This is a genomic window from Streptomyces sp. NPDC047022 (genome assembly GCF_040644155.1).
Classification (GTDB): domain Bacteria; phylum Actinomycetota; class Actinomycetes; order Streptomycetales; family Streptomycetaceae; genus Streptomyces.
The window spans coordinates 56,605-108,825 of record NZ_JBEYVV010000025.1 but is presented as its reverse complement, the minus strand read 5'-3'; the positions used below and the strand labels follow the sequence as shown (position 1 = coordinate 108,825).

At 71.1% G+C, this 52,221-nt stretch carries 46 protein-coding genes and 1 pseudogene (1 of these 47 only partly in view); 18 read left to right on the top strand and 29 right to left on the bottom strand.

Features of this window, described 5'->3' with window-relative positions:
- Window positions 1-264 precede the first annotated feature (264 nt).
- On the bottom strand, window positions 265-1,230 hold the full coding sequence (locus ABZ845_RS23525; RefSeq protein ID WP_360982755.1) for a DeoR/GlpR family DNA-binding transcription regulator: 966 nt from the start codon (window positions 1,228-1,230) through the stop codon (window positions 265-267).
- A gap of 233 nt (window positions 1,231-1,463) precedes the next feature.
- Window positions 1,464-2,912 (bottom strand): NAD(P)H-quinone dehydrogenase, encoded by a 1,449-nt coding sequence (locus ABZ845_RS23520; protein ID WP_360982753.1) that lies wholly within the window; start codon window positions 2,910-2,912, stop codon window positions 1,464-1,466.
- A gap of 143 nt (window positions 2,913-3,055) precedes the next feature.
- Between ABZ845_RS23520 and ABZ845_RS23515 the strand changes: the two genes are divergently transcribed.
- The 4 genes from ABZ845_RS23515 to ABZ845_RS23500 all read left to right on the top strand — a co-directional run bounded on the left by ABZ845_RS23515 (window position 3,056) and on the right by ABZ845_RS23500 (window position 6,974).
- The gene (locus ABZ845_RS23515) at window positions 3,056-3,493 is read left to right on the top strand and encodes a gamma-glutamylcyclotransferase (protein ID WP_360982751.1); all 438 of its coding nucleotides are present in this window, start codon (window positions 3,056-3,058) and stop codon (window positions 3,491-3,493) included.
- A 75-nt stretch (window positions 3,494-3,568) separates the two neighbouring features.
- Window positions 3,569-3,850: a hypothetical protein gene (locus ABZ845_RS23510; RefSeq protein ID WP_360982750.1), complete on the top strand. Its 282-nt coding sequence runs from the start codon at window positions 3,569-3,571 to the stop codon at window positions 3,848-3,850.
- Window positions 3,851-4,022: 172 nt separating this feature from the next.
- On the top strand, window positions 4,023-4,847 hold the full coding sequence (locus ABZ845_RS23505; RefSeq protein WP_360982748.1) for a purine-nucleoside phosphorylase: 825 nt from the start codon (window positions 4,023-4,025) through the stop codon (window positions 4,845-4,847).
- Between the two features lie 495 nt (window positions 4,848-5,342).
- The gene (locus tag ABZ845_RS23500; protein ID WP_360982746.1) at window positions 5,343-6,974 is read left to right on the top strand and encodes a phospho-sugar mutase; all 1,632 of its coding nucleotides are present in this window, start codon (window positions 5,343-5,345) and stop codon (window positions 6,972-6,974) included.
- Between the two features lie 98 nt (window positions 6,975-7,072).
- On the opposite strand, the gene ABZ845_RS23495 is transcribed toward ABZ845_RS23500, so the two are convergent.
- Window positions 7,073-7,753, bottom strand: a complete 681-nt coding sequence (locus tag ABZ845_RS23495; RefSeq protein ID WP_360982744.1) for a PH domain-containing protein — start codon at window positions 7,751-7,753, stop codon at window positions 7,073-7,075.
- Between the two features lie 158 nt (window positions 7,754-7,911).
- On the opposite strand from ABZ845_RS23495, the gene deoC reads away from it, so the two are divergent.
- The 3 genes from deoC to ABZ845_RS23480 are packed head-to-tail and all read left to right on the top strand — an operon-like array spanning window position 7,912 to window position 11,198.
- Window positions 7,912-8,862 (top strand): deoxyribose-phosphate aldolase, encoded by a 951-nt coding sequence (gene deoC, locus ABZ845_RS23490; protein ID WP_360982770.1) that lies wholly within the window; start codon window positions 7,912-7,914, stop codon window positions 8,860-8,862.
- Between the two features lie 4 nt (window positions 8,863-8,866).
- Window positions 8,867-10,303, top strand: coding sequence for an aldehyde dehydrogenase family protein (locus ABZ845_RS23485; protein ID WP_360982742.1), 1,437 nt, complete (start codon window positions 8,867-8,869; stop codon window positions 10,301-10,303).
- Entirely contained in the window at window positions 10,296-11,198 is a 903-nt protein-coding gene (locus ABZ845_RS23480) for an aldehyde dehydrogenase family protein (protein ID WP_360982740.1), read from the top strand. The genes ABZ845_RS23485 and ABZ845_RS23480 overlap by 8 nt, the downstream gene beginning before the upstream one ends.
- A gap of 124 nt (window positions 11,199-11,322) precedes the next feature.
- Here the strand turns inward: ABZ845_RS23480 and ABZ845_RS23475 are convergent, their stop codons facing one another.
- Complete coding sequence (locus tag ABZ845_RS23475) at window positions 11,323-11,724, bottom strand: hypothetical protein (protein WP_360982738.1); 402 nt, start codon at window positions 11,722-11,724, stop codon at window positions 11,323-11,325.
- Between the two features lie 128 nt (window positions 11,725-11,852).
- On the opposite strand from ABZ845_RS23475, the gene ABZ845_RS23470 reads away from it, so the two are divergent.
- Both ABZ845_RS23470 and ABZ845_RS23465 read left to right on the top strand, forming a co-directional pair.
- A complete protein-coding gene (locus ABZ845_RS23470; protein ID WP_360982736.1) occupies window positions 11,853-12,485 on the top strand; it encodes a uridine kinase in 633 nt (210 codons plus the stop codon).
- A 427-nt stretch (window positions 12,486-12,912) separates the two neighbouring features.
- On the top strand, window positions 12,913-13,950 hold the full coding sequence (locus ABZ845_RS23465; protein WP_360982734.1) for a hypothetical protein: 1,038 nt from the start codon (window positions 12,913-12,915) through the stop codon (window positions 13,948-13,950).
- 142 nt (window positions 13,951-14,092) lie between these two features.
- On the opposite strand, the gene ABZ845_RS23460 is transcribed toward ABZ845_RS23465, so the two are convergent.
- Complete coding sequence (locus ABZ845_RS23460; RefSeq protein WP_360982732.1) at window positions 14,093-14,884, bottom strand: SigE family RNA polymerase sigma factor; 792 nt, start codon at window positions 14,882-14,884, stop codon at window positions 14,093-14,095.
- 418 nt (window positions 14,885-15,302) lie between these two features.
- On the opposite strand from ABZ845_RS23460, the gene afsQ1 reads away from it, so the two are divergent.
- From afsQ1 to ABZ845_RS23435, 5 genes are all read left to right on the top strand, one after another.
- On the top strand, window positions 15,303-15,980 hold the full coding sequence (gene afsQ1 / locus ABZ845_RS23455; protein ID WP_360982730.1) for a two-component system response regulator AfsQ1: 678 nt from the start codon (window positions 15,303-15,305) through the stop codon (window positions 15,978-15,980).
- Window positions 15,977-17,569, top strand: coding sequence for a HAMP domain-containing sensor histidine kinase (locus ABZ845_RS23450; protein ID WP_360982728.1), 1,593 nt, complete (start codon window positions 15,977-15,979; stop codon window positions 17,567-17,569). Before afsQ1 ends, ABZ845_RS23450 begins: the two co-directional genes overlap by 4 nt.
- Complete coding sequence (locus ABZ845_RS23445; RefSeq protein ID WP_360982726.1) at window positions 17,566-18,180, top strand: hypothetical protein; 615 nt, start codon at window positions 17,566-17,568, stop codon at window positions 18,178-18,180. Before ABZ845_RS23450 ends, ABZ845_RS23445 begins: the two co-directional genes overlap by 4 nt.
- Before the next feature lie 43 nt (window positions 18,181-18,223).
- A complete protein-coding gene (locus ABZ845_RS23440; protein ID WP_360982768.1) occupies window positions 18,224-18,775 on the top strand; it encodes a VanZ family protein in 552 nt (183 codons plus the stop codon).
- A gap of 97 nt (window positions 18,776-18,872) precedes the next feature.
- A complete protein-coding gene (locus tag ABZ845_RS23435) occupies window positions 18,873-19,079 on the top strand; it encodes a PspC domain-containing protein (RefSeq protein WP_360982724.1) in 207 nt (68 codons plus the stop codon).
- Window positions 19,080-19,159: 80 nt separating this feature from the next.
- Here ABZ845_RS23435 and ABZ845_RS23430 read toward each other — a convergent pair whose 3' ends face one another.
- Window positions 19,160-19,510, bottom strand: a complete 351-nt coding sequence (locus ABZ845_RS23430; RefSeq protein ID WP_360982723.1) for an ATP-binding protein — start codon at window positions 19,508-19,510, stop codon at window positions 19,160-19,162.
- A 157-nt stretch (window positions 19,511-19,667) separates the two neighbouring features.
- Window positions 19,668-20,822, bottom strand: a complete 1,155-nt coding sequence (locus ABZ845_RS23425) for an adenosine deaminase (protein ID WP_360982721.1) — start codon at window positions 20,820-20,822, stop codon at window positions 19,668-19,670.
- 113 nt (window positions 20,823-20,935) lie between these two features.
- On the opposite strand from ABZ845_RS23425, the gene ABZ845_RS23420 reads away from it, so the two are divergent.
- Window positions 20,936-21,697: an alpha/beta hydrolase gene (locus tag ABZ845_RS23420; protein ID WP_360982719.1), complete on the top strand. Its 762-nt coding sequence runs from the start codon at window positions 20,936-20,938 to the stop codon at window positions 21,695-21,697.
- Between the two features lie 16 nt (window positions 21,698-21,713).
- On the opposite strand, the gene ABZ845_RS23415 is transcribed toward ABZ845_RS23420, so the two are convergent.
- Window positions 21,714-22,676 carry a LysR family transcriptional regulator gene (locus ABZ845_RS23415; protein ID WP_360982717.1) on the bottom strand — a complete coding sequence of 321 codons (963 nt, stop codon included), beginning with the start codon at window positions 22,674-22,676 and terminating at the stop codon, window positions 21,714-21,716.
- Window positions 22,677-22,739: 63 nt separating this feature from the next.
- Between ABZ845_RS23415 and ABZ845_RS23410 the strand changes: the two genes are divergently transcribed.
- Together ABZ845_RS23410 and ABZ845_RS23405 are read left to right on the top strand one after the other, a co-directional pair.
- On the top strand, window positions 22,740-24,011 hold the full coding sequence (locus tag ABZ845_RS23410) for an MFS transporter (protein ID WP_360982715.1): 1,272 nt from the start codon (window positions 22,740-22,742) through the stop codon (window positions 24,009-24,011).
- Window positions 24,012-24,205: 194 nt separating this feature from the next.
- Window positions 24,206-25,213, top strand: coding sequence for a sigma-70 family RNA polymerase sigma factor (locus ABZ845_RS23405; RefSeq protein ID WP_360982713.1), 1,008 nt, complete (start codon window positions 24,206-24,208; stop codon window positions 25,211-25,213).
- On the opposite strand, the gene ABZ845_RS23400 is transcribed toward ABZ845_RS23405, so the two are convergent.
- Window positions 25,106-25,450, bottom strand: coding sequence for an STAS domain-containing protein (locus ABZ845_RS23400; RefSeq protein ID WP_360982711.1), 345 nt, complete (start codon window positions 25,448-25,450; stop codon window positions 25,106-25,108). The two genes, ABZ845_RS23405 and ABZ845_RS23400, sit on opposite strands and share 108 nt — an antisense overlap.
- A 182-nt stretch (window positions 25,451-25,632) precedes the next feature.
- Between ABZ845_RS23400 and ABZ845_RS23395 the strand changes: the two genes are divergently transcribed.
- On the top strand, window positions 25,633-26,553 hold the full coding sequence (locus ABZ845_RS23395) for an AEC family transporter (protein ID WP_360982709.1): 921 nt from the start codon (window positions 25,633-25,635) through the stop codon (window positions 26,551-26,553).
- 13 nt (window positions 26,554-26,566) lie between these two features.
- Here the strand turns inward: ABZ845_RS23395 and ABZ845_RS23390 are convergent, their stop codons facing one another.
- From ABZ845_RS23390 to ABZ845_RS23295, 20 genes and pseudogenes are all read right to left on the bottom strand, one after another.
- Window positions 26,567-27,142 (bottom strand): Uma2 family endonuclease, encoded by a 576-nt coding sequence (locus tag ABZ845_RS23390; RefSeq protein ID WP_360982707.1) that lies wholly within the window; start codon window positions 27,140-27,142, stop codon window positions 26,567-26,569.
- A 97-nt stretch (window positions 27,143-27,239) separates the two neighbouring features.
- Window positions 27,240-28,523 (bottom strand): thymidine phosphorylase, encoded by a 1,284-nt coding sequence (locus tag ABZ845_RS23385; protein WP_360982705.1) that lies wholly within the window; start codon window positions 28,521-28,523, stop codon window positions 27,240-27,242.
- Window positions 28,524-28,597: 74 nt separating this feature from the next.
- A complete protein-coding gene (locus ABZ845_RS23380) occupies window positions 28,598-28,999 on the bottom strand; it encodes a cytidine deaminase (RefSeq protein WP_360982704.1) in 402 nt (133 codons plus the stop codon).
- Window positions 28,996-30,282: an ABC transporter permease gene (locus ABZ845_RS23375; RefSeq protein ID WP_360982702.1), complete on the bottom strand. Its 1,287-nt coding sequence runs from the start codon at window positions 30,280-30,282 to the stop codon at window positions 28,996-28,998. The genes ABZ845_RS23380 and ABZ845_RS23375 overlap by 4 nt, the downstream gene beginning before the upstream one ends.
- A complete protein-coding gene (locus ABZ845_RS23370; protein WP_360982700.1) occupies window positions 30,282-31,409 on the bottom strand; it encodes an ABC transporter permease in 1,128 nt (375 codons plus the stop codon). Before ABZ845_RS23370 ends, ABZ845_RS23375 begins: the two co-directional genes overlap by 1 nt.
- Entirely contained in the window at window positions 31,406-32,968 is a 1,563-nt protein-coding gene (locus tag ABZ845_RS23365; protein ID WP_360982766.1) for an ABC transporter ATP-binding protein, read from the bottom strand. Before ABZ845_RS23365 ends, ABZ845_RS23370 begins: the two co-directional genes overlap by 4 nt.
- Before the next feature lie 190 nt (window positions 32,969-33,158).
- On the bottom strand, window positions 33,159-34,214 hold the full coding sequence (locus ABZ845_RS23360) for a BMP family ABC transporter substrate-binding protein (protein WP_360982698.1): 1,056 nt from the start codon (window positions 34,212-34,214) through the stop codon (window positions 33,159-33,161).
- 312 nt (window positions 34,215-34,526) lie between these two features.
- Window positions 34,527-35,759, bottom strand: coding sequence for an amidohydrolase (locus tag ABZ845_RS23355; protein ID WP_360982696.1), 1,233 nt, complete (start codon window positions 35,757-35,759; stop codon window positions 34,527-34,529).
- A 259-nt stretch (window positions 35,760-36,018) separates the two neighbouring features.
- Window positions 36,019-36,306, bottom strand: a pseudogene (locus ABZ845_RS23350) (hypothetical protein); the annotation flags it as partial.
- Between the two features lie 99 nt (window positions 36,307-36,405).
- Window positions 36,406-37,170 (bottom strand): phosphate ABC transporter ATP-binding protein PstB, encoded by a 765-nt coding sequence (gene pstB / locus ABZ845_RS23345; RefSeq protein WP_360982764.1) that lies wholly within the window; start codon window positions 37,168-37,170, stop codon window positions 36,406-36,408.
- Between the two features lie 107 nt (window positions 37,171-37,277).
- A complete protein-coding gene (locus ABZ845_RS23340) occupies window positions 37,278-38,186 on the bottom strand; it encodes a sortase (RefSeq protein ID WP_360982694.1) in 909 nt (302 codons plus the stop codon).
- Window positions 38,187-38,309: 123 nt separating this feature from the next.
- Window positions 38,310-40,307, bottom strand: a complete 1,998-nt coding sequence (locus tag ABZ845_RS23335; RefSeq protein WP_360982692.1) for an Ig-like domain repeat protein — start codon at window positions 40,305-40,307, stop codon at window positions 38,310-38,312.
- Window positions 40,308-40,460: 153 nt separating this feature from the next.
- Window positions 40,461-43,121, bottom strand: a complete 2,661-nt coding sequence (locus ABZ845_RS23330; protein ID WP_360982690.1) for a hypothetical protein — start codon at window positions 43,119-43,121, stop codon at window positions 40,461-40,463.
- Window positions 43,118-44,869 carry a substrate-binding domain-containing protein gene (locus ABZ845_RS23325; protein ID WP_360982688.1) on the bottom strand — a complete coding sequence of 584 codons (1,752 nt, stop codon included), beginning with the start codon at window positions 44,867-44,869 and terminating at the stop codon, window positions 43,118-43,120. The genes ABZ845_RS23330 and ABZ845_RS23325 overlap by 4 nt, the downstream gene beginning before the upstream one ends.
- Complete coding sequence (gene pstA / locus ABZ845_RS23320) at window positions 44,869-46,242, bottom strand: phosphate ABC transporter permease PstA (protein ID WP_360982687.1); 1,374 nt, start codon at window positions 46,240-46,242, stop codon at window positions 44,869-44,871. The genes ABZ845_RS23325 and pstA overlap by 1 nt, the downstream gene beginning before the upstream one ends.
- Window position 46,243: 1 nt before the next feature.
- Window positions 46,244-47,302, bottom strand: a complete 1,059-nt coding sequence (pstC, locus tag ABZ845_RS23315) for a phosphate ABC transporter permease subunit PstC (protein WP_360982685.1) — start codon at window positions 47,300-47,302, stop codon at window positions 46,244-46,246.
- A gap of 277 nt (window positions 47,303-47,579) precedes the next feature.
- On the bottom strand, window positions 47,580-48,836 hold the full coding sequence (locus tag ABZ845_RS23310; RefSeq protein ID WP_360982683.1) for a hypothetical protein: 1,257 nt from the start codon (window positions 48,834-48,836) through the stop codon (window positions 47,580-47,582).
- Between the two features lie 26 nt (window positions 48,837-48,862).
- Entirely contained in the window at window positions 48,863-49,801 is a 939-nt protein-coding gene (locus ABZ845_RS23305) for an N-acetylneuraminate synthase family protein (protein ID WP_360982681.1), read from the bottom strand.
- A 14-nt stretch (window positions 49,802-49,815) separates the two neighbouring features.
- Window positions 49,816-51,180, bottom strand: a complete 1,365-nt coding sequence (locus tag ABZ845_RS23300) for an N-acylneuraminate cytidylyltransferase (RefSeq protein WP_360982679.1) — start codon at window positions 51,178-51,180, stop codon at window positions 49,816-49,818.
- Window positions 51,181-51,221: 41 nt separating this feature from the next.
- Window positions 51,222-52,221: the 3' portion of a DUF6716 putative glycosyltransferase gene (locus tag ABZ845_RS23295; protein WP_360982677.1), read on the bottom strand. The gene runs 362 nt beyond the window's last position; 1,000 of the gene's 1,362 nt are visible here — the last part of the coding sequence; its start codon lies off the right edge, out of view; the stop codon is at window positions 51,222-51,224.

Genomic DNA, 52,221 nt, shown 5'->3' with positions numbered 1-52,221 from the left:
TCAACGCCCACAAGGCAGGCACCATCAAGGGCCTCACCGCCGAAGTCGGCGCCTCCCTCACCTCCGGCGCCACCATCTGCGACATCAAGGACTGAATCACGCGCTGACGTACACGCAGTACGTACGCGTCGAGGCGCCTCGCTCACCGGAACCGACGGTCGGCGGGGCGCCTCCTCGTCGTGCCGGTCCGATGCCCGGTGTCCGGTGGAGCCGGGCGGGCACCTGCCGTCGGCGGCGGGCCTCGGAAGCGAGCCCCGCCGGTCGCTAACGGCGACGCAGATCCGCGACGCGTGCGCGTTCTCCGGTGGGCGGCTCCCCCAGGACCGTGGCGGTGCGCAACTGCGGGCCGCCGCCGGGGACCTGGCCGCGGCGCGGACCGGGAAGGGGAACGTCCCTGCGCGGCTGGCGTCCCGCCGGGACCCCGTCGCCTCCCGCCGATCCGCCGCCCGAGGCTCCGGCGACGGCGATCTGCACGCCCTGGTCGGCCAGGGCCTGCAACTCGGTGGCCGCGCGGTCGTCATGCGGGGGCGGCTCATCCGTCACCAGCCGGGTGATCACATCCGTCGGCACGGTCTGGAACATCGTGTCCGTGCCCAGCTTGGTGTGGTCGGCGAGGACGACGACCTCCGCGGCGGCCTGCACCAGCGCGCGGTCGACGGACGCCGACAGCATGTTGGACGTGGACAGGCCGCGCTCCGCGGTGAGCCCGCTCCCGGACAGGAACGCCTTGGAGACTCTGAGCCCCTGGAGCGACTGTTCGGCCCCGCTGCCGACGAGGGCGTAGTTGGAACCGCGCAGCGTGCCGCCGGTCATCACGACCTCCACGCGGTTGGCGTGGGCCAACGCCTGGGCCACCAGCAGGGAGTTGGTGACGACGGTCAGCCCGGGCACCCGGGCGAGCCGGCGGGCCAGTTCCTGAGTGGTGGTCCCCGCCCCGACCACGATGGCTTCGCCCTCTTCGACGAGCCCGGCGGCGAGATCGGCGATGGCCGTCTTCTCGGCGGTCGCGAGATGTGACTTTTGCGGAAAGCCGGACTCCCGCGTGAACCCGCCCGGCAATACCGCACCGCCGTGCCGGCGGTCGAGGAGTCCTTCTGCCTCCAGTGCGCGCACGTCCCGCCGTACGGTCACTTCGGAGGTCTGGACGACGCGGGCGAGCTCACGGAGCGACACGGCTCCATTCGCTCGCACCATTTCGAGGATCAATTGGCGACGTTCTGCAGCGAACACGAAACTGACAGTAACCCCAACGACCGTCTGCTTTCAGCAGTTTGCGCCGAATAGCAGAAGTTGTTCGCACAGCAGGTCTGACAGTGGTATATGCGCTTACGCCCCGTGTCCATGCCGGTGACACCGCCGGCGACTCCCCGTGACCGGCCGCGCGGCGACCCCGGCGACCGGCCCCGGTGACCGGCTCCTCGCAGGTCACCGGGCCTGACCGGCCCTGTCGGCCAGGCGGCGGCTCAGGCCTCGGCTCCGGCCTTCCGCGTGTGCAACTGCCGTGCCACCTCGGCGATCGAGCCGGACAGCGAGGGGTACACGGTGAACGCGTTGGCGATCTGCTCGACCGTCAGATTGTTGTCGACCGCGATCGAGATGGGATGGATCAGTTCGGAAGCGCGCGGCGAGACGACCACTCCGCCGACGACGATCCCGGTGCCCGGACGGCAGAAGATCTTGACGAAGCCGTCCCGGATGCCCTGCATCTTGGCACGGGGGTTACGCAGCAGCGGCAGCTTGACGACCCGCGCGTCGATCTTGCCGGCGTCGACGTCCGCCTGGGTGTAGCCGACCGTGGCGATCTCGGGGTCGGTGAAGACGTTCGAGGAGACGGTCTTCAGGTTGAGCGGGGTGACCGCGTCGCCCAGGAAGTGGTAGACCGCGATGCGGCCCTGCATGGCGGCGACGGACGCGAGCGCGAAGACACCCGTCACGTCACCGGCGGCGTACACCCCGGGCGCCGTCGTCCGCGAGACCTTGTCGGTCCAGATGTGCCCGGACTCGCGAAGCTTGACCCCGGCCTCCTCCAGCCCCATCCCGCTGGAGTTGGGGATGGCGCCGACGGCCATGAGGCAGTGCGACCCGGTGATCACGCGGCCGTCGGCCAGGGCGACCTCGACCCGGTCCCCGACGCGTTTGACGGACTGCGCGCGGGAGCGTGCCATCACGTTCATGCCCCGGCGCCGGAAGACGTCCTCCAGTACGGCGGCGGCGTCCGGGTCCTCGCCGGGCAGCACGCGGTCTCGGGAGGAGACGAGGGTGACCTTGGAACCGAGGGCCTGGTAGGCACCGGCGAACTCGGCGCCGGTGACACCGGAGCCGACCACGATCAGTTCCTCGGGAAGCTCGTCGAGGTCGTAGACCTGGGTCCAGTTGAGGATGCGCTCGCCGTCGGGCTGGGCGTCGGGCAGCTCGCGCGGGTGACCGCCGGTGGCGATGAGCACGGCGTCGGCGGTCAGGGTCTCCTCGCTGCCGTCCGCGGCGCGCACGACGACCTTGCGCGATCCGTCCAGGGCCTGCATGCCCTCCAGTCGGCCACGCCCGCGCATGACCCGGGCACCGGCCCTCGTGACGGAGGCGGTGATGTCGTGGGACTGGGCGAGCGCGAGCCGCTTCACCCGTCGGTTGACCTTCCCGAGATCGACCCCGACGACCCGGGCGGCCTGCTCCAGCGGCGGGGTGTCGTCGGCGACGATGATGCCCAGTTCCTCGTACGACGAGTCGAAGGTGGTCATCACCTCGGCCGTCGCGATGAGCGTCTTCGACGGCACGCAGTCGGTGAGCACCGACGCCCCGCCCAGACCGTCGCAGTCGACGACGGTCACCTCCGCGCCGAGCTGCGCGGCGACCAGCGCCGCTTCATATCCGCCGGGTCCGCCACCGATGATCACGATCCGAGTCACGTACTCCATTGTCCCGCACGCCCCGGGGTGGTTCTCCTGCGGGGGCAGGGCGAAGGCGGTCCGGGGGTCGATCGCGGGCGGTTCCGGTTACCGGGCGGGGACGGTTCCGGTTGCCGGTGAGACGGCCCCGGTACTGCCGTACCCTCGACCCCATGTCGCTCTACGCCGCGTACGCCGGCAATCTCGACGCGCGGCTGATGACGCGCCGCGCACCCCACTCCCCGATGCGCGCCACCGGCTGGCTCAATGGCTGGCGGCTGACCTTCGGCGGCGAGCACATGGGCTGGGAGGGCGCCCTGGCGACGATCGTCGAGGACCCGTTCTCGCAGGTGTTCGTCGCGCTGTACGACATCGCGGACATGGACGAGGAGCCCATGGACCGCTGGGAGAGCGTGGGCCTCGAGGTCTACCGCCGGACGCGGGTCCGCGTACACACTCTGGACGGTGAGGAACCCGCCTGGACGTATGTTCTGAACGGCTACGAGGGCGGGCTCCCGTCCGCCCGCTACCTCGGCGAGATCGCCGACGCCGCGGAGTCGGCCGGGGCCCCACACGATTACGTGATGGAACTGCGCAAGAGGCCCTGCTGACAGAGGCCGGACCTAGACTCGACAGGAACCCGGTGCAGCAACGAGGCGGGGACGGGAGATCGGGAGAAGCACATCATGACCGGCACGCGCACGTACCAGGTCTTCTACACCGAGCAGGCGGCGACCGCGCGCGACCGGCTGGACGACCAGCAGCGCAACGCGTTCGACAAGGGCATCGCCATGCTGGCCCGCGATCCCTTCCTCGACGTGTCCCGGCCCATAAGCTCGACCGGTGACGACCGCACGATCCGGCTCACCCAGAACATTCTGGTCGAATACACGGTCAGCCGTGGCCGTCTGCTGGTCTTCATCGTCGAGGTCTTCAACGACAAGGACGTCCTGATCCCGGACGCCTGACCGGCTCGTTCCAGCGCCTGACCAGCGCACCCCTGTCACCCCGGCCGCCTCGTCCGGGGCGCCCGGCCGCCCCTCGGTGACGCCCCTTCGCCGGAAACGACAAGACAACGATCGCATTCCCGTGACCTCCATCATCTACGCGCGTAGGCCCGGACCGGTTACGCTCATCCGCGTGAACGCATCTCTTCTTCCGGACGACATCCAGGGCGACCCCTACGCCGCCGCCGACGCCGCCGCCGCGCGGCTGCGTGAGCTGACGGGCGCCGAGACCCACGACGTCGCCCTCGTGATGGGCTCCGGCTGGGGACCCGCCGTTGACGCCCTCGGCGAGGCGGACGCCGAGTTCCCCGTCACCGAACTGCCCGGCTTCCCGCCGCCGGCCGTCGAGGGCCACGGCGGCAAGATCCGCTCGTACCAGGTCGGTGAAAAGCGTGCCCTGGTCTTCCTGGGCCGCACGCACTACTACGAGGGCCGCGGGGTCGCCGCCGTCGCGCACGGCGTCCGCACCGCCGTCGCCGCCGGCGCCAAGACCATCGTGCTCACCAACGGCTGCGGTGGCCTGCGGGAGACGATGCGTCCCGGACAGCCGGTCCTGATCAGCGACCACATCAACCTGACCGCGACCTCCCCGATCGTCGGCGCCAACTTCGTCGACCTGACCGACCTGTACTCCCCCCGGCTGCGCACCCTGTGCAAGGAGATCGACCCCTCCCTCGAAGAGGGCGTCTACGCGCAGTTCACCGGCCCTCACTACGAGACCCCGGCGGAGATCCGCATGGCCCGCACCATCGGTGCGGACCTGGTGGGCATGTCCACGGTTCTCGAGGCGATCGCCGCCCGCGAGGCGGGGGCCGAGGTCCTGGGCATCTCCCTGGTGACGAACCTGGCCGCCGGTATGACGGGCGAGCCGCTGAACCACGAGGAGGTCCTCCAGGCGGGCCGCGACAGCGCCACGCGCATGGGCGGGCTGCTGGCCCAGGTGCTCAACCGGCTGTAGGGAACGGCCCACCGGGTGGGCGGCCTGAAGGCCGCGCCCCGAACCCCCGCCGGACCGGCGGCGCCGCGCCAGGGCTCAGGGCGCAGGAGCCGGCCGGTCCGGACCGCACCGGGCCCCGACGCAGTCGTGCGGTGCGGGACCGGCCGCCCGTCGGCGCAGCGCCCGTCCGGCTCCAGGCCGGCCGATACGGCCCGGACACCATCGGACGGCCCGGCAGCGGACCGGCCGGCACCGGACGGCGACACCGTCCCGCCCGGCACCCGACCGGCCTGCACCGGGTAGACGGACACCGACCCGCTCGGCGGCGGACGGTCACCGGCCGGACCGGCCGCCTCCGCACCGGCCGGTACCTGGCCGCACGACCCCGGGCAGCCCGACACTGGAACGCCCGGCGCCCGACTGCCCGGCACCCGACCGGCCAAGGAGCGGGCGCCTCCGCGGCCGAACGCGGCGCGCGCGGCGCCGCAGAGACACACAACGAGAGGTTGACCCGACGTGCACGACGAACTCATCGCACGGGCCGAGGCGTGGCTGGCCGAGGACCCCGACGCGGAAACCCGTGAGGAACTCGCCAAGCTCATCGACGCCAAGGACCACGCCGAGCTCGCCGCACGCTTCAGCGGCACCCTCCAGTTCGGTACCGCGGGCCTGCGCGGCGAACTCGGCGCCGGTCCCATGCGCATGAACCGCGCCGTGGTCATCCGCGCCGCCGCCGGTCTCGCCGCGTACCTCAGGTCGCAGGGCCAGGGCGACGGCCTCGTGGTCATCGGCTACGACGCCCGCCACAAGTCCGCCGACTTCGCCAGGGACACCGCGGCGGTCATGACGGGCGCGGGCCTGCGTGCGGCCGTCCTCCCGCGCCCCCTGCCCACCCCGGTGCTCGCCTTCGCCATCCGGCACCTCGGCGCGGTCGCCGGTGTGGAGGTCACCGCCAGCCACAACCCGCCCCGCGACAACGGCTACAAGGTCTACCTCGGCGACGGCTCCCAGATCGTGCCCCCGGCCGACGCGGGGATCGCCGCGGAGATCGACGCCATCGCCGGTCTCGACTCGGTGCCCCGTCCGGACAGCGGCTGGGACACGCTCGACGACAGCGTCCTCGACGCCTACCTCGCCCGCACGGACGCCGTCCTCGCCCAGGGCTCGCCGCGCACCGCGCGCGCCGTCTACACGGCGATGCACGGCGTGGGCAAGGACGTCCTCCTCGCCTCGTTCGCCCGGGCGGGCTTCCCGGCCCCGGTCCTCGTCGCCGAGCAGGCCGAACCCGACCCCGACTTCCCGACCGTCGCGTTCCCCAACCCGGAGGAGCCCGGCGCGATGGACCTCGCCTTCGCCGAGGCCCGCCGGACGGACCCCGACCTCGTGATCGCCAACGACCCCGACGCCGACCGCTGCGGCGTGGCCGTCAGGGACGGCGCCGACTGGCGCATGCTGCGCGGAGACGAGGTGGGCGCCCTGCTGGCCACGCATCTGGTCCGCCGCGGGGTCACCGGCACCTTCGCCGAGTCGATCGTCTCCTCCTCCCTCCTCGGCCGTATCGCCGAGAAGGCGGGCCTGCCCTACGAGGAGACCCTCACCGGCTTCAAGTGGATCGCCCGGGTGGAGGGCCTGCGCTACGGGTACGAGGAGGCGCTCGGCTACTGCGTCGACCCGGAAGGCGTGCGCGACAAGGACGGCATCACGGCCGCCCTGCTCATCACCGAGCTCGCTTCCGCGCTGAAGGAGGAGGGCCGTACCCTCCTCGACCTCCTCGACGACCTCGCCGTCGAACACGGACTGCACGCGACGGACCAGCTCTCGGTCCGGGTCGAGGACCTGTCCGTGATCGCGAACGCGATGGGGCGCCTGCGCGAGCAGCCTCCGACCCAGCTCGCGGGTTTGTCCATCGTGCGGTCCGAGGACCTCACCAAGGGCACGGACAAGCTCCCGCCGACCGACGGGCTGCGCTACACGCTCGACGGCGCCCGTGTGATCGTCCGGCCCAGCGGCACGGAGCCGAAGCTGAAGTGCTACCTGGAGGTCGTGGTTCCCGTCGCCGGGCACACCGGTCTCCGGGCGGCGCGGGCGACGGCGGCGGAGCTGCTCGCGGGGATCAAGCGGGACCTGGCGGCAGCCGCCGGTATCTGAGCCTCGCCCCAAGGCCGGTCGAAGACCGCGGGCCGAGGACGGAAGACGGAAGGGGGCGCTCCCGCGGGAAGCGCCCCTTCGCCGTCATTACCGGCTGCTCAGCCCGTGGCCAGCAGGATCGCCAGCAGCACCGCACCGGCCACGACCGGGCCGATCACCTCGTACGCCCAGCGGACGGTCGGCTCGCCCTGAGTGTGCTCGGAGTGCTCATGGCTCTCGGCCAGTTCGCGCAGGTCGTGCATGATCTGGTCACCCGGGGAACGCAGCGGGCCGTCCGTGTCGTGCCGTGCGCCGCCCAGCATCGAGCGCCGGGAGGTCAGGCCGCTGTCGATGTCCGCGGCCTGCCCGGCGGCGCGCCGCGCGACCCTGGTGTTCGCCCTCTTGCGGGCGCGCAGCGAGACGGGAAGCGCCCACATCTGGTACTTGGTGCCCGCGGCGCTGACCGCCTCGTTCGAGTAGCCGGAGCGGAGCGCCGCGACCGAGTCCCAGGGGAGCACGATCACGCGGAACGGGTTGCGGATGCGCAGCCGCTCGTCGTTCGCGTACACGGCCGGGCGCAGGGTGAACGCCGTGACCGCGGGGATCACCAGGATCAGCAGGGCGAGCGCCAGCCAGGGCGTGCGGCCGTGCCCGGCCACGATGGCGTCGATGCCGAGCCAGAGCACGATGGCGAGCATCAGCACGCCGCCCGCGATGCCGGACTGGGACCGGTAGACGCGGTCGCGGTGCTCGGGTTCCGAGGGGCCCGGCGCGGACGGCTGGTGATCGGGGGTCGTCATGGTTCCGATTCTGCACGACCCGTGCGGGAGACCTCGTAGTCGGTCCCGTGCTGTAGCGGACGTGGTGTCCGCCCGTGTCCGGAACGTGTCCGCAGCGCATCCGTAATCCACAGGGACTGTACAGATGCTACGCGCGTAGATATGCTCGGCTGGTGACCATGCCCATCTCCTCCACCGCTCTTACGGATGTCACCGCGTCCGACAGCGCGCTGCGCCGCTTCCTGCACGGGCTGCCCGGTGTCGACGCGGTCGGCCTGGAGGCGCGCGCCGCCTCCCTCGGCACCCGATCCATCAAGACCACCTCGAAGGCGTACGCCATCGACCTCGCCATCTCGATGGTCGACCTGACGACGCTGGAAGGCGCGGACACCCCGGGCAAGGTCCGGGCGCTCGGCGCCAAGGCGGTCCACCCCGACCCGACGGACCGTACGACGCCCACGACCGCGGCCGTCTGCGTCTACCCCGACATGGTGGCCGTCGCGAAGGAGGCCGTCGCGGGCTCCGGCGTGAAGGTCGCGTCGGTGGCCACCGCCTTCCCGGCGGGCCGTGTCGCGCTCGACGTGAAGCTGGCCGACGTCCGCGACGCCGTGGCCGCCGGCGCGGACGAGATCGACATGGTCATCGACCGCGGAGCGTTCCTCGCGGGCCACTACATGAAGGTGTACGACGAGATCGTCGCCGTGAAGGAGGCCTGTGGGACCTCCGCCCGGCTGAAGGTCATCTTCGAGACCGGTGAGCTGTCGACGTACGACAACATCCGGCGGGCCAGCTGGCTCGGCATGCTGGGCGGGGCCGACTTCATCAAGACCTCGACGGGCAAGGTCGCCGTCAACGCGACCCCCTCGAACACCCTGCTCATGCTGGAGGCCGTCCGCGACTTCCGCGCGCAGACCGGCATCCAGATCGGTGTGAAGCCGGCCGGCGGCATCCGCACCTCCAAGGACGCCATCAAGTTCCTGGTCCTGGTCAACGAGACCGCGGGCGCGGACTGGCTGGACAACCACTGGTTCCGCTTCGGCGCCTCCTCGCTCCTGAACGACCTGCTGATGCAGCGTCAGAAGCTGGCCACCGGCCGCTACTCCGGCCCCGACTACGTGACGGTGGACTGATCACATGGCATCGGTATTCGAATACGCGCCCGCGCCCGAGTCGCGCTCGGTCGTCGACATCGCGCCCTCCTACGGCCTCTTCATCGACGGCGAGTTCACCGACGCGGCGGACGGCAAGGTCTTCAAGACGGTCAGCCCGTCCACCGAGGAGGTCCTCTCCGAGGTCGCCCAGGCCGGTGAGGCGGACGTCGACCGTGCGGTGAAGGCCGCCCGCAAGGCGTTCGAGAAGTGGTCGGCGCTGCCCGGCTCGGAGCGCGGCAAGTACCTCTTCCGTATCGCCCGGATCATCCAGGAGCGCAGCCGCGAGCTGGCGGTCCTGGAGACGCTGGACAACGGCAAGCCGATCAAGGAGACGCGCGACTCCGACCTGCCACTGGTCGCCGCGCACTTCTTCTACTACGCCGGATGGGCCGACAAGCTGGACCACGCGGGCTTCGGCACGAACCCGAAGCCGCTGGGTGTGGCGGGCCAGGTCATCCCCTGGAACTTCCCGCTCCTGATGCTGGCGTGGAAGATCGCCCCGGCACTGGCGACGGGCAACACGGTCGTCCTCAAGCCCGCCGAGACGACCCCCCTGTCCGCGCTGTTCTTCGCGGACATCTGCCGCCAGGCGGGCCTGCCCAAGGGTGTCGTCAACATCCTCCCGGGCTACGGTGACGCGGGCGCCGCGCTCGTCGCGCACCCGGACGTGAACAAGGTCGCCTTCACCGGCTCCACGGCCGTCGGCAAGGAGATCGCCCGCACGGTCGCGGGGACCCGCAAGAAGCTCACGCTCGAACTGGGCGGAAAGGGCGCGAACATCGTCTTCGACGACGCGCCCATCGACCAGGCGGTCGAGGGCATCGTGACCGGCATCTTCTTCAACCAGGGCCAGGTCTGCTGCGCGGGCTCGCGTCTGCTGGTGCAGGAGTCGATCCAGGACGAGCTGCTGGACTCCCTCAAGCGCCGTCTGTCGACGCTGCGCCTCGGTGACCCGCTCGACAAGAACACCGACATCGGCGCGATCAACTCCGCCGAGCAGCTGGCCCGGATCACCGCGCTCGCCGAGCAGGGCGAGGCCGAGGGCGCCGAGCGCTGGGCCCCGGCCTGTGAACTGCCCGAGAGCGGCTACTGGTTCGCCCCGACGCTGTTCACGAACGTCACTCAGGCGCACACCATCGCCCGCGACGAGATCTTCGGCCCGGTGCTGTCGGTCCTGACCTTCCGCACCCCGGACGAGGCCGTCGCCAAGGCCAACAACACGCAGTACGGCCTGTCCGCCGGTATCTGGACGGAGAAGGGTTCCCGGATCCTGGCCGTCGCGAACAAGCTGCGCGCGGGTGTCGTCTGGTCCAACACGTTCAACAAGTTCGACCCGACCTCGCCGTTCGGCGGGTACAAGGAGTCGGGCTTCGGCCGCGAGGGCGGTCGCCACGGCCTGGAGGCTTACCTCGATGTCTGAGAAGACCGAAAAGACTGAGCGGCTCAGCGTCTTCAAGACCTACAAGCTGTACGTCGGCGGGAAGTTCCCGCGTTCCGAGAGCGGCCGGGTGTACGAGGTGACGGACTCCAAGGGCAACTGGCTGGCCAACGCTCCCCAGTCCTCCCGCAAGGACGCCCGTGACGCGGTCGTCGCCGCGCGCAAGGCGTTCGGTGGCTGGTCGGGCGCGACGGCGTACAACCGCGGCCAGATCCTCTACCGCGTCGCCGAGATGCTGGAGGGCCGCAAGGACCAGTTCGTCCGGGAGGTCGCCGAGGCCGAGGGGCTGTCGAAGTCCAAGGCGGCGGCGGTCGTGGACGCGGCGATCGACCGCTGGGTCTGGTACGCGGGCTGGACCGACAAGATCGCTCAGGTGGTCGGCGGCGGCAACCCGGTGGCGGGGCCCTTCTTCAACCTCTCCTCTCCCGAGCCGACGGGCGTGGTGACGGTCCTCGCCCCGCAGGAGTCGTCGTTCCTCGGGCTGGTCTCGGTGATCGCCCCGGTGATCGCGACCGGCAACACGGCGGTGGTCATCGCCAGCGAGAAGTCCCCGCTCCCGGCGCTGTCCCTCGGCGAGGTACTCGCCACCTCGGACCTGCCCGGCGGTGTCGTCAACGTGCTCTCCGGCCGTACGGCGGAGATCGCGGCACCCCTCGCCGCGCACCAGGACGTCAACGCGATCGACCTCGCGGGTGCCGATGTACAGCTGGCGAAGGAGCTGGAGGTCGCGGCCGCGGACAACCTCAAGCGCGTACTGCGTCCACAGCCTGTGGATTACGCGGCGACTCCGGGGATCGACCGCCTGACGGCCTTCCTGGAGACGAAGACGGTCTGGCACCCGACGGGTTCGCTCGGCGCGTCCGGCTCGTCCTACTGACGCGCTGAGGCGCCGGGACCCCGACGCGGGCCGTTCGGGGCACCCGAAGTCTGGAGAGCCGCGCTTCCCCACCGTCCGGGGGAAGCGCGGCTCTCCGTTCCACGGCCCGGTGCCGACGGAGTGCTCAGTGCACCGCCCCGAGCAGGTTCCCGAGCAAGGGCACACTGCCGAGCGACTGCGCCTCGGCGACCGGCCGGGTCACGGACCGGGACGACAGCGGCTTGAAGTCGGCGAGCTGGGTGCCGATCCCGTTGTCGAGCGGGTCGACACCCGTGCCCGCCAGCGGGTTGGGCTTCAGCCCGGCCACCGGGCCGACGGCGTAGCCGAGCGGCCCCGTCAGCTGCGACAGCCCCGACTGCTGACCGATGCCGCTCATCGACGCGGGCCGTGCGTGCGTCGCGTCGAGCGCCGGGGCGGTGTCCGCCGACGCGGTGGCCGCGCCGGCCGCCAGTGCGGCACCCGCGGTCGCCAGCACGGCGAGGGCCCGCCGCGCGGAAGGGTTCTTGGGTGAGGCGTGTCGTGCCATTGCCGGTGCCACCTTCTCACTGCTCAAAGTAATCATGTCGGCACGAAGGGTAGTTGAGATGTGATGTGCGCTCCAACGTTGACCCGCGGGGTCGGCGCGGTGCACTGCATGCGTCAAACTGGTGTCTCGTGAGTCTCCATCCCCCGGCCCCCGCCCGCGTCGTCCTGCTGTGCGGCCCCTCCGGCTCCGGCAAGTCCCTCGTCGCCGCCCTCTCCGGCCTGCCCGTGCTGCGGCTCGACGACTTCTACAAGGAGGGCGACGACCCGACGCTGCCGCTGGTGGAGGAGAGTTCGGACATCGACTGGGACCACCCCGAGTCGTGGGACGCGGAGGTCGCGGTCAAGGCGATCGCCGAACTGTGCGCCACGGGCCGCACGAGGGTGCCGGTGTACGACATCGCGAAGAGCGCGCGTACGGGCGAGGAGTCGCTGTGCATCGACCGTACGCCCGTGTTCATCGCGGAGGGCGTCTTCGCCGCGGAGATCGTGGAACAGTGCCGTGAGCTCGGGGTCCTGGCCGATGCGCTGTGCCTGACTCGGGGGCCGCTGAAGACGTTCCGGCGCCGGTTCGTGCGTGATCTCAGGGAAGGGCGCAAGTCGGTGCCGTTCCTGCTGCGGCGGGGGTGGCGGCTGATGCGGGCGGAGCGGTCGATCGTGGCTCGGCAGGTGGCGCTCGGGGCGTACGGGTGCGACCGGGACGAGGCACTCAGCCGTTTGACCGCGGCTGCGGCGGGGCGGCGGGGGGTTGCCCTGCGCGCGTGAGCGCTCCGCTTGGGGTGGGGCGTCGACGGCGGGTGCGTGGGGGTTTTGCGCAGTTCCCCGCGCCCCTGCCGGGATCGCTCCGCCATGTCTTCGACTGCGGGTGCGTGGGGGTTTTGCGCGGTTCCCCGCGCCCCTGTCGGGGTCGCACCGCCGCGTCTTCGACTGCGGGTGTGTGGGTGGGTTTGCGCAGTTCCCCGCGCCCCTGCCGGGATCGCTCCGCCATGTCTTCGACTGCGGGTGCGTGGGGGTTTTGCGCAGTTCCCCGCGCCCCTGTCGCGATCGCACCGCCACGTCTTCGACTGCCGGTGCGTGGGGGATTTGCGCGGTTCGCCGTGCTGCTTTCGGGGGTTGGCGGGGGGTGTGGTGGGCTGTAACTGCCTTGGCTCGGCGGTGACTTCGTGATTTGGTGTCGATATAGGGTGCCCGGGTGACACATGAGACGGATGGGGCGTTCGCGGGGGCTGTTGCGGGGTTCGTGGATGCGGTGCATGCACGGGATCCGGAGGCAACAGGGCGCGCTTTCGCGGGGCTGCGGGAGGGCTTCGGGCAGGCCGGGCCCTGGGAGATCCAGGAGGGCGGGCCCCGGCTCGCGGAGGTGCTGGAGCAGGTGCCGCCCGGGCCGCGTGGAGTGGTCGCGGTGATCGTCGGCGCGTGCGTGGAGCGCGGTGCCGACCCACTGCGCACCGCGCCCGGTCTGTTCGACGGGTTGCGGGCCACGCTTGAGGACGCCCTGGAGTTCTGCGCGCGCTGGGCCGACGGCGGCGGCGACAAGATTCCCGAGCCCGACGACAGCGGCTTCCCGCCGCCGGACATCGTCGCCATCACCGGTGTCCAGCCCGCCGAAGCCTGGTGGAGTCTGCCGCAGTGGCAGATGGCGGCCCTCGCCCACCTCAACCACAAGGCCGCGCGTCTGCGGCTGGACGGCGAGCGCCGGCGGGAGGCGCTGGCCCTGCTCGCCCGCCTCTCCCAGGCGTCCGACTCAGACGCGTTCAAGGGCCTGGCGTACGCGCTGCGCGTCCTGGACGACGAACCGCTTGTCGCCCTGCACCGGGAGAGCGGCACCGGTTACCTGCTGCGCATGTCAGGGATCGGCGACACCTTCCAGCTGCACACGCTGCTCGCGGACGCGCTGGCCGGCGGCGGACACGTCCCGGGACACGCTCCGTCGGCTCAGGAGGTCGCCGTGTGCCGGGATGCCCCGGGGCAGGTGCTGACGACCGGGACCTTCAATCTCGTGGCTCCGGACGGCAGCTGGATCTGGAACGAGGGCGACCCTTCCGACATACCCGTGGTGGGCGGGGTACGGCTGCTGGTCCTGGATCCGCCCCCGTACCCGCGCAGCTGGCCCGCCGGACGGTTCTTCCCCGGAATGCCCGGGAACCTCCTACTGGAGCGGCGGCTCACCCCTCAGGAGGCTGCCGGCTGGTTCGCGCACGTGGCTCCCGCGGCGGCGTACGGCGGATAGCGCCGCGTCCGCACGCGAAAGCGGGACTGGATGGACCCCCCGATCCTCCAGCCCCGCTCTCTCGTGCTCCCCCGTGGTTCCCCCCGGAACCACTCCCCCGTGTTCCCCCTGGTGGTGCTTCCCCCGTGTTCCCCCCGATCCCTCAGGCGACGAGCTCGCCGAAGGACTCCTCCTCGTCACGGCCGAAGCTGAGGGCCTCGTCGTCGCGCAGCCGGCGGAGTGACCGCCAGATGCTGGACTTGACCGTGCCGACGCTGATGTCGAGGATCTCCGCGATCTCCGGGTCCGTGCGGCCCTCGTAGTACCGAAGGACCAGCATGGTGCGCTGGAGTTCGGGCAGCCGGGTGAGCGCCTGCCACAGCACGGCGCGCAGCTCGGTGCCGCGCATCGCGTCCGTGTCACCGGCGGTCTCCGGCAGCTCCTCGGTCGGGTACTCGTTCAGCTTGCGGCGGCGCCACGCGCTGATGTGCAGGTTGGTCATCGTTCGCCGCAGGTACCCGCCCACGGCCGCCTTGTCGCTGATCCGGTCCCACGCCCGGTAGGTCGAGAACAGCGCGCTCTGCAGCAGGTCCTCGGCCTCGAAGCGGTCGCCGGTCAGGTGGTAGGCGGTGGCGTACAGGGAGGCACGCCGCTCCTCGACGTAGGCGGTGAACTCCGCCTCCGACGCCGAGTGACGCTCCCTCGAGACCTCCCCGTACGCGGCTCCCCCGTGAGCCTCCTCCGCCCTGCTTCCCCCCGTGAAGGCGTCAACCACCGTCATGTACGCGGTGTGCTGACGCCCGGCGCCGCGAGCGCATCCCCGCCCTCCCCCGAGCTCTCGACTGCGCTCGAGCAGGGAAGTACCCCCGCCGACACCGGACTTCTCATTGCTCCGGGTCACGTCGTGCAGACGCGTGACAACCGCGCTCGTGCTGGTGCTGTGCAGCGTGTTCATCTCGCGCCCCCCGTCGTGGAGTCCCCGGTGTCCGTGCGGCCTTGCTTGTGCCGAAAAGCTTGCCGGGGCCACTTCATGGCCGTGTCCGCCGACTGTCACAGGGCTGTCACAGGGGCTGTCCCCAGTCGTGTCAATGCCTCTTCACAGCCGAGAGCCCTATGGCCGACGGAGGGCAGCCCCGTGGCCACGGACCGTGCACCGCGTCCTTCGGCCCGCCGCCTCGGGGAAGGAACGCCGCAACGGTGCCGGACGTGCGCCCATCGGCCGATCCGGGCGGTCGGCCGATCGGACCGTCGGCGTCCGGGAACCGTCGGCCCGGCCTTCGCCCGGTGGCGCGGACGCTCCGAAGGACCCGGCAATCCGAACAAACGTCGGGGGAGGTCGAAAGGCGGCCACGGCATGGGCCAGAATGGCACCTGTGCCTTCCCTGTTGCTGATCGAGGACGACGACGCCATCCGAACGGCCCTGGAGCTCTCACTGACGCGCCAGGGACACCGTGTGGCCACCGCTGCCACCGGCGAGGACGGTCTCAAGCTGCTGCGCGAACAGCGGCCCGACCTGATCGTGCTGGACGTGATGCTGCCCGGCATCGACGGATTCGAGGTGTGCCGGCGCATCCGGCGCACCGACCAGCTGCCGATCATTCTGCTGACCGCGCGCAGTGACGACATCGACGTCGTGGTCGGGCTGGAGTCCGGCGCGGACGACTACGTCGTCAAGCCCGTGCAGGGGCGGGTGCTCGACGCCCGCATCCGGGCCGTGCTGCGGCGCGGCGAGCGCGAGGCCAGCGACTCTGCGTCGTTCGGCAACGTCGTCATCGACCGGTCGGCGATGACCGTCACCAAGAACGGTGAGGATCTGCAGCTCACCCCGACCGAGCTGCGGCTGCTCCTGGAACTGAGCCGACGGCCCGGGCAGGCCCTGTCCCGCCAGCAGCTGCTGCGCCTGGTGTGGGAGCACGACTACCTGGGCGACTCCCGGCTCGTCGACGCCTGTGTGCAGCGGCTGCGCGCCAAGGTCGAGGACGTCCCGTCGTCGCCCACGCTGATCCGCACGGTCCGCGGTGTCGGATACCGGCTGGACACCCCTCAGTGACCGACGCGCCAGGGGGACTCCGCGGCTGGGCCGCGGGGCGGAAGACCGCACTGTCACGACTCCGCTTCACCAGCCTGAGGCTGCGCCTGGTCGTGGTCTTCGGGCTGGTGGCACTGACCGCCGCCGTGTCGGCGTCCGGGATCGCCTACTGGCTCAACCGCGAGGCGGTGCTCACCCGTACCCAGGACGCGGTGCTGCGCGACTTCCAGCAGGAGATGCAGAACCGGGCGAGTTCGCTGCCGGTGCACCCGACGCAGGACGAGCTCCAGCACACCGCCGGGCAGATGGCGAACAGCAGCCAGCGGTTCAGCGTGCTGCTGGTCGCGACGGACGAGCAGGGCAAGACCGTGGTGGGCAAGTCCGACCTGGACACCTTCACCCTGGAGGACGTGCCGAAGTCGCTCCAGAAGGCGGTGGAAAAACAGCAGCGGGTGTCCCCGGACGACAAGGACGGCAAGTCCGCCTACCGCCTGTACTGGCAGCGGATCGACCAGAACGGCAAGCCGTACCTGGTGGGCGGTGCCAAGGTCATCGGCGGTGGCCCCACCGGCTACATGCTCAAGTCCCTGGAGCCCGAGGCCAAGGACCTCAACTCGCTCGCCTGGTCGCTGGGGATCGCGACCGGACTCGCCCTGATCGGCTCGGCGCTGCTCGCACAGGCCGCCGCCACCACCGTGCTGAAGCCGGTCCACCGGCTCGGCATCGCCGCCCGGCGCCTCGGCGAGGGCGAGCTGGACACCCGGCTGCGTGTGTCCGGCACCGATGAACTGGCCGAACTGTCGCGGACGTTCAACCGCACCGCGGAGGCCCTGGAGAAGAAGGTCGCGGACATGAGCGCCCGCGACGAGGCATCCCGCCGCTTCGTCGCGGACATGTCCCACGAGCTGCGTACCCCGCTCACCGCCATCACGGCCGTCACCGAGGTCCTGGAGGAGGAGCTGGACGCGGAGACGGGCGGCATCGACCCGATGATCGAGCCGGCCGTACGGCTCGTGGTCAGCGAGACCCGGCGGTTGAACGACCTCGTCGAGAACCTCATGGAGGTCACCCGCTTCGACGCGGGAACCGCCCGGCTGGTCCTGGACTACGTGGACATCGCGGACCAGATCACCGCGTGCATCGACGCCCGCGCCTGGCTGGACGCCGTCGACCTGGACGCCGAACGCGGCCTCATGGCGCGGCTCGACCCTCGCCGGCTCGACGTGATCCTGGCCAACCTGATCGGCAACGCGCTCAAGCACGGCGGCTCCCCCGTACGCGTCATGGTGCGCGAGGAGGGCGAGGACCTCCTCATCAAGGTGCGGGACCACGGCCCCGGCATCCCGGAGGACGTGCTGCCGCATGTCTTCGACCGCTTCTACAAGGCGAGCGCCTCCCGTCCGCGCTCCGAGGGCAGCGGCCTCGGCCTGTCCATCGCGCTGGAGAACGCGCACATTCACGGCGGCGAGATCACCGCCGCCAACTCACCCGACGGCGGGGCGGAGTTCACGCTGCGCCTGCCGCGCGACGCGTCGGCGCTGGTCGAGGAGGAGAAGCGGAACGGGGACAGGAACGGAAGCGGTAACGGCGCGGAAGGGCACGCCCGATGAAAGTACGTGGCGTACGCCCCTGGCTCGCCGTCCCGCTGCTGGCCGCGACGCTGGCCGGCTGCGGCATCCGACCCACCCAGGTGCCGACGGACTTCGGTCCCGCGCCGTCCCGGATGCCGTGCGCGCTGTCCGGCGCGGACCTGACGGCCCAGGCGGGGCGCGGGATCCCGGTCCAGGTCTTCCTGCTGTGCTCCTCGCAACTGGTGACGGTGGACCGTGCCGTGCGCATCCCGGACGTCCCGGCCGAGGCGCTGCGCCGGGTGCTGGTGGCCCAGGGACTGCTGGACCAGCTCGCCGCCAAGCCGTCCCCCGCGGAGACGCAGGCGGGGTACGCGTCGAGCGTGACCGTCGGCATGAAGGTGAGCGGACCGCGCGACAAGGACCCGTCCGACACGTTCCGGCTGAACACCCGGCTCCGGGACCTCACCCCGTACGCCCTCGCGCAGATCGTCTGCACCTTCGCCAACTCGGAGGCGACGGCCGCGGACGACGGCAGAGTCGTGCTCGGCGGCCCGGACGAACAGCCGCTGCGCCGCTACGAGTGCACCACGGACGTACGGTCCCACCCGGGCGATGAGCAGCCGTCGTCCACCGAGGTCGCCGCGGAGTGAGCGCGTGGGAACCGGAAGTGCCGTGGGCCGCGTCTTGGGGGGCGTGCAGCGTCAAGGCTCAGACGGCGGCAGCGCCGCGTTCCGCGTCCGTGTGGCAGGGGGTGTCCTCCTCGTCGCACACCTCGCGCTCGTCGCCTGGATCACGCTGCGCCCGCTGGACGTCCCCTGGGTGATGCCCCCCAATCTGCATCCGCTGGCCACGGTCAGAGCCGATCTCGCGCTGGGCTGGCCGGAGGCGGCACGCCGCATCGGAAGGGGCCTCGCGCTGCTCGCGCCGCTCGGGGTGCTGCTTCCGATGGCGGGGGGCCGGATCGACGTCTCGCCGTTCGCCTCCCTCGTCCGCACGGTCGCCGCGGGCACCCTGATCTCCCTGGGTATCGAGCTGCTCCAGACCGGGGTGCCGGGTCAGGTCGTGGACATCGACTCGATCCTGCTCAGCGCGGTCGGCGTGGCACTGGCCCATCTCCTGGTCGTACCGGCGGCGCGGCACCGGCTCCGCCGCCGGGTCGAGCACCGGCGCCGGGCCGCCCTCCCCCGGGAGGAGCCGTCTCAGGGGAGGACCCCGACGATTCCCAGGGTCGGTATGGCCCCGTAGGGCGACGCTTCGCCCCCTTCGTCCCCGTAGCGTGAATCACGTCGAACGCGCCCGAGGCGCCAAGCACTCGATACGGACACTCGCGAAGGAGCTACCCATGACCGCCCTTGCTCGCCCCACCCACGGACGGATGATCGGCGGAGTGTGCGCCGCGCTGGCACGGCGCTTCGGCACGTCCGCGACGACGATGCGCGTGATCTTCCTGCTGTCGTGCCTGCTGCCGGGCCCTCAGTTCCTGCTCTACATCGCGCTGTGGATCCTGTTCCCGTCGGAGGACCAGGCGGACGCGCACGCGGCCTGGTGACAAACCGCTCCGCCCGCGCACCCGCACACAGAAGGGCGCCCCGGACCGGGGCGCCCTTCTGCTGTCACGGATGCGGCGATTCAGCCCACCGGGATTCCGTTCACCGGCAGGCCGTGCGTGGGCAGGCTCCCGACCGGCAGTCCGCCGAGCAGTCCGGAGACCGGCTTGGTGGGCCCCTCGGTCACGGCCTGGTGGGCGATCGGCATGCCGACGGCAGCCACCTGGCCGAGGGCGTTCTGCCCCTGGCCGAGCGCCTCGCCCGCGCCGGGCAGGATCCCGGCGATGTTGCCCGTCGGCAGCGCCTGGGTGGCGGTGTCCAGCCCCGGGGCGTCCGGGAGGGCCGGGGCGGCGCTCGCGACACCCGCGCCGGCGGCGGCGAAGGCGGCACCGAGAGCGGCGACACCGAGGGTCCTTGCGGCAGACTGCTTCATGATGAACGCGTCCTTGGTTCCGATGGTTGCGATGGTCCCGATGGCCCCGATGACGGGGACGTGAGCGACCCAGAACCGTAAACACGCGAAACGAGGCTCCGCAAACACCGGAAAACGGCCGGGAAATCGCCTCCCGGCCGCTTCCGCAACGGTCCCGTCAGCGGTCGGAGTCGACAGAACCGCTGGTGGAGGCGGCGTCCCTGAACAGCCATTCGGACTTCAATTCGGCGTAGCCCGGCTTGATGACGTCATTGATCATCGCCAGTCGTTCATCGAAAGGAATGAATGCTGACTTCATAGCATTGACGGAGAACCATTGGAGATCATCGAGCGTGTAGCCGAATGAGTCGACCAGGTGGTCGAATTCCTGGCTCATGCTCGTCCCCGACATCAGACGGTTGTCCGTGTTCACGGTGGCACGGAAGTGCAGCCGCCGCAGCAGCCCGATCGGGTGATCGGCATACGAGTCCGCGGCGCCGGTCTGGAGGTTGGAGCTGGGGCACAGCTCCAGCGGGATGCGCTTGTCGCGCACGTACGAGGCCAGACGTCCGAGCTTCACCGAGCCGTCGTCGAGGACCTGGATGTCGTCGATGATGCGCACCCCGTGCCCGAGACGGTCGGCGCCGCACCACTGCAGGGCCTGCCAGATGGAGGGCAGTCCGAAGGCTTCACCGGCGTGGATGGTGAAGTGGTTGTTCTCGCGCTTGAGGTACTCGAAGGCGTCGAGGTGCCGGGTGGGAGGGTAACCGGCCTCGGCACCGGCGATGTCGAAGCCGACGACGCCCAGGTCCCGGTAGCGGTTGGCCAGTTCGGCGATCTCCAGCGCGCGGGCCGCGTGCCGCATGGCGGTGAGCAGCGCGCCGACCCGGATGCGCCGACCGCTCTCCCTGGCCCGCTGCTCGCCCTGACGGAAGCCCTCGTTGACGGCCTCGACGACCTCTTCGAGGCTGAGCCCGCCCTCGAGGTGCTGCTCGGGCGCGTAGCGCACCTCGGCGTAGACCACCCCGTCCTCGGCGAGGTCCTCGGCGCACTCGGCGGCCACGCGCACCAGTGCCTCGCGGGTCTGCATCACGCCGACGGTGTGGGAGAAGGTCTCCAGGTACCGCTCGAGGGATCCCGAGTCGGCGGCCTCCCGGAACCAGACGCCGAGCTTCTCCGGGTCGGTCTCGGGGAGGTGTGAATAGCCCGTGTCACCGGCGAGTTCGACGATCGTGCCGGGGCGCAGGCCACCGTCGAGGTGGTCGTGGAGCAGGACCTTGGGAGCCCGGCGGATCTGATCCCGGTTCGGGGTGTTCTGGTGCTGGCTCGTCATTTCCGCACCATAGACCCTACGCGCGTAGAACTCGACGTACGACGAGACGTCGATACCCAAAGGTGACCCTCACGCCAGGTTTCGTACACCGTTGCTTCTGACACTGTTCTGTCATGGCACACCAAGTGACGCCGGTTCGCAGGGCCCGGCTGGGGAGGGCGCTCGGCCCGGAGTCGATGGCGGTGAGCGGCGCGGTGCTGCTGCTCCCGGGCGGCGACGAGGTCTCCGCCCGCAGACCGTACCCGCTGATGGCCGCCGCCTCCGTGCGAGCCCTCGGCCGCCGGCTGGCGCGGGCGGGGCGGGAAGAAGGCCTGGTCACCCACGTGGTGCACTACCGCTACCGCGGCTGGAACGGCAGCGAGGCGCATCTGGCGCAGGACGCCTCCTGGGCCGCCGACGAGATCGTGCGCCGCTACGGAGACGTGCCGGTCTGTCTGGTCGGGGCCGGCATGGGCGGCCGGGCGGCGCTGCGCGCGGCCGGGCACACGGCCGTCAACTCGGCGTTCGTCATGGCCCCTTGGCTGCCCGAGGAGGACATGGCCGCATCGCCCGAACCGGTGAAACAGCTCGACGGGCGGCAGGTGCTGATCGTGCACGGCACCAATGACGAGCGCACGGACCCGGAACTGTCGTTCCGCCTGGCCGCGCGGGCGAAGAAGGCCAACCGGCATGTCTGCCGCTTCGAAGTGCACGCGGACGGCCATGGACTGCATCAGTACCGGTCCGAAGTGCACGCGCTGGCAGAGGATTTCGTGCTGGGCACGTTGTTCGGGCGGGCGTTCTCCCGTCCGGTGCAGGACGCGCTGGCGGCCCCGCCGCCGCTGGGTCTGAGGATGCCGCTCGCCGCGGGGTTCGGGCGGTCGCTGCGGAAGTGAGCGCCGGGTTCTGTCGTCAGTCGGGCAGCAGGCGTCCCCGCCTGGACAGCAGGAACCTCTTGAAGGCCGCGACCGGGGGCGTGTCGACCTGCCCCTCCCGCCAGGCGACGCCGATCTCGCGGACCGCCCGCGGCGCGGTGACCGTGAGTTCCACGACGCCCGGGCGCGGCACCGCCGGCGGGGGCAGCAGGGCCACGCCGAGCCCGGCCGCGACCAGGCCCCGCAGGGTCTCCGCCTCCTCGCCCTCGAAGGCGATCCTTGGCCGGAACCCGGCCTCACGGCACACGGCGTCGGTGATGCGGCGCAGCCCGTAGCCGGGTTCGAGGGTCACGAACGTCTCGTCGGCGGCTTCGGCGAGGCGGATGCGCCTGCGGCCCGCGAGCCGGTGGTCCGCGGGCACCACGAGACGCAGCTTCTGTTCGTCGAGGCGGCGGGCGACCAGGTCGGGGGCGTCCGGCACCGGCGAGGTGAGGCACAGGTCGAGCTCCCCGGCCCGCAGCCGTTCGAGCATCGCCTCGCCGTAGTTCTGGACGAGGCTGAAGCGGATGCGCGGGTGGTCGGCACGGAAGGCGTGGATGAGTCCGGGCACGGTCTCGGCGCCCATGGTGTGCAGAAAGCCGAACGCGACCTTGCCGCCGGCCGGGTCCGCGTCCGCGCGCGCTTCCTCGGCGGCCCGTCCGATCTCCGCGAGGGCACGCTCGACGGAGGCGAGGAAGGTCCGTCCCACGGGAGTGAGCGAGACCGTACGGCCGCGGCGGGCGAACAGGTCGACGCCCAGGTCCTGTTCGAGCCTGACCAGCGCGCGGGACAGGGTCGACTGCGGGACCTGCATCTCCTGCGCGGCGCGCGTGACGTGCTCGGTGCGGGCCACGCCCGCGAAGTACGCCAGGCGCGGCACGAGTGACATGACGATGTCTTCCGCGTCACTTGTGTCACTGAACGATGACAGGCCCGCGTCCGACCTCTGCTGATGCACCATGGGAACGATTATGGGGTTTCTGTGCATTGGACGGATGAACGGCACGGTCCGTACTTTCGAATCATGCCTGCCGCCGATACCGGGGCGTCCACCGTCGTGGGCGCCGATGCCTCAGCAGTTCCTTCCGCCGACTCCCGTATGACCCCGGGTGGCCCCGGCTACCGCCGGATGAGCCTCGCCCTCTTCCTCGCCGGAGTGGCGACCTTCGCCCTCCTCTACTCCACGCAGGCCCTGCTGCCCCTCGTCTCCCACGACTACGGTGTGACGGCGAGCGCGGCGAGCTGGACCGTGTCGGCGGCCACGGGCGGTCTCGCGCTGTTCGTCCTCCCCATGAGCGCGCTGTCCGAGCGGTTCGGACGGCGTACGGTGATGACCGCGTCGCTGGCGGTCGCGGTGACGGTCGGACTGCTGGTCCCCTTCGCGCCGTCGCTCGGGGCGCTGATCGCCCTGCGGGCCGTGCAGGGAGCGGCACTGGCCGGGCTGCCCGCCTCGGCGACCGCGTATCTGGCCGAGGAGGTCAGCCCCAAGGCGCTGATCACGGCGATCGGCCTGTTCGTGGCCGGCAACAGCGTCGGTGGGATGAGCGGCCGGGTGATCACCGGCTGGGTCGCTCAGGAGTGGGGCTGGCGGGTCTCCGTCGGCACGGTCGGCGTCATCGCCCTCGCCTGCGCGGTGGCCTTCCGGCTGCTGCTTCCGGCGCCCAGGAACTTCCGGCCGGGTTCGCTGCGCCCGCGGGTCCTGGCCCGCACGGTCAGCGACCACCTGGCCAATCCGCTGCTGCGCCGGCTCTACGCCATCGGCGCCCTGTTCATGATGGTGTTCGGCGGCGTGTACACGGTGATCGGCTACCGCCTGACGGAGGAGCCGTTCGGGCTGCCGCAGGGCATCATCGGCTCGATCTTCCTGGTGTATCTGGTGGGCACGGTCTCGGCCTCCACGGCGGGCCGGCTGGTGAGCCGGATGGGCCGCCGCGGGGCGCTCTACCTGGCGGCCGGTACGACGACGTCGGGTCTGCTGCTGTCCCTGGCGCAGTCCCTGCCGCTCGTCCTGCTGGGCCTCGTCCTGATCACGGCGGGCTTCTTCGCGGGCCATGCGGTGGCGTCCTCCGCGGTGAGCCACACCGCGAGGCAGGGGCGCGCCCAGGCGTCCGCCCTCTACCAGTCGGCGTACTACATCGGTTCCAGCACCGGCAGCACGCTCGGCGCGGTGGCCTTCCACGCCGGCGGCTGGGGCGGGACGGTGGGCATGGGCGTGCTGGCGGTGGCCGGCGTCCTGACGATCACCGTGTTCGGGTCGCGGGCCGCTCGGGTCGAGCGCCGTCTCGCGACGGCCTGACGGGGAGCGTGTCGCTCGGTCGACCGATTCCGCGAGATGGCGCGCGTGCCGGGTTCACGCACCGTCCCGTGAGAGGGCACCTGCCCTCCCGGGGCGGCCTTTCCCCGTCCAGGGGCCTTTGTCAGTGGCCTGCTGTAGCTTCCGGAGTGCTGGGGCGCGATGGAGCGCGACAGGGACGGCCGCAGGGGTGGACCATGGGTGACGGCACGGCGACGGCACAGGACCTCGACGTCCGGCTGGAGAGGCACCGCGTCGAACTGACCGGGTACTGCTACCGCATGCTCGGTTCCGCCTTCGAGGCCGAGGACGCGGTGCAGGACACGCTGGTCCGCGCCTGGCGGAGCTACGACAGATTCGAGGGCCGGTCCTCGCTGCGCTCGTGGCTGTACCGGATCGCGACGAACGTCTGCCTGGACATGCTGAGCGCGGGCGGCAAGAGGGCCCGCCCGATGGATCTGACCGACTCCACCCCGCTGGCCCGGGCCGCGCTCGCGCCGCGCCCGGACAGCACATGGCTGGAGCCGATGCCGGACGGCCGTGTCCTGCCGCCGGTGAGCGACCCTGCCGAGGCCGCGGTGGCGAAGGAGTCGGTACGGCTGGCTTTCATGGCGGCTCTTCAGCAGTTGCCGCCCAGACAGCGCGCGGTGCTCATCCTGCGCGAGGTGCTGGCCTGGAAGGCGAGCGAGGCGGCCGAGCTGCTCGGCACCTCGGTCGCCTCGGTCAACAGCGCGCTCCAGCGGGCTCGCGCCACGCTGGCGGAAAGGGGCGGTGAGGCCGCCGAGGCCTCCGTCTCCGATCCGCTGGACGACGAGCAGCGAAAGCTCCTGGAGCGCTATGTCTCGGCGTTCGAGGGTTACGACATGACCGCGCTGACGGCCCTGCTGCACGAGGACGCGGTGATGACGATGCCGCCGTTCGACCTGTGGCTGCGTGGCACGGCGGACATCACGGGATTCATGACGACGCTGGGCGCCGCCTGCGCGGGCTCGCGGCTGGTGCCGGTCACGGCCAACGGCCTGCCGGGCTTCGCGCAGTACAAGCCGGACCCGGACACGGGGCACTTCACGGCCTGGGCCGTCCAGGTCCTGGAGATATCAGACGGCAGGATCCACGGGTTCCACTGCTTCCTGGATACGGCGCGCTGGTTCCCGCTGTTCGGCCTGTCCCTCCAGCTCGATGGGGAGGCCGACAAGGCCGAGTAGGGCCCGCAGGGCAGGGGCGGTGCCACGCAGCCGTAGGCGGCCCCCGGCCCGCAGGGCCCCCAACTGGAGCCGGGCCAGCAGGTCCACGGCGGCCAGGCCCGGGGTCTCCAGCGCGGCGACGTCGCACACGACGACTCCGGCGCCGCCGGACTCCAGCAGAACCCGCACGTCGTCTCCCAGCCGCTCCGCCTCCTCGGGGCCGACCGCGGAGGGCAGCGCCAGTACGGGCGGTGTCATGGCATCCACGGTCGGTAGACCTCGTACGCGCACGGAACTCATCGGGGGACGCGACACCGGCGTGCGGCGCGCCGAAGATCACATTGACCAGGCCGCAACCGGCCGCAGAGAGTTGGCTGTGTGGCGCACGCATCGGACCGACCCGCGATACCCGGCCGTCTCCTCCGCCCCAAGGAGGCCCCGTGGAAGGGGTGTTGACGGGTTTCGCGGTCATCGCGGCCGTCATCGGGGTGGGCTACCTGATCGGGCTGCGCGGCTACCTCGGGGACAACGGACAGGAGGTGCTCACCAAGCTCGCCTTCCATGTGGCCACGCCCGCGCTGCTGTTCACGATCCTCGCGAAGGCGGACCTGTCCGTCGTCTTCTCCAGCAGGCTGCTGGTCACCGCGATGAGCACGGCCGCGGTCGCCGGGGTCTTCGTCGTCTTCGGCATCCTGGGCCACTGGGGCGTCGGACGCACCACCATCGGCGCTCTGTGCTCCAGTTACGTCAACTCCGGGAACCTCGGGATCCCGATCGCCGTGTATGTCCTCGGCGATGCCTCGCTCGTCGCGCCGGTCCTGCTGTTCCAGGTGCTCGTGGTCTCGCCGATCGCCCTCACCGTGCTGGACCTCGCGAGCCAGGTCGACAAGGGCCCGCTGTGGCGGCGGCTGCTCACACCTCTGCGCAATCCGATCGCCGTCGGCCCGCTGGCCGGCGTGGTGGTGTCCGCGATCGGGGTGAAGGTGCCCGCGCCGGTGATGGAGCCGCTCACCCTCATCGGGAACATATCCGTCCCCGCGGTCCTGCTGGCCTACGGGATCTCCCTGCGCGGAAGCACATCGCCGGGCCGCGGCCACGAACGCCGGCCGGTGCTGCTCTCGGTCGCCCTGAAGTCGGTGGGCCAGCCCGTCGTGGCCTGGGCCCTGGCGGTGAGCGTCTTCGGGCTGCACGGCGCCCCGCTCCTGGACGTGGTGGTCACCTCCGCGCTGCCCGCCGCGCAGAATCTCTTCACCTACGCCTCCCGCTACGGCGTCGCCGAGACACTCGCCCGGGAGTCCATCCTGCTCTCCACGATCCTGTCGGTACCCGCGCTGGTGGTGATCGCGGCCCTGCTCGGCTGACCCCGGCGGAGCGTCAGGGAACCGGAAGAATTCCGGTGTCCAGGTCGAGGTCGAACGGCGCGGGCAGACTGATCTTCTCCCCGTACTCGACCGAGTCCAGAACACGATAGGTGCCGCTCTCGGGCACCCCGTAGAGCGTCGCCGTGGGGCGACCGCTGTGCCAGGGGTCCAGAAGGAGGCACAGCGGGACCCCGGCTCGGGCGTAGCCATGGACCTTCTTGATGCGGTCGTGGTTGGCGTTGCTCGGTGAGGTGACCTCGACCACCAGCTCCGCCTCACTGGCATGCACGCGCTGGCCCCGCCGCAGGGCAGCTCTGGGGACGACACACAGATCGGGCATGAAAATCCCGCCTGTTTCGGGAACTGTCAGCCCCAGCGTCTGATAGATCCCGCAGCCTTCGGGGACCACGGCGTACAGACGCTGATGAAGCAGTTCGACCGCGTCGTTGTGCTCTTCGGACTGCGGAGGCGACACGGTGACGACCCCTTCGATGATCTCCACCTTGCCGCCCTCAGGAGCGTCCGTTTCCTCCCAGACACGGACGATCGCGTCCCAGCCCGACTCGGGCTCGGCGTCGAGTGCGCTCATGGCGGTGTCTCCTATCGGTACGTCACCGATCCCAGCATGCCGAACGGGACCGGTGGAGGTCCACCGGTCCCGTTCACCCGAATGAGGAAACCGCAGGTCAGGCGATACGTTCCAGCACCACCGGCGTGGCCGGGAACTCCGTGCCCGCCGCCGCGATGTCGTACGAGCCCTCGACCGCCTGCAGCGCGTACTCGAAGCGCTCGGGGGTGTCCGTGTGCAGGGTCAGCAGGGGCTGGCCCGCCGTCACGGTGTCGCCGGGCTTGGCGTGCATCTCGATGCCCGCGCCCGCCTGCACCGGGTCCTCCTTGCGGGCGCGGCCCGCGCCGAGGCGCCAGGCGGCGACGCCGATGCCGTAGGCGTCGAGGCGGGTCAGGACGCCCGAGGACGGGGCCTTCACCACGTGCTGCTCCTTCGACGTTGGCAGCGTCGCGTCCGGGTCGCCGCCCTGGGCCGCGATCATGCGGCGCCAGACGTCCATGGCCGAGCCGTCGGCCAGTGCCTTGGCCGGGTCGGCGTCCTTCACTCCGGCCGCGTCGAGCATCTCGCGGGCGAGCGCGATCGTCAGCTCGACGACGTCCGCCGGGCCGCCGCCCGCCAGTACCTCGACCGACTCGCGGACCTCGAGGGCGTTGCCCGCAGTCAGGCCCAGCGGGGTCGACATGTCCGTGAGGAGGGCGACCGTCTTCACCCCGTGGTCCGTGCCGAGACCGACCATGGTGGAGGCCAGCTCGCGGGCGTCCTCGATCGTCTTCATGAACGCGCCGGAGCCGACCTTCACGTCCAGGACCAGGGAACCGGTGCCCTCGGCGATCTTCTTCGACATGATCGAGGAGGCGATCAGCGGGATCGCCTCGACCGTGCCGGTGACGTCGCGCAGGGCGTAGAGCTTCTTGTCGGCGGGGGCCAGGCCGTCGCCCGCCGCGCAGATCACCGCGCCGGTGGTGTCGAGGACGTGCAGCATCTCCTCGTTCGACAGCAGCGCGCGCCAGCCGGGGATGGACTCCAGCTTGTCCAGCGTGCCGCCGGTGTGGCCGAGGCCGCGGCCCGACAGCTGCGGGACGGCCGCGCCGCAGGCGGCGACCAGCGGGGCCAGCGGGAGCGTGATCTTGTCGCCGACGCCGCCCGTGGAGTGCTTGTCCGCGGTGGGACGGGACAGGGACGAGAAGTCCATGCGCTCGCCGGAGGCGATCATCGCCGCGGTCCAGCGGGCGATCTCACGGCGGTTCATGCCGTTGAGCAGGATGGCCATCGCGAGCGACGACATCTGCTCGTCGGCGACCTCGCCGCGCGTGTAGGCGTCGATGACCCAGTCGATCTGCTCGTCGCTCAGTTCACCGCGGTCCCGCTTGGTGCGGATGACGGAGATGGCGTCCATGGCCATGGTTTCCTTCCGGAGGTGCGAAGGGGTGCGGCCCCCCTGAGCTACTCGGGCAACTCAGAGGGGCCACACGGGAGTTACTTGGTGAGATGGTCCGGGCCGAAGGCCTGGGGCAGCATCTCGGAGAGAGGCAGGACGCCCGCCGGGGTGTCCAGGAGCAGGTCGGGGCCGCCGAACTCGTAGAGCAGCTGACGGCAGCGGCCGCACGGCACGAGCAGTCCGCCCGTGCCGTCCACACAGGTGAAGTGGGTGAGCCTGCCGCCGCCCGTGCGCTGGAGTTCGGAGACGAGTCCGCACTCGGCGCACAGGCCGAGGCCGTACGAGGCGTTCTCGACGTTGCAGCCGGAGATGGTGCGCCCGTCGTCGACCAGGGCCGCCGCACCGACCGGGAAGCCCGAGTACGGGGCGTACGCGTGGGACATGGCCTCGCGTGCCTGAGCACGCAGCGCCTCCCAGTCGAATCCGGCGGCCTCGGTCACTTGCCCTGTCCCTTCCGGTACCGCATGCCGTCCGCCTTCGGCATCCGCAGGCGCTGCGCGGACAGCGACAGCACGAGCAGCGTGACGACGTACGGGGTGGCGCCCACGAAGTCGCTCGGGACCGAGTCGGTGACCAGGTACCAGACCAGGACCAGCACGGCCATGACCAGGCTGGTCAGGCCCTGCACCATCGCCTTGCGGTACAGCTTCCAGGCGCCCAGCGCCACGAGCAGGACGACCAGCAGGAGCAGCAGCGCGTGGACGGTGGTGCCGCCGTTGCGGAGCTGGAGTGCGTCGGAGTAGCCGAACAGGCCCGCGCCCATCGCGAGGCCGCCGGGACGCCAGTTGCCGAAGATCATCGCCGCGAGGCCGATGTAGCCTCGGCCGCCGGTCTGGCCCTCCAGGTAGGTGTGCGAGGTGACCAGCGCCAGGAAGGCGCCACCGAGTCCGGCGAGCCCGCCGGAGATGGCGACGGCGGCGTACTTGTACGAGTAGACGTTGACGCCGAGCGACTCCGCGGCGGTCGGGTTCTCACCGCAGGAGCGCAGGCGCAGACCGAACGGGGTGCGCCACAGCAGCCACCAGCTCGCCACGAACAGCACCACGGCCAGGATCGTGATCACGGACAGGTGGGTGACCAGTCCGCCGAGAATGCCGGCGATGTCGGAGACCAGGAACCAGTGGTGCTTCTCCAGCGACTGGAGGCCGTCGGACAGACCGGGCAGGGTCACGTCCGGCAGCGAGTCCACCGGCGGCGACTGCTTCGGGTTGCCGCCCGCGTTCGCCGCCGCCCCGTTGGTGAAGAAGAGCTTGGCGAGGTACTGGGTCGCACCGAGCGCGAGCAGGTTGATCGCGACACCGGAGACGATGTGGTCCACGCCGAAGGTGACGGTGGCGACCGCGTGCACGAGGCCGCCGAGGACACCGAAGGCGATGCCGGCCAGCAGGCCGAGCCAGGGGTTGGTCTGCCAGCCGATCCAGCCGGCGCCGAAGGTGCCGAGGATCATCATGCCCTCGAGGCCGATGTTGACCACACCGGAGCGCTCGGACCACAGACCGGCGAGACCGGCGAGCCCGATCGGCACGGCGAGGCCGAGGGCTGCGCTGACCTGCCCGGTGGAGTCGAGGTCCTGCGAGCCGGTGATCATACGGACCGCCGCCAGGAGCAGCAGGCCACCAGCGACGAGCAGGAGGATCTGGGCGAGGGAGCGGCCGGAGCGCTGGGACGCGGTGGCCGCCTTGGGCGCCGCGGGCGGCGGCGCGTCGGTCATCGTGGCAGTCATCACGCCACCTCCTGCTTCTTCGTCGGGGCGGCGGCCTGGGCGGCGAGTTCGGCGCCGACACGCTGCTGCTGGCGCTTCAGACCGTAGCGGCGTACGACCTCGTAGGCGATGACGACGCACAGCACGATGACGCCCTGGATGACGCCGAGGATTTCCTTGTCGTAGCCCTGGAACTCCAGGTGGTTGGTGGTGCGCTCCAGGAAGCCCCAGAGCAGGGCGCCGAGCGCGATACCGACCGGGTTGTTGCGGCCGAGCAGCGCGATGGCGATGCCGGTGAAGCCGATGCCCGTCGGGAAGTCGCTGCTGTACTGGTAGCTGTCGTTGAGCAGGCTCGGCATGCCGATCAGACCTGCCACGGCACCCGAGATGATCATGCTGGTGGCGATCATCTTCTTCACCGACACGCCGCTCGCGGCGGCGGCGCTCTCGGACTGGCCGACGGTGCGCAGGTCGTAACCGAACCGGGTGCGGCCGAGCACGAACCAGTACGCGATGCCGACGGCCGCGGCGATGACGATGAAGCCCCACAGATCACCGGCCGGGCCGGCGTTGATGGTGAAGAAGTGCGCGGCCGACGGCAGCGGCTTGGTGGCCACGACGGTGTTGCCCTGCTGGAGCGTGGCCAGCTTTCCGGGCTGGAGCAGGTAGGCGATGATCGCGGTGGCGATCGCGTTCAGCATGATCGTCGAGATGACCTCGCTGACGCCGCGGGTCACCTTGAGGATGCCGGCGATGGCCGCCCACACGGCACCGGTTCCCATGGCGCAGATGAGGATCAGCGGGATGGCGAGCCAGCCGGGCACGGTCAGTGCCGCGCCGAGGGCGGCGGCGAAGAAGGCGGCGAGCCGGTACTGGCCGTCGACGCCGATGTTGAACAGGTTCATCCGGAAGCCGATGGCCACCGAGACACCCGCGAGGTAGTACGTCGTCGCCTTGTTGAGGATGTAGACCTGGCTGTCGCTGGCGAAGCCGTAGGTCACCATGTCGTTGAAGGCGGGGCCGGGGTTCTTGCCGGTCGCGAGGATCACCAGGGCGGTGACGACGAGCGCGGCGACGATCGCCAGCAGCGGTGCCGCGATCCCGAGGAGCAGGCGCTCCTTGTCGAACCGTGAGGTCAGCTTCTTCATCGCTCGTCGTCCTCCGTGGGGGCTTCCAGGTGGCCGGTGGCCGCACCGGTCATGGCGGAGCCCAGCTCTTCGGGGGTGATCGTGGCGGGGTCGGCGTCGGCGACCAGACGGCCGCGGTACATCACCCGCAGGGTGTCGGAGAGCCCGATCAGCTCGTCCAGGTCGGCGGAGATCAGCAGGACGGCCAGTCCTTCGCGGCGGGCCTCCCTGATGTGGTCCCAGATGGCCGCCTGGGCGCCGACGTCCACGCCGCGGGTGGGGTGGGCGGCGATGAGCAGCTTGGGGCTGTGGCTCATCTCGCGGCCGACGATCAGCTTCTGCTGGTTGCCACCGGACAGCGAGGCGGCCGTCACGTCGATACCGGGCGTGCGGACGTCGTACGCCTGCACGATCCGCTCGGTGTCGGCGCGGGAGGCCTTGATGTCCAGCAGGGGGCCGCGCGAGTTGGGCGCCTCGGTGACATGGCCGAGGATGCGGTTCTCCCACAGCGGCGCTTCGAGCAGCAGTCCGTGGCGGTGGCGGTCCTCGGGGATGTAGCCGATGCCGGTCTCGCGGCGGCCACGCGTGGGGGTGCGGGAGATGTCGGCGCCGTCGAGGGTGACCACGCCGGCGTCGGGGTTGCGCATACCCATGATCGCCTCGACCAGCTCGGACTGGCCGTTCCCCTCGACGCCGGCGATGCCGAGGACCTCGCCCTTGTGGATGGTGAAGGAGATCTCGTCGAGGATGATCCGCTCGACGCCGTCGAGGTCCTTCTGCGACAGGTGCAGGCCGTCGATCTGGAGCATCGGGACGTCCGTGACCGTGGACTCCGCGGTCTCGGGAGTGGGCAGTTCGCTGCCGACCATCATCTCGGCGAGCTGCTTGGTCGTGGTGGTGGACGGCTCGGCCGTGCCGACCGTCGTACCGCGGCGGATCACGGTGATCTCGTCGGCGACGGAGAGCACCTCTCCCAGCTTGTGGGAGATGAAGATGACGGTGAGGCCCTCGGCCTTGAGGTCGCGCAGGTTGTCGAAGAGCGCGTCGACCTCCTGCGGCACGAGCACGGCCGTGGGCTCGTCCAGGATCAGGGTCCTGGCACCGCGGTAGAGGACCTTGAGGATCTCCACGCGCTGGCGGTCCGCGACACCGAGCTGCTCCACGAGCACGTCGGGGCGGACGTTCAGGCCGTACGCGTCGGAGATCTCCTTGATCTTCGTGCGGGCCTTGCCGCCGATGCCGTACAGCTTCTCCGCGCCGAGAACGACGTTCTCCAGGACGGTGAGGTTGTCGGCGAGCATGAAGTGCTGGTGCACCATGCCGATGCCGCGGGCGATCGCGTCACCGGGGTTGTTCAGGACGACCTGTTCGCCGTCGAGCGTGATCGTGCCCTCGTCCGGCTGCTGCATGCCGTAGAGGATCTTCATCAGGGTCGACTTGCCGGCACCGTTCTCACCGCACAGGGCGTGGACAGTTCCCTTGCGGACCGTGATGTCGATGTCACGGTTGGCGACGACTCCGGGGAAACGCTTGGTGATGCCGCGCAGTTCGACGGCAGCGGGAGGGCTGGACGCGTTGATGGCGCACTCTCCTCGGGGAAAGAGGCTTCGTAGGAGGGGGCAGGCGTCGGCGACGCTAGCGCGGCAACTTCACGCTACACGCGTAGAGTTGACACATTGTTATGGCTCGGCCAGGGGGAATCCGAACCGGACATCCCCCTGCGCCGAGCCAAGTACGGCGGCCCGACCGGTCAGGCCGGGCCGCCTCGGATCACGGGGTGGTCTTGACCTTGACCGTGCCGTCGACGATCTTCTTCTTCGCGGCGTCCAGCTTGGGCTGGATGTCGCTGATGAAGCCGCCGCTGGTGGCCAGCGAGACGCCGCCCTTTTCCAGCGAGTAGATGTTGTTGCCCGTCAGCGGCTTGCCGTCCTTGACGGACTTGATGAAGTCGTACACGCCGACGTCGACGTTCTTGACCATGGAGGTCAGGATCGAGCTCTTGTACTTGGCCAGACCCGGGAGGTTGTACTGGTCGGAGTCCACGCCGATCGCCCAGGCGCCCTTGACGCCGTTCACGGCCTCGATCGCGCCGTTACCGGAGGAACCGGCCGCCGTGTAGATGACGTCCGCGCCGCCGTCCAGCATGCCCTGCGCGGCCTGCTGGCCCTTGTCGGGGCTGGAGAAGCCGGAGAAGTCCTGGCCGTGGGACAGGTACTGGACGTCGACCTTCACCTTGGGGTTGGTGTCGTGCACGCCCTGGGTGTAGCCCGCCTCGAACTTCTTGATCAGCGGGTTGTCCACACCGCCGATGAAGCCGACGTGGTCCTTCTTGGTCTTCAGCGCGGCGGCGACACCGGCGAGGTAGGAGCCCTGCTCCTCGGTGAACGTGATGCTGTTCACGTTCTTGGCGTCCACGACCGAGTCGACGAGGCCGAAGTTGACCTTCGGGTACTTCGCGGCGATCTTGGTCACGGCCGGGGCGTAGGAGAAGCCGACGGCTACGATCGGGTTGTAGCCCGCGTCCGCGAGGTCGGAGAGTCGCTGCTCGCGGTCGGCCTCGGTGTCGGAGGTCTTGGCGGTCAGCTCCTTGATGGAGGCGCTGAAGTCGGAAACGGCCTTGTCGGCACCGCGCGCGGCGGAGTCGTTGAAGGAGTGGTCGCCACGGCCGCCGACGTCGTAGGCGAGACCGATCTTGGGACCGCCCTTGCCGCCGGAGGCGGAGGAGGACTTGTCGCTGTCGGAGGAGGTGCTACCACAGGCAGTGGCAGTCACGGCGAGAGCCGCGGTCGCGATGACCGCAGCGGAAAGCTTGGCTACCCGGCGCACGGGAAGGCTCCTTCACCTGACCTGAGCGCCGTGTCGGCGCTTGCTGCGAGCACCGTGCCGATGCTCGAGCCAAGACGCCACTTCGGCGTCGGCTTCGCGGAATCGTAACGCGCGTAGATGTCAGAAAAACACCCCTCTCGAAGCTGTTATCGATTCGAGGCAAACAGCATCTGAACTCGGGATCTTGAGCCTCCCGCGCCGTTGTCGGGCATAGTGCGCGAATGGCTTGCGAGTGCGTTGTGCCCAAGGGGCGCGCGGCCCCCGAGGGGGCCGCGCACTCGTCTCCCGGCCGGATTCCAGCGGCTCCTCGCCCTACCGTCCCGCATCCAGCAGCGCCGCCGCTGTGAACAATTCCACGCCGACCGTGATGGCGTGCTCATCCACGTCGAAATCGCCCTGATGCAGATCACGGACGCCGCGCTCGCCGGGCCGGCGGACGCCGAGGCGGGCCATGGCGCCGGGCACATGCTCCAGATACCAGGAGAAGTCCTCGCCGCCGAGGCTCTGCTCGGTGTCCTCGACGGAGTCGATACCGCAGCGCAGGGCCATCGCGTCGCGCAGCAGTTCGGTGACGGCGACGTCATTGACGACGGGCGGCACACCCCGGATGTAGTTGATCTCGGACTTCGCCCGGTACAGGTTCGCGATCTCGTCGATCGCCGCGTGCACCAGGTCGGGCGCCTGCCGCCAGGTGCCGAGATCCAGACAGCGCACGGTCCCGGAGAGCTCGGCGTGCTGGGGGATGACATTGCAGGCGTGCCCGGACTCGATACGGCCCCAGGTCACCGCGAGGCCGCTGCGGGCGTCGACGCGCCGCGCCACCAGCGTGGGCACATCGGTGGCGACGCGCGCGGCGGCGGTCACGAGATCGGTGGTGAGGTGGGGGCGCGCGGTGTGGCCGCCCGCGCCGTCGAGTGCGACCTCGAGCCGGTCGCAGGCGGAGGTGATGGGGCCGTGCCGCAGTCCGATGCGCCCCGCGTCGACCTTGGGGTCGCAGTGGACGCCGATGATCCGCCCGACGCCTTCGAGGACACCGGACTCGATCGCGTCGGCCGCACCGCCGGGCAGCACCTCCTCGGCCGGCTGGAAGATCAGCCGAACGGGTTGCGGCAGCCGGCCCGCCTTGTGCAGTCCGGCCAGGACCAGCCCGGCGCCGAGGACGACCGTGGTGTGCACGTCGTGGCCGCAGGCGTGGGCGCGGTCGGGCACGGTGGAGCGGTAGGCGCAGTCCGTCTTGGTGTCCGGGATGGGGAGCGCGTCGATGTCGGCGCGCAGCGCCAGCATGGGGCGTACGCCGTCCCACTCGCCGATGTCACAGATGAGGCCGGTGCCGGTGTCGAGCACGCGCGGAGCGAGTGCCTCCTGCTCCAGGCGGGCCTTGATCGCGGCGGTCGTACGGAACTCCTGGTTGCCGAGCTCGGGGTGCATGTGCAGGTCGCGACGGAAGGCGACAAGTTCGGCGCGCAGCGCTTCGGGCAGCGCGCCGGGGAGCACCGTGTCCCCGGAGTGATCGGCGGAGTAATCGGCCTCGGACTCTCTGGACATCACTTGGTTCACCCTTTGAAGGGTAGGGCGATCGGGGGGCCGACCTCCCCTCGATCAGAAAACTTCAGCCCCTCAGGCGAAAAAAGGTGGCCACCTGACGCTTGGTTGCCGACGGGGATGGGTAAACTCGCCCGCTTCGGGCCAAGTCGATCACGGGTTTCCGCGGAACGCGACTTCAGTCCCACCCACCCGCTGCGCCGCCCCTGTCCCCTTGTCTCAAGGGGAACCACGACCCGCCGGTGCACGGCGGAGCCGTTCCTCACTCCCCGGCGAACAGATCCGCGGCATCCCCGGCGTGGACCGCCCGTAACACCCAGACCTCGAGCTGCTCCAGATCCGTACACGCCTCCACCCGCTCCCGCACCGCGTCGGCCACCGGCACTCCGCGCGAGTCCAGAATGCGGAGGATCATCTCGGCCCTGGCCTCGACCTGCCCTTCCACGCGGCCTTCCACGCGGCCTTCAGCGCGCCCCTCCTCCCGCACCTGTTCCGCCAGCGGGTGCCGCCAGAAGTACTGGATCGCCGTCATCAGGTCCCTCCACCCCCGGTTCATACGCTCGCGGTTCATACGCTCGTGCGTTATTCGCTTCAACGAGCGGGGAGGGGCTGGGGATACGGGATCTGTGACCCGGGGTCCCCGGATACGTCAGCCGAAGCGGCCCGCCACGTAGTCCGCCGTCCGCTGGTCCTTCGGATTGCCGAAGACGTCCTCGGTGGGGCCGTGTTCCACGATGCCGCCGGGGGTGCCCTGTTCGGCGAGGAAGAAGGCGCACTGGTCGGAGACCCGGGCGGCCTGCTGCATGTTGTGGGTGACGATCACGACCGTCACCTCGCCCGCGAGTTCCTGGATGGTCTCCTCCACCCGCCGGGTGGAGGTGGGGTCGAGCGCCGAGCACGGCTCGTCCATCAGCAGCACCCGGGGGCGCACGGCCAGGGCGCGCGCGATGCACAGCCGCTGCTGCTGGCCGCCGGAGAGCGCGCCGCCGGGCTGGCGGAGGCGGTCCCTTACCTCCTTCCACAGGCCGGCGCGGCCGAGGGACTCCTCGACGAGTTCGTCCTTGGTGCGGCGGCCGACGCGGGTCCCCGTGAGCCTGAGGCCCGCCACCACGTTGTCGTAGATCGACATGGCGGGGAACGGGTTGGGCTTCTGGAAGACCATGCCGATCATGCGCCGGGCGTCGGTCAGGCGCCGCTCGGGGGCGTAGATGTCCTCCCCGTCGAAGAGCACCTCGCCCGCGAGCGCCGCCGAGGGGATCAGCTCGTGCATGCGGTTGAGCGTGCGCAGGAACGTCGACTTGCCGCAGCCGGAGGGTCCGATGAGGGCCGTGACCTGGCCGGCGGGCATCGTCAGCGAGACACGGCTCAGCACCTGGTGGCTGCCGAACCAGGCGGACACCGCGCGGGCCTCCAGGGCGGCGGGGTCCGCGGACGCGGACGCGGGCGGCAGGACGGCGGTGTCGGTCAGGGCGTCGGTCACGTCGGGTACCTCGGTTCGTGGCGGGCGGGCCGGTGCGGCGGTCACAGCAGGTTGGGCAGCAGTGTGGTGGTGCGGGTGGCGACCTGGAGGCCGAGGACCAGGACGACGGGGGCGAAGACGATCCACGTCTGGTGGCGGCCCCAGCGGTGCCAGGTCCACACGGCCGCGACGGACGCGAGGAGCAGCGCCTGGAGCCACATCACCAGCGGCCACGGCACTCCGCCCGGACTGGCCAGGGGCTGCTCGGAGTCCGGCAGGGTGCCGGGGCGGATGGTGGCGGCAGGGGTCTGGAAGGGCGCGGAGACCAGGTCGGCGTCCACACGCAGGACGCCGCCGGGCATATAGCCCGGCCCGGTGGCGGTGACGAGCACCAGGCGTCCCTTGCCCGCGGCGAGCGTGTCGGGGGCGGGATCGCCGGCGTGGCGGACACTGAGGACCCGGTAGGTCGCCTTGCCCTGGCCGGTGATCACCGTGAAGTCGGTGCCCGGACGGAGGCCGGCGAGCCCTCCGAAGGGGCCGCCGTAGGCGGCGGCCCGGCCCATCAGCACGCTGGTGCCGCTCTGTCCCGGCATCGGGGTGTCCCGGCGGTGGCCGGGGCCGTCGGTCATGACGGTGGAGTCGGTGCCCTCGAGGACGACCTGGGACAGATGCAGGGCGCGGATGCGGATGAGCGCGACCGGAGTGCCGGGGGCCACGAGGCGGCCGTCCTGGTCGGTCTGGGCCACCGGGGCGGTGCCCAGCGCGAGCTGGGCGCGCAGCTCGTCGAACGCGGCGTGCTGCGCGGAGTGCTCCTGGATGCCGCTGACCAGCAGCAGCTGGGCGGTGATGCCGAGCAGCAGGGCGGCGAGGGCCAGCAGTCCGCCCCGGGCGAGGTGACGGACGGCGGTGGCACTGCGGACAGGCGTCCTCAGGGCGGCCGGTGCGAGCGTGGTCGGTACGGCGACGGTCACGGCGGCCCGCCTCCTTCGCTGGTCATGAGGGGTCTCGGTGGCTTCGGGCGATTTCGGGTGGCTCCGGGTGCGGCCGGGGAGAGCGCGCGGTGCGGTGGGCGCTCTCTCCCCGGCCTCGCCGGATCAGCTGGACCTGATGATGAAGTTCGCGCCGTTGTGCGAGTTCACCGTCGAGGAGCCCATGTAGGCGGCGTGCATGGTGTGCTTGCCGGTGCGCAGCTTCGGCAGGGTGATGACCACCTTCCCGGAGCGGTCCAGGGTGCCGGTGGCGATCACGTGCGAGCCCTCGTAGATGCGCACGGTGCCGGTCGGGGTGGTGCCGGTCGCGGTGACCTTGACGGTGACCTTGGCACTGGCGGTGTGGCTGACCGAGGCGGGCGCGGAAGTGCTCACCGACGCGGTCGCCTTGAGGATCGCCAGCTTGACGGTCACCGAGGACGTGTTCAGCTTGCTGCTGCCGCCGTAGGAGACGCTCAGCGTGTGCGTGCCGACCTGGAGGTGGTTCGACAGGCTGAGGGTGACCTTGCCGGAGGCGTCCAGGGTGCCGGTGGCGAGGGTGGTGCTGCCGTCCTTGACCGTGACCTTGCCGCCGGCGGTGACGCCGTGCGAGCCGGTGACGGCGACGGAGACCTTCGGCGTCCTGCCGTACGCGGTCGTCGCGGTGGTCGCCTTGATGGTGCTGGCGTACTTCACCGAGCCGGACCAGGTGGCCGCCGCGCCCGTGCCGTTGAGGTTCGCGGCGAAGACCGTGGCGGTGTAGGTGCCGGCGGCGAGACCGGAGAACGTGTAGGACGTGGTGGTGTCCTTGACGTCCTTGACGGCCACGACGGCGCCGTCCGAACCGGTCAGCGTGAGGCGGTAGTCGGTGACCGGGAGACCGGTGGGAGCCGGGGCGGACCAGCTCAGCTTGAGGCTCGCGTCACCGGCGGAGGCCTTCAGGGCGGGCGCGGCGGGCGTGCGGGCGTCGACGCCGGACTCCTCCAGGCCGCCGAGCTTGGCGTGCTTGGCGGGGTTGACGGAGCCGTTGTAGGACTCGTTCACGAAGCCGAAGCCGGCGATGACGCCCTCGGCGGAGTCGGACGCCATCGCGGCGGTGTGGCTGCCGCTGGTGACGAAGACGTCGTAGAGGTCCTTGTCGAAGAAGACGCTGGTCGGGTCGATCGCGCGGGACGGGACGACGTTGTAGACGTCGCGGCCGAAGGTCGCGTTCTCGTAGTAGGCCTGGACCGGGGCGAGCTTGCCGTTGACCGTGGTGACGGGGCTGGTGGCGCCGCTGTCACCGGGCAGCTGGACGGAGGCCAGGTGGCCGCCCGCCGCGGCGGCGTCCTTGCTGTGGTCGGGGGCGACGTCGTTGTTCTGGGCGATCCAGCTGCCCACGGAGAACGGGACGAGCGCGCCGTCCTCGGTGAGGGCGTCGTTCGCCTGGTTCTCCTGGACTACCGGGATGCCCGGGGAGAGCGTCGCGTCGGTGAGGCCGATCGCGGCCAGGAAGAACTTGCGGGTGCCGGAGCCGCTCTGCGGGATCTTCGGGTGCACGGTCTGGCCGCCCACCGTGGTGAGGGCGCCGGAGTAGATGTCGTGCAGCTGGTCGACCGTCAGGGTGTTCAGGGCCGAGCCCTTGACGGCGACACCGACCGCGTCCCGGGCGAACGGGATGTAGGTGAGCGCGGTGCCGGAGACCGACGGGCCGCTGGAGGAGCGTGCGAAGTCGACCTGGCCCTTGATGGAGACACCGGTGCCGGTCGGGTACTTGTCGCCGGTCAGCGCCTCGCTCAGGGCGAGGCGGCCGTTGCCGGAGCCGTTCGGGCGCAGGAAGGCCGGGCCGCCGGAGCGGGTGGTGATGGTGGAGGTGGTGGAGCCGGTGCCGGGCTCGATCGCGTCGTACGAGGCGATGCCCGCGCCGGTCGCCGACTTCACGGCGGTGGGGCTGTAGCTCTTGCCGTTGACGGTGTCGCCGGCCAGGGCGTTCAGCACGTCCTGGGTGGTGTCGGAGCCCACGCCGACGAGCTGGCGGAAGGTCCCGGGCGGGGTGGGGTCGGCGTAGGCCGGGCTCGTCAGAGCCAGGCCGCCGGCCACCACGGAGGCGGCGACGAGGGCCGCCGTGGAGCGCATTGTGCGCATCGAGAGTCTCCTGACGATATGTGCGTGGGTGAGCACGGGGGTGGTGGATCTGGCAGGGTGGTGCGGACCGTCCGCCCCGACTGCCTTTCGGGGCGGGCGGCCTGCCTGCCGTGTGGAGCGGGGGTTGTCGCCCCCGGTCTCCTGTGGGGGGTCTCAGCCCTGGCCCGGCGGCAGCAGCCTGCGCAGCCGTTCGGGCAGGGTGAACTCGGGGATGACGGTGACCGTGCGGCCACCGGGGAGCGGCAGCCGCAGCGGGAGCCGGAGCCTGCGGCCACCCGCGAAGGGCGCGCCCGCACCGGCCACGGCGCCGAGCGCGGTGCCGACCGGGACGGCGTACCGCAGCGGGTTCGCGGGATCGGCGGGCGTGTCACCTGCCGCGGTCGTCTGCAGGGCCTTGCCGCCGTCGTAGGAGGCCTGGCTGCTGGGCGTGGCGCTCGCGCCGCCACCCGTCGCCGTACCGCCGTTTCCCGTACCGCCGTTGCCCGCGCCGCCGCCGGTCGGTCCGCCCGAGCCGGCACCGTTGCCGAGGGTCTCCTGGCCGCCGGTGCCGCCTCCCGCGGCCGTCCCCGCGGAGGTCGTGCCGCCGCTCGTGGAGGGCGTGGGTGACGGACCCTTGTAGTGCTCCAGCGCGTTCGCGGCGCCGGTCGCCCGGGTTCGCAGCTTCTGGGGCAGCGGGGCATAGCCGGCGGGCAGCCGGCCCGGGTCGGCGCCGGGGACCTGCCCCGCCCCGGCCGCGTACCGCAGCAGGGCCGCGTAGTCCTTGCGGGCGGACACGTCCAGCTTGGCGGGGCGGGCCGCCGCGTAGACCAGCTCGGCCAGCGGGTAGGCGTCCTTCGCGGTGGCCTTGGCCGGGCTGATCCCGGGGGCCGCGCCGCCCGAGGCGCTCGCCGCCGCCGCGGTCAGGGCGGCGTCGGTGGGCGCGACGAACACGCCCGCGGCGTTCCGCAGCCGGGCGGTCTGCAGGCCGTAGCGGACCGCGGAGGCCGCGTCGGTGACGGTGATGACGAACCGGGAGCCGACGGTCTGCGGGCCGGGGCTCTTGAACGCGGGCGGGTTGGCGAGCGCGTCCCAGCTCGACTTCCACAGCGTGTCGGCGCGCCGGGTGTGCAGGGCGCCGGAGTGCATGTCGTCGACGTAGGGGTGGAAGTCGGTCATGCACTGCTTGAGGGTGGCGCCGGAGCCCGGAGGGATCGTGCACCAGGGGTCGCTCTTGGGGTAGTCGTCGGCGTGGGACGGGTCGAAGGCGACGCCGGTGGGGTTGAGGTCGGCGCTGGTGGCGTAGTACGGGTTGACCCGCATGCCCCAGCCGTCGTCCGCTCCGGACAGGAAACCGCGGGCGTCCTTGTCCGCGACGATCCACTGCCACAGCGCGCGGGCGGTGTCGCTGTGGCCGAGCGAGGTGATCAGGTCGGTGTCGGTCGCGGGTGTCTCGGCGACCGAGAGGTGGGCGAACTCCGGGTTGAGTGCGATGAACTCGGGGTCGGAGGCGAGGCCCGCCGGGTTGTTCCTCGCCCAGTCGTAGCCCTTGGCGGCGGAGGTGCCGAGCACGGCGCCCCACGCGGAGTTGCGGTACGACTCGGTGAGCAGTTTGGCCAGGAGCCTGGGTGTCAGGTCGACCGACTCGACCTTCGTGCCGGCGAGTCTGCGGATGTCGTCGGGTGCCCCGGCCTTGGGTCTGCGTTCGATCGTGAAGCCGATGACGGCTCCGGAGAGCGCGACGGGCGCGTATTCGGTGGTGTCGGAGGGCGCCGTGGTGCCGTCGTCGGCGCCGAGGGCGCGGGTGGTGAAGGCGAGACCGCTGGAGCCGTCGTTCGTGAGGCGGGCGCGGGTGTCGGGCTCACCGAGTTCGGTGTAGCCGTAGACCTTGCCGGTCGGGCACAGCGCGGTCTGCCAGCTGGTCATCGCGTCCGCGACCAGTTCGCTTCCGGTGGTCGGGCGCTCCTTGGCACCGAGCGCGCAGTTGGCGCCGACCGTGTTGAACTGCAGCGGGATGGCGATGCGGTTCTTCCAGTTGGTGGAGGAGACCGGGGAGCCCGCGTTGACCTGGCTGTGGTCGGCGTACGGCTTTCCGTCGAGGTCGAGATGACCCTGCGGGACGATCACCAGCCAGCAGGAGCGCGGTCTGGTGACGCCGTTCTCGGTGACCGGGACGCCGCAGCCCAGGTGCGGGGCCTCGTTGGCGGTCTGCACCTCGAAGTACTCCTGGCCGGTGCCGTCGGCGCCGGTCCGTGCGAAGTCGACCTCGTTGGTGGTGTTGCGGTTGAAGAGCGCGTTGTTCTGGGTGCCGCTGGTGATGGTCGTGCCGTCGACGGACTTGAACGGCACTTCGCCGGGGGCGTTGGGGTTGGTCGCCCCGTAGCGGTCGTCCTGGCCGTAGTTGGTGGGGGCGGCGCTGTAGAAGACCCGGCGGGTGTCGTCGTAGTCGTTGCCGGGCCAGCTCCCCCGGTCCGTGGTCGGGGAGGCGCCGTACTGGCACTGGGTGCGCGGCGGGCCTGGATTGGAGGCCACGGCTTTGTCGTCGTCGCCCCAGCACTGCATGATCTGCACGAAGTCCGTGTCGAACAGCGTGCCCGCGAACGTGGTCGGGGTGCCGCCGGTCCAGGAGACGGTGATCGCCTGGCTGGTGAGACGGGCGGTCTGGCTGACCGTGAACCGCATGTCCTTGAACTCGCCACGTCCCGCGACCGTGACGGCGGAGCCGGTGGTGCCCGCGGCCGTGGCGGTCGGGGCCGCCTGGGCGACGGCCAGTCCGGCGAGGGCGCCGACGGCGGCCCCGGCGAACAGGCGCACGAGTGCTCTGCGCAGCCGGTTCATCGTGAACTCCCGTTCCTGGATTCGCCGCCCGAGGCGTCGTCCGAGATCCGCGAGGTGATCGCCCGGGACACGAGGGACGGGAGCAGGACGAGCCCGAGCACCAGGAAGGCGGCGAGCAGCATCAGCGTCTGGGTGGTGGTCCAGCCGCTGTTCCCGGCCACCGCGACCGGATGTGCGAGGGGGATCGTGCCGCCCGCGGCGCCGCCACCGGATCCGCCGCCGGAGCCCCCGCCCGGACCGCCGGGCGCGAGGGTCTGTCCGGTGTCGGGGTCGATGGACGGCGAGGCACTGCCGCCCGGGCCTCCCGTGCCGGCGCCACCGGCGCCGGAGGTGCCGCCGATGGAGCCGCCCGTGGCCGAGCCTCCTCCGGCCGTACCGCCCGTACCGCCCGTGCCGCCGCCCGAACCGCCGGCGCCGCCGGCGCCACCGCCGGTCCTGGCGCCGCCGCTGCCGGTCGTGCACGGCGGCGCGCCCAACTTGTCGCAGGCCGCCGGGTAGGGCGCGGTCTCTGCGAGCTTGTTGTGGCCGTCGGCGGTGAAGGTCGGGTTGTTGCAGCCCCGGATGTTGATGTTCTGGGCCTGCACACCCGGGATCCGGCGGATCTGGTCGAAGCCGGCCTGGACCAGGTTGATCGGCAGCGGCGAGTAGCCGAGCTGGGGTGCCTCCTGCTGGCCCTGGCACATGAAGTAGTACGAGAACGCGCCGAGCGTCTTGCCCTTAGCCTGGGTGAAGGTGCCCTGCACCTTCAGCGGAAGGATCATGTACGAGTAGCTGGAGAGCGGGTAGTTGCGCTTGTCGGTGTCGTTGTAGACGCCGTCGAGCTGCTGGGTGAGGTAGTCGGGGGAGCTCTTGTCGGTGTTGATCCGCGCCTTCAGCAGTGACACCGCGACGTTCTGCGGGGTGGGCTCGGTGTAGTAGCCCGCGTGGTTGAGGACCTTGGCGACCGGGTAGTGCGCGTTGAGCGCGTACGAGTAGTTGACGTAACCGATCGCGCCCTCACCGTAGTTCTGGGCCACGTACCCGGCGACGCCGAGGTCGCCCGACTGGGCGATCATTCCGGAGACGGTCGGGTAGTACGAGGTCTGCCCGCAGGCGCCGGAGCGGCCCACGCGGTCGCAGTACGCCTGCCACAGCGACTTGTGCTGGTTGGCCATCCACATCGTGAACTGGGCGGTGGATCCCGAGCCGTCGGAGCGCACCACGGGGACCACCGGGCGGTGCGGCAGTTGCAGGCCGGGGTTGTCGGCCTTGATCACCGGGTCGTCCCAGGTCTTGATGACGCCGGTGAAGATCTTGGTGACCACGTCTCCCGACAGCCTGAGGTTGGTGATCCGCTTGCCGCCGACGGTCAGGTGGTACATGAAGACGGTTCCGCCCGCCACGATCGGCATATAGGCGTAGCTGCCCGCGCCCGGCCGTTCGGCGGCGGAGCCGTCCGTGGGATGGGTCTGGAACGGGATGTCCGAGACCGCGAAGTCCACGGTGCCGCTGAGGAACTGGCGGCGGCCGTCGGAGGAGCCGGTGCCCGCGTAACTGATCCGCATGCCGTACTGGTTGACGGCGCGGCGCCATTCGTCGACCGCGTTCTCGGCCCAGGTGGAGCCGGCTCCGGCGATCGGGGTGTAGGAGTCCGCGGCTGCCGGTGCCGCGAGCGGGACGGCCAGCAGACCGGCGATCACGGCGAGCAGTGCGCCGAGGATCCCCGGCACGCTCAGCCGGCGTGAGGAGAGAGGGGAATGACTGCGCATCAGTCGGTTGCTCCGGGCTTCTGTCCGGGGTCCTCGTCGCTGGTGGACCGGGAAGGCTGGGTGAACGGGTCGGCGGTGCGCGGTGCGGGGTGCGAAGCGGCGTGGGAAGCGGTGTGGGAAGCGGTCCCCGAAACGGTCCCCGCAGCGTCTTCGAACAACGAGAGGGCCGGCGCGTGCAGTTCGGCGAAGCGCTCGGTGTCACGGCGCGAGGCGCGGGCGGCGCGGCGTGCCTGGCGGCGGCCGAGGTGTCCGGGGCCGCGTCCGCCGATCACCCGGGCGATGGCGAACAGCACCAGGACCAGCGCCATCAGCACGGCTGCCGCTCCGAAGCCACGGGCGATCATCGTGGGCTCCGGCGACTTGACGAAGGTGAAGACGGCGAGCGGCAGGGACACCATCGGACCGCTTGTCGGGTCGGCGTTGAGCGCCGCCGTGAAGCCCGCGGTGAGCAGCACGGGTGAGGTCTCTCCGATACCGCGCGCGGTGCCGAGGATGACGGCCGTGGCGAGTCCCGAGCGGGCCGTGGGCAGGACCACGTGCCACACGGTCCGCCAGCGCGGGGCGCCCAGCGCTTCCGCAGCCTCGGTCAGGGTGCCGGGCACGAGCCGGAGCACCACGTCCGCGGCGCGGATCACGATCGGCAGCATCATCACGCTGATCGCGAAGCCCGCCGCGAGGCCCGACTTCTGCATGCCGAGCCCGAGGATCCAGGTGGCGTACACCATCAGGCCCGCCACGATGGACGGCAGGGCGGTCATCGCCTCGACGATGGTCCGTACGAACCGGGAGAAGCGGCCCGGGATCTGGTTGAGGTAGACGGCGCAGGCCAGGCCCAGCGGAACCGTGATGACCAGGGCGATGGTGATCATCGTGAGGGTGCCGAGCATCGCGTGCGCGACACCGCCGTGCGTGAGCGGGTCGAGCGGCCCCGCGGCCTGCATGTCCTGGGTGAAGAAGTTGCCGTGCGGCAGCGCCTCCCGGCCGCGCCAGGCGGTGAAGCCGACGACGAGGGCGAGCCCGGAGAACAGCAGCGCCGCCGCCGTCCACAGCACGACGGTCATCACCCGGTCACGTACGGCCTGCCCGTCCTCCTCGAGTCCGGTCAGCACCGCGTAGATCGCGAGGAAGGCGAGGTATGCCGTGACGGTGAAGCCCAACGCTCCCGAGAAGGGGGCCAGTTCGCCGAACAGCAGCACGGCGACGCACAGTCCTGAGAGCGCGGCACCGCACAGGGACAGCACGCCCGAGCGGGTGGGCCCGCCGATCCGGCGCGGCCGGTCGGGGAGCAGGTCCGCCTCGGGCGCGGGTGCGGACTCGCTCGCCGCAACCGGCGCGGGTACGCGTGCGGCCGTGGTCTCTTCTACGACGGTCATGTCATGCCTCGCTCTGTGCGCCGGACCGGGAGCGGGCCACGACGGAGGATGCGGTGAAGTTGACCGCCAGGGTGAGCAGGAACAGCGCCAGACCCGCCGCCATCAGCGCCGACATGCCGAAGGTGGAGGCGTCTCCGTAGTGCAGGGCGATCAGTGAGGAGACCGAGTTGGAGCCGGTCTGCAGGATGTGCGGCTGGATGACGAAGACCGGCGAGATGATCAGGTAGACCGCGATGGTCTCGCCGAGCGCCCGTCCCAGGCCCAGCATCGTGCCGCCGATGACGCCGCCCTTGCCGTAGGGCAGGACGACCGCGCGGATCATCCCCCACCGGGTGGCGCCCAGCGCGTACGCGCCCTCGCGCTCGCCCGCCGGGGCCTGCGCGAACACCTCGCGCATCACCGAGCACTGGATCGGCGCGACCATGAGCGCGACGACGATGCCGGCGACGAAGGTGGAAGCGGTGTAGACGCTGTCGGAGGCGAGGGGCTCGCCGGGCTGGGTGCCGTCCACCGTGAACAGCGGAATCCACCCGAACCAGTCGGAGAGCCAGCGCGAGAGCCCGATGACGTGCTGCTGGAGGAAGAACAGCCCCCACAGTCCGTACACCACGGAGGGGACGGCCGCCATCAGGTCGACCATCGTCACCAGGGTGCGGCGCAGCCCCCGCGGGGCCACGTCCGAGATGAACAGCGCGGTGCCGATGGCGAGCGGTACGGAGATGACGACCGCGACGGCGGCGATCAGCAGGGTGCCGGTGAGCACGGCGGCGATGCCGAACCGGTGTACGTCCGGCTGCCATTGGGCCGTGGTGAGGAAGGAGAAGCCGGTGACGCGGAGCGCCTGAACGGCCCTCAGCAGCAGGAACAGTCCGACGGCGGCCATGACGGCGAGGACGACGACCCCGCCGGCGGTGAGCTGGAGGCGGAAGAGACGGTCGCCGATGCCGCGGGCCTGCCCAAGTCGCCTTGGTACGTCGGTGACCGTGCCGGGCCGGGCCGTTGGTGCACTGCCGGTTCGACCGGGCTCGTCGCGCTCACGCGGCGCAGCCGCATTCGGCACAGTCCCGCGCCCCTCCGGGGCGCACTCCGGCGCCGGTCTGTCAGGCTCCGGTTCGCCGGGCCCCTGTTGTGTCGCCGCCACGTGTGGTCCCCCCACTGTGGAAACAGATATCCCCGCGCTCAGCCGGTCGGCTGGGCGCGGGGAGATTCAATGGGCGGATCGTGTCGGAGCGACGCGCGTCATGTGGACGGATCGTGAATGAGGCGTGGCTCTTCCGTGCGCGGCATACAGGGATCCCGAGATGACCCGATTCTCTGCGACCGCTTCTGTCCCGCCCCTATCCCGCAGCGATGTCCTGCCCCTTCGGCAGGTCCTCATCCGCCGTCACCGTGGGCAGCCGGTCCACGTCCCGGGCCGTGCCCGTGACGCCCGACAGGAAGCCCTGGGCGCGCGGTGACGCGTTCTGCGTGAGCCAGGCGGGGTCGATGTCGCACACGGCCACCCGCACCTCGGTGCCGACCAGAGCGAGCGGCAGGGTGTGGACGACCGTGGAGGGGAAGCTGAGGATCGTGCGGCCGATGGGGCCCCGGCGGGCGATCAGTTCCAGGGGCAGGTCCGGACGGACCACCTCCAGGCCCGTCTCGACCGCCAGTCTGTGGAGTTTGTCCGCGCTCTCGCGGCGATGGGCGAAGTAGCGCCGCGCCCCGTGCGCCCGGGCGAGGGTCCGCACGGCCTCCAGATAGCGCTGCCCGTCCACAACACCCGTCTCGACGAGGGATGTGCCCACGAGGTCGGCGCCCTTGGTGATGCGCGGCGGGCCGAACCGGGAGCGGGTCCAGCGGAAGTCGTTCGCGGTGACGGTGACCCCGTCCGGGGTCTCCTCGATCGGCATGGAGGAGAAGACCTCCACGGTGCGCCGGGTGCCCGGTGTCAGCTTGCGCCGGGCCGATGCCGAGACCGGCGCGAAGAGCAGGTCACGGGCGCCCGGACGGCCGCCCTTGCGGTGCCAGCGCACCAGGCGCTCGCCGCGGGCGAGCTGGGCGACGAATTCCATCGTCGCCGTGCCGTCGTCCACCACCACCAGCTCGCGGGCCCGGGTGATCGTCAGCAGCAGCTGTACGTAGCGGGAGAAGGGGTCCCCCATCACCACCCTTCGCGCCCGGCGCAGCAGCGGGGCGAGGCCGCCCACCGTGCGGAAGGGCGCTGTCGTGCCGCCGCGCGCCTCCTCCCAGCGCACGTCGTGCCCCTCTTCGCGGGCCAGCTCCGCCATACGGCGCAGCTGGCCTCGCGTCATCGGGTCGGTCGGGGACAGCACCACGAGCGTGAGCTTCTCTTGCGCCGGAGGCACCTCTGACGCCGGACGGCCCCCCGCTCGCGCGCCGTTCGCCCCGGCGCCTATCGCCGCCGTACGCCCCGCCCCGGACCGCCTGCCACCCTGCGCGGGGATTCCCGCCGCGCGCCCCGGCGCACCGGCACCGCCGGCCACCGTGGCGAGCGCGTGCGCGTGCGCCCACTCCAGTACGTTCAGGAGCTGTACGGGGCTCTCGACAAAGGCGAGCGTGTGGTGGCCGGCGGTTCCGGCGCGAGGGCTCATCGGCGTACGACCGTCCCCTAAGGTGCTCAGACCTGAACCGGCTCACCAGCAGCCGCGGCGATCTCCGCCTCGGCGACGACGCCCGCGACACGGCGCAGCTTCTTCATCGGGCCGAGCTCGGAGTCGTAGACCTTCTTGACACCGTCACCCAAAGACGCCTCGATGGTGCGGATGTCGCGGACCAGACGCTGCAGGCCACCCGGCTCCACGGACGCGGCCTGGTCGGAGCCCCACATCGCGCGGTCGAGGGTGATGTGGCGCTCGATGAAGGCGGCGCCGAGGGCGACCGCGGCGAGCGTGGTCTGCAGGCCCGTCTCGTGGCCGGAGTAGCCGATCGGGACGTTCGGGAACTCCATCTCCAGCGTGTTGATCACGCGGAGGTTGAGCTCCTCGGCCTTCGCCGGGTAGGTGGAGGTGGCGTGGCACATGAGGATGTTGTCGCTGCCCAGGACCTCGACCGCGTGGCGGATCTGCTTCGGGGTCGACATGCCGGTGGACAGGATGACCGTGCGGCCCGTGGAGCGCAGGGCCTTGAGCAGCTCGTCGTCCGTCAGGGAGGCGGAGGCCACCTTGTGGGCGGGCAGGTCGAACTTCTCCAGGAAGGCGACGGCCTCGGTGTCCCACGGGGACGCGAACCAGTCGATGCCCTTCTCCTTGCAGTACTCGTCGATCTGACGGTACTCGTCCTCACCGAACTCCACGCGGTGGCGGTAGTCGATGTAGGTCATCCGGCCCCAGGGGGTGTCGCGCTCGATGTCCCACTGGTCGCGCGGGGTGCAGATCTCGGGGGTGCGCTTCTGGAACTTGACCGCGTCGCAGCCGGCCTCGGCGGCCACGTCGATCAGCTTGAACGCGTTCTCCAGCTCACCGTTGTGGTTGATGCCGATCTCGCCGCAGAGGTAGACGGGGCGACCGGGACCGACCTCACGCGAACCGAACGTACGCAGACGGGAGTTGGTGCTCATGGAAGGAAAGTTCCTTACTTGTCGAGGGAGTCGAGAGAGGGGCCGAGGATCCAGCTGGCGATCTCTCGGATAGCGCCGTCACCGCCCGGGACGGTGGTGACCGCGCGTGCGGCGCCGCGCACGACGTCGTGGGCGCTCGCGACCGCCACGGGCCAGCCCACGAGGGCGAAGCACGGGAGGTCGTTGACGTCGTTGCCGACGTAGAGCACGCGCTCAGGCGCGATGCCCTGCTCCTCGCACCACTGCTTCAGTGCGAGGTCCTTCCGGTCGATGCCGTGCAGGACCGGGATCTGCAGCTTCCGGGCTCTGGCGGCGACGACCGGGTTCTTCTCCGTGGACAGGATGAGCATCTTCAGGCCGCTCTTGCGCAGCGCCGCGATGCCGAGTCCGTCCCCGCGGTGCACGGAGACGAACTCACGTCCGTCGGAGTCGATCAGCACCCTGTCGTCGGTCTGGGTGCCGTCGAAGTCGAGTACGACCGCGTCGATGTCGTCGCTGGTCGGGAGGGCACCCATGGGGGTCCCCCCGGTTCGGGCGGAGTCGGGGACTTGGGGGAGTTCCGCGTCGAACAGCGGGGCGAGTGCCCGGGCGCGGGCGAGGTCGTGCGGGTCGTCGATCTCCAGCACTCGGGCCGGGTCGGTGCGCACGAGTTCGGTGCGGCCGAAGAAGCGGTGGCGGTGCTCGCGCAGCCCCGCGGCGTCCATGGCGTAGGCGGCGCCGGTCTCCAGCAGGTCCTGGGGGCGGTCCTGGCGGCGCGGACGGAAGGACTTGTCGTGGTTGACGCCGTAGCCGCCGTCCGTGACCGTGCGCGTGTGTGTGCCGGTGTCCGTGGCGCCCAGGGGCCCGGCGGCTCCGCCCGTCTCGCCGGTGTGCTCTGAGGCGATGGCCCGCGCGGGTTCGTCGTCCGCGTCGCGCCAGATGAAGCCGTGGAAGGGGGCCACGGTCAGCGCCGTGTCCGCGCCGTTCTCGACCACTGCCGCGGCGACCCCGTCGACGTCCTCGCGGACGATGAACGGGCTGGTGCACTGGACCAGCAGCACCACGTCGACGGGCGCGCCGTGCAGCGCCTCGTGCGCGTCCATGGCGTGCAGGACGGCGTCCTCCGAGGTGGCCGTGTCACCGGCGATGGCGGCGGGGCGCAGCACGATCTCGGCGCCGGCCTCGCGGGCCGCGGCGGCGATGGCCTGGTCGTCGGTGGAGACCACGACGTCGGTGACGAGCCGTGCGGCCCGGCACTCGCGCACCGCGCGGGCCACCAGCGGCACCCCGCCGACCGGGGCGAGGTTCTTCGCGGGCACGCCCTTGGATCCGCCGCGCGCGGGGATCACCGCGAGCACGCGGCGTACCGGGGCCGGCTGTCCCGCTTCCGGGTTGGACATGGGCTGTACTCCTTGAGGTCCTTGGCGTGGGATCAGCGCGCTCACAGCTCCCCCATCCGCCGGATCACAGGCGCCACGCGCTGCACTCCGTGGCGGTAGGCGCCGCGGGCCGCGCGGCGGACGATCTGGCGCACCGGGCCCGGCGCCTTGTCGGCCGCGGGCGCGCCCGGCAGCGGGCTGCCGTCCGGGGCGAGGTGGTGGCGGGCGAGGACGCCGGGCAGATAGCCGGGCGCGGTGACGGGCGTGTAGTAGGGCGTGAGCGGCGGGAGTTCACCGGCGGCGAGCAGCGCGGCGATGCGTCCGCGCGCCTCGTCGAAGGCGGTCACGTACTCTCCGTCGGCGGCGACGCCCTGGCGGGAGACCCACTCCGGGTCGGGCAGCGGCTCGTGCCCGGCGTCGAGCTGGTCCCAGGAGGCGAGGCAGCCGGAGCCCACGAAGTGGTGGTTGCCGAGCGCCTCGCGTACCCCGAGGTCGGTGAGGACGACGGTGGGGATACGGCGGTGCAGGGACTCCAGAGCGGCCGTCGAGCTGACGGTGACCAGCAGGTCGGTCCTGTCCAGGACTTCCCCCATGTTCCCGTACACCAGGCGGAAGTTGGCCGGCAGGTCCTGGCGCTGGGCCAGCTTCTGGTAGGGCAGTTCCTCGATGTGCGTGGTGTGCTCGCCCGGCCTGGAGCGCAGCTTGAGCAGCACCTCGCGTCCGGGGTGGAGGCGCGCGTGCTGGATCAGCCGGTCCAGCAGGTAGGTGCGGTCCGCCCGGCTCTCCGGCACGGAGGGCTGGGCGGCGAAGACGACCGTGTAGGGGTCCTTCTTCTCGTAGGCGGCCCCGCCCAGGAAGGGCAGCGCCACCTCGGTCACCGACGAGGCGTCGGCGCCCACTCCCTCGTACACGGCCCGGAACCGGTCCGCGTCCTGGCGGGAGTTGGCGAGAACGAGGTCGGCTCCGTGCCTCAGCAGCAGGCCGTCGGCGAGCTTCTCGTAGACGACGCCGACATAACCGGTGACGACCACGGGCCGCTTCGCGTGCCCCTGCCAGACGTGG

What these genes read in the sequence shown, in the direction of transcription:
- ABZ845_RS23520 (WP_360982753.1), bottom strand. Translation starts at nt 2,912, where the DNA reads ATGGAGTACGTGACTCGGATCGTGATCATCGGTGGCGGACCCGGCGGA.
- ABZ845_RS23515 (WP_360982751.1), top strand. Translation starts at nt 3,056, where the DNA reads ATGTCGCTCTACGCCGCGTACGCCGGCAATCTCGACGCGCGGCTGATG.
- ABZ845_RS23510 (WP_360982750.1), top strand. Translation starts at nt 3,569, where the DNA reads ATGACCGGCACGCGCACGTACCAGGTCTTCTACACCGAGCAGGCGGCG.
- ABZ845_RS23495 (WP_360982744.1), bottom strand. Translation starts at nt 7,753, where the DNA reads ATGACGACCCCCGATCACCAGCCGTCCGCGCCGGGCCCCTCGGAACCC.
- deoC (WP_360982770.1), top strand. Translation starts at nt 7,912, where the DNA reads ATGCCCATCTCCTCCACCGCTCTTACGGATGTCACCGCGTCCGACAGC.
- ABZ845_RS23485 (WP_360982742.1), top strand. Translation starts at nt 8,867, where the DNA reads ATGGCATCGGTATTCGAATACGCGCCCGCGCCCGAGTCGCGCTCGGTC.
- ABZ845_RS23480 (WP_360982740.1), top strand. Translation starts at nt 10,296, where the DNA reads ATGTCTGAGAAGACCGAAAAGACTGAGCGGCTCAGCGTCTTCAAGACC.
- ABZ845_RS23475 (WP_360982738.1), bottom strand. Translation starts at nt 11,724, where the DNA reads ATGGCACGACACGCCTCACCCAAGAACCCTTCCGCGCGGCGGGCCCTC.
- ABZ845_RS23460 (WP_360982732.1), bottom strand. Translation starts at nt 14,884, where the DNA reads ATGAACACGCTGCACAGCACCAGCACGAGCGCGGTTGTCACGCGTCTG.
- ABZ845_RS23445 (WP_360982726.1), top strand. Translation starts at nt 17,566, where the DNA reads ATGAAAGTACGTGGCGTACGCCCCTGGCTCGCCGTCCCGCTGCTGGCC.
- ABZ845_RS23435 (WP_360982724.1), top strand. Translation starts at nt 18,873, where the DNA reads ATGACCGCCCTTGCTCGCCCCACCCACGGACGGATGATCGGCGGAGTG.
- ABZ845_RS23430 (WP_360982723.1), bottom strand. Translation starts at nt 19,510, where the DNA reads ATGAAGCAGTCTGCCGCAAGGACCCTCGGTGTCGCCGCTCTCGGTGCC.
- ABZ845_RS23425 (WP_360982721.1), bottom strand. Translation starts at nt 20,822, where the DNA reads ATGACGAGCCAGCACCAGAACACCCCGAACCGGGATCAGATCCGCCGG.
- ABZ845_RS23420 (WP_360982719.1), top strand. Translation starts at nt 20,936, where the DNA reads ATGGCACACCAAGTGACGCCGGTTCGCAGGGCCCGGCTGGGGAGGGCG.
- ABZ845_RS23415 (WP_360982717.1), bottom strand. Translation starts at nt 22,676, where the DNA reads ATGGTGCATCAGCAGAGGTCGGACGCGGGCCTGTCATCGTTCAGTGAC.
- ABZ845_RS23410 (WP_360982715.1), top strand. Translation starts at nt 22,740, where the DNA reads ATGCCTGCCGCCGATACCGGGGCGTCCACCGTCGTGGGCGCCGATGCC.
- ABZ845_RS23405 (WP_360982713.1), top strand. Translation starts at nt 24,206, where the DNA reads ATGGGTGACGGCACGGCGACGGCACAGGACCTCGACGTCCGGCTGGAG.
- ABZ845_RS23400 (WP_360982711.1), bottom strand. Translation starts at nt 25,450, where the DNA reads ATGACACCGCCCGTACTGGCGCTGCCCTCCGCGGTCGGCCCCGAGGAG.
- ABZ845_RS23390 (WP_360982707.1), bottom strand. Translation starts at nt 27,142, where the DNA reads ATGAGCGCACTCGACGCCGAGCCCGAGTCGGGCTGGGACGCGATCGTC.
- ABZ845_RS23385 (WP_360982705.1), bottom strand. Translation starts at nt 28,523, where the DNA reads ATGGCCATGGACGCCATCTCCGTCATCCGCACCAAGCGGGACCGCGGT.
- ABZ845_RS23375 (WP_360982702.1), bottom strand. Translation starts at nt 30,282, where the DNA reads ATGACTGCCACGATGACCGACGCGCCGCCGCCCGCGGCGCCCAAGGCG.
- ABZ845_RS23370 (WP_360982700.1), bottom strand. Translation starts at nt 31,409, where the DNA reads ATGAAGAAGCTGACCTCACGGTTCGACAAGGAGCGCCTGCTCCTCGGG.
- ABZ845_RS23355 (WP_360982696.1), bottom strand. Translation starts at nt 35,759, where the DNA reads ATGTCCAGAGAGTCCGAGGCCGATTACTCCGCCGATCACTCCGGGGAC.
- ABZ845_RS23335 (WP_360982692.1), bottom strand. Translation starts at nt 40,307, where the DNA reads ATGCGCACAATGCGCTCCACGGCGGCCCTCGTCGCCGCCTCCGTGGTG.
- ABZ845_RS23330 (WP_360982690.1), bottom strand. Translation starts at nt 43,121, where the DNA reads ATGAACCGGCTGCGCAGAGCACTCGTGCGCCTGTTCGCCGGGGCCGCC.
- ABZ845_RS23325 (WP_360982688.1), bottom strand. Translation starts at nt 44,869, where the DNA reads ATGCGCAGTCATTCCCCTCTCTCCTCACGCCGGCTGAGCGTGCCGGGG.
- pstA (WP_360982687.1), bottom strand. Translation starts at nt 46,242, where the DNA reads ATGACCGTCGTAGAAGAGACCACGGCCGCACGCGTACCCGCGCCGGTT.
- ABZ845_RS23310 (WP_360982683.1), bottom strand. Translation starts at nt 48,836, where the DNA reads ATGAGCCCTCGCGCCGGAACCGCCGGCCACCACACGCTCGCCTTTGTC.
- ABZ845_RS23305 (WP_360982681.1), bottom strand. Translation starts at nt 49,801, where the DNA reads ATGAGCACCAACTCCCGTCTGCGTACGTTCGGTTCGCGTGAGGTCGGT.
- ABZ845_RS23300 (WP_360982679.1), bottom strand. Translation starts at nt 51,180, where the DNA reads ATGTCCAACCCGGAAGCGGGACAGCCGGCCCCGGTACGCCGCGTGCTC.